This is a genomic window from Flavobacterium sp. ACN2 (assembly GCF_002303885.1).
Lineage (GTDB): Bacteria > Bacteroidota > Bacteroidia > Flavobacteriales > Flavobacteriaceae > Flavobacterium.
The window spans coordinates 173014-214340 of the sequence record NZ_MRCM01000010.1; the positions used below are offsets into that span (position 1 = coordinate 173014).

General features: G+C 35.1%; 20 protein-coding genes (1 of these 20 running past the window's edge). 5 read left to right on the plus strand and 15 right to left on the minus strand.

Annotation, left to right across the window (positions count from 1 at the left end; genetic code table 11):
• Positions 1-1707 carry the 3' portion of a DUF4157 domain-containing protein gene (locus BSF41_RS14085; RefSeq protein WP_095930137.1) on the plus strand. The gene continues 567 nt to the left of window position 1, outside the view, so the window shows 1707 of its 2274 coding nt (coding positions 568-2274); its start codon lies off the left edge, out of view; its stop codon occupies positions 1705-1707.
• 181 nt (positions 1708-1888) lie between these two features.
• On the plus strand, positions 1889-2347 hold the full coding sequence (locus tag BSF41_RS14090; RefSeq protein ID WP_095930138.1) for an RNA methyltransferase: 459 nt from the start codon (positions 1889-1891) through the stop codon (positions 2345-2347).
• A 58-nt stretch (positions 2348-2405) separates the two neighbouring features.
• Here the strand turns inward: BSF41_RS14090 and katG are convergent, their stop codons facing one another.
• The 3 genes from katG to BSF41_RS14105 all read right to left on the minus strand — a co-directional run bounded on the left by katG (position 2406) and on the right by BSF41_RS14105 (position 8069).
• On the minus strand, positions 2406-4679 hold the full coding sequence (gene katG / locus BSF41_RS14095; protein WP_095930139.1) for a catalase/peroxidase HPI: 2274 nt from the start codon (positions 4677-4679) through the stop codon (positions 2406-2408).
• A gap of 402 nt (positions 4680-5081) precedes the next feature.
• Complete coding sequence (locus tag BSF41_RS14100; RefSeq protein ID WP_095930140.1) at positions 5082-7013, minus strand: glycoside hydrolase family 97 protein; 1932 nt, start codon at positions 7011-7013, stop codon at positions 5082-5084.
• Positions 7014-7046: 33 nt separating this feature from the next.
• Positions 7047-8069 carry an aldose epimerase family protein gene (locus BSF41_RS14105; RefSeq protein ID WP_095930141.1) on the minus strand — a complete coding sequence of 341 codons (1023 nt, stop codon included), beginning with the start codon at positions 8067-8069 and terminating at the stop codon, positions 7047-7049.
• 115 nt (positions 8070-8184) lie between these two features.
• On the opposite strand from BSF41_RS14105, the gene BSF41_RS14110 reads away from it, so the two are divergent.
• The 3 genes from BSF41_RS14110 to BSF41_RS14120 all read left to right on the plus strand — a co-directional run bounded on the left by BSF41_RS14110 (position 8185) and on the right by BSF41_RS14120 (position 13984).
• A complete protein-coding gene (locus tag BSF41_RS14110) occupies positions 8185-9114 on the plus strand; it encodes an AraC family transcriptional regulator (RefSeq protein WP_253251828.1) in 930 nt (309 codons plus the stop codon).
• Positions 9115-9241: 127 nt separating this feature from the next.
• Positions 9242-10651 carry a sugar porter family MFS transporter gene (locus tag BSF41_RS14115; RefSeq protein WP_095930143.1) on the plus strand — a complete coding sequence of 470 codons (1410 nt, stop codon included), beginning with the start codon at positions 9242-9244 and terminating at the stop codon, positions 10649-10651.
• Between the two features lie 18 nt (positions 10652-10669).
• Complete coding sequence (locus BSF41_RS14120) at positions 10670-13984, plus strand: DUF5107 domain-containing protein (RefSeq protein WP_095930144.1); 3315 nt, start codon at positions 10670-10672, stop codon at positions 13982-13984.
• Positions 13985-14454: 470 nt separating this feature from the next.
• On the opposite strand, the gene BSF41_RS14125 is transcribed toward BSF41_RS14120, so the two are convergent.
• The 12 genes from BSF41_RS14125 to BSF41_RS14180 form a co-directional block, all read right to left on the minus strand.
• A complete protein-coding gene (locus BSF41_RS14125) occupies positions 14455-16722 on the minus strand; it encodes a GH92 family glycosyl hydrolase (RefSeq protein WP_095930145.1) in 2268 nt (755 codons plus the stop codon).
• Positions 16723-17009: 287 nt separating this feature from the next.
• Positions 17010-19349, minus strand: a complete 2340-nt coding sequence (locus BSF41_RS14130) for a glycoside hydrolase N-terminal domain-containing protein (protein ID WP_095930146.1) — start codon at positions 19347-19349, stop codon at positions 17010-17012.
• 115 nt (positions 19350-19464) lie between these two features.
• Positions 19465-22410 carry a discoidin domain-containing protein gene (locus BSF41_RS14135; protein WP_095930147.1) on the minus strand — a complete coding sequence of 982 codons (2946 nt, stop codon included), beginning with the start codon at positions 22408-22410 and terminating at the stop codon, positions 19465-19467.
• Positions 22411-22608: 198 nt separating this feature from the next.
• Positions 22609-24141, minus strand: coding sequence for a RagB/SusD family nutrient uptake outer membrane protein (locus BSF41_RS14140; RefSeq protein WP_095930148.1), 1533 nt, complete (start codon positions 24139-24141; stop codon positions 22609-22611).
• 26 nt (positions 24142-24167) lie between these two features.
• Positions 24168-27194 (minus strand): TonB-dependent receptor, encoded by a 3027-nt coding sequence (locus tag BSF41_RS14145; RefSeq protein WP_095930149.1) that lies wholly within the window; start codon positions 27192-27194, stop codon positions 24168-24170.
• A gap of 455 nt (positions 27195-27649) precedes the next feature.
• Entirely contained in the window at positions 27650-29242 is a 1593-nt protein-coding gene (locus BSF41_RS14150; RefSeq protein WP_095930150.1) for a solute:sodium symporter family transporter, read from the minus strand.
• A 3-nt stretch (positions 29243-29245) separates the two neighbouring features.
• On the minus strand, positions 29246-30262 hold the full coding sequence (locus BSF41_RS14155; RefSeq protein WP_095930151.1) for a GntR family transcriptional regulator: 1017 nt from the start codon (positions 30260-30262) through the stop codon (positions 29246-29248).
• Positions 30263-30332: 70 nt separating this feature from the next.
• On the minus strand, positions 30333-32537 hold the full coding sequence (locus BSF41_RS14160) for an alpha-galactosidase (protein ID WP_095930162.1): 2205 nt from the start codon (positions 32535-32537) through the stop codon (positions 30333-30335).
• Positions 32538-32548: 11 nt separating this feature from the next.
• Positions 32549-34522 carry a sialate O-acetylesterase gene (locus BSF41_RS14165; protein WP_095930152.1) on the minus strand — a complete coding sequence of 658 codons (1974 nt, stop codon included), beginning with the start codon at positions 34520-34522 and terminating at the stop codon, positions 32549-32551.
• Between the two features lie 10 nt (positions 34523-34532).
• Positions 34533-36488 carry an alpha-galactosidase gene (locus BSF41_RS14170; protein ID WP_253251829.1) on the minus strand — a complete coding sequence of 652 codons (1956 nt, stop codon included), beginning with the start codon at positions 36486-36488 and terminating at the stop codon, positions 34533-34535.
• Positions 36489-36931: 443 nt separating this feature from the next.
• Positions 36932-39613, minus strand: coding sequence for a T9SS type A sorting domain-containing protein (locus BSF41_RS14175; protein ID WP_095930154.1), 2682 nt, complete (start codon positions 39611-39613; stop codon positions 36932-36934).
• A gap of 274 nt (positions 39614-39887) precedes the next feature.
• Complete coding sequence (locus BSF41_RS14180) at positions 39888-40937, minus strand: proline iminopeptidase-family hydrolase (protein WP_095930155.1); 1050 nt, start codon at positions 40935-40937, stop codon at positions 39888-39890.
• Positions 40938-41327: the final 390 nt, after the last annotated feature.

Here is a 41327-nt window from a genome sequence, read left to right on the forward strand (position 1 = left end):
TCACCTGCAGATCCCGCGTCAACAACTAAAGGGCATCATCATTCGGTACCACGTAAAAATTTAACACGCTTTGAGCGAATGATAGACAGAATAGGAAGAATCCTTGCAACTTCAACCAATGTACACGTTGCTGTAGCTTTGGATGATAATACATTAGTATTGAGTGTTAATCAGGAAAGTCCTGAACAGGAGAAAAAGTTAGAAAAAGTAGCTGCAAAACTCAAAAATATAATTCATAACCAAGATCCTTTAGCTGGCTCTTCAGACCAAAGAATTACGGGAGGTCGACGTACCAAGGACATAGCCAAAACTAAAAATTTACTGGAAGGGGCATATACAGATGAAGAAACCGGAGTAGAAACTAACAAGGAAGTTTCATCACAGTTAAAACGATTAATCGTAGCGATCAATGCAGGTGTAATTGATACAGTCAAATACCATAGTGGAACTCCTGGTATTTATGTAGTTCCAACCTCTATGCATCCATCTGATAAAACTCAAAATATGCATGGCGAACTCAAAGTCACCGGAGCAATTCTGGACCGTCGTAAAAATAGCAAGTATAATGAAAAAGATGTGTATATAGGTGGTACTCTTGCTGACTGCTTTGCTTGCAACGCATCTCATAAAATCATGAACGAAGAAATTCGTAAGCAACTAAAAGATTGGAGTTTTTATTCAGGAGGTACACATGGAGGCTTATTTGTTGGGTATCGGGCCAGCGAAATTGTAGCTAAAAACAAAGCACGATTTCATCAACTTACTGGTGAAGAGGTCGTTGGCGGAGACATCCCTAAAGTAAATTCTATCGATAAAGAATCTGATTCTTCACTAAACTATGATTCTGATTCTGAAGCAGAAGATGCAGTTGAGTTATCTGCCTATGCCAAGCAACGCAACAAGCTTAAATCCATTGAAAAAGACCTTAGAGCCAGCAGCAAAAAATTAAAACAATTTGATTTAGAAATACAGGCTGCAAGTAGCCATCTTGAATTATTACGTCAAGAGATGCAAAAATTAACCCCGTATGTACAAGAAGAAAGTTTTAAAAGAGAACTTGAGCGAGCAAAACAAGAATATGAATTAGCACAGAAGGAAAGCACTCTTACAGAACAACTTTTAAGAGCTAAGGAGCAAGAAATTCAAGAAGCTTTAAAAGATTTAGAAAGTACCAAACAGAATATCCAGAAAGATATCGTGGTGGTAGGAACAACAGGCCGAAAACCTAAACGTGGAATACCGGTAACTTTTCGTGAAGATACCTTGATAGAAACAGGCTGGGAAGCAGGCAAAAGTTTTAACGAGCTTGCACTTAAAAATCTGAGTATAAAATATGCTTATAAACAAGCGTATGATAAAGCAAATAGTAAAGAAATTAGGGAACAAGTGGAGCTAGCTAAAGTTGAATTTCAAAAAGCTGAAAAATCTGTAACTCGCCTGAATCTAAGCTTACTGCATGCTAAAGCGCCACATGACCGTCTTGAATTTCTACCTTCAGAAATTCATAAAACAGAAGAAAATATAAAAAAATTAGAAGCTAGTCGAGAAAGTATGAATCAGCATATAATTGCTAAGGACGAAGAAAGAGTAAAAACAAAAGCCGATCAAAAACTTGCTGCAAACCATGGCAAAGTTAAAGCAGTACAAGGCAGACTTGATTGGCTCAATCAATCGGCTATTACTGCCGATCAAACAGATGGAGATTAAGATCTAAAAGTTTAAAACCAAATCTTATGATAAAAGCTGACAAAATAGAGCCGATAGATTAAACTTTTAAATATTATAAAAACAAGTCATCCGAAAATAGATATTCAAGATAATATCAATAGACTTCTTTTCGTCTCAACAAAAATTGATTTATCTGCATACAGTTTGTACTTTTGCCCTCATGAGTGATAATTTTACAAATGAATACTTTGGTATAGGAATACAAAATGGTAAAACACCAGAAAATTTAGGTGTTTTGTGGCGATCGGCTCAGAACTTAGGCGCAACTTTTATATTCACCATTGGCAATCGATATGCCAAACAAGCCTGCGATACACACGATGCTGTAAAAGCAATTCCGTATTTTCATTACGATACTTTTGAAGCTTTTTTTGAAAACTTACCAAAAGGAGCACGATTGGTTGGTGTTGAACTATCTGAAAAAGCCTCTGATTTAGAAACTTTTGAACATCCAAGACGCTGTGTTTATATATTGGGTGCAGAAGATCATGGTTTATCTAAAAAAGTAATGGAAAAATGCCATCATTTAGTAAAATTCAAATCAGAAAAAAGTTTGAATGTCGCCGTTGCTGGAACTATTGTTATGTATGATCGAAATTTGTCTAAACCACGTTCTTAAAAACATATAAAAAAAGACGCCGTAATTGGCGTCTTTTTCTTTTTGCTATAAGCGAGTATTATTTTCTTAAATCAAATCTGTCTAGATTCATTACTTTAGTCCATACGGCAATAAAATCGTTTACAAATTTTTCGTGAGCATCACCAGCTGCATAAACTTCTGCAATTGCTCTTAATTCTGAATTTGATCCAAAAACAAGATCTGCACGTGTTCCTATCCATTTAGGTTGTCCTGTACTTCTGTCATTTCCAGTATAAAGTTCTTTGTCATTTGAAACAGACTTCCATTCTGTATTCATGTTCAATAAGTTTACAAAGAAATCATTTGTTAGCTGGCCAGGTCTCGTTGTAAAAACACCATTTTTACTTCCGTCTGCATTAATATCCAGAACACGAAGTCCACCTAAAAGAACCGTTAATTCTGGTGCAGTTAGAGTCAGCAAATTGGCTTTATCTATAAGAAGTTCTTCTGTTAAAACAGTCGATTTAGTTTTTCTATAATTTCTAAAACCATCAGATTTTGGTTCTAAATATCCAAACGATTCAACATCTGTCTGTTCTGCAGATGCATCCATACGTCCAGGTGAAAAAGGTACTTTCGCAGATGCTCCTGCATCTTTAGCTGCTTTTTCTACAGCTGCAGATCCTCCTAAAACGATTAAATCAGCCAATGAAACTTTTTTATCTCCATTTACAGCATTAAATTCTTTTTGAATACCTTCTAATTTATCTAAAACAACTTTAAGTGCAGCTGGATTATTTATTTCCCAATCTTTCTGTGGTGCAAGTCTTATGCGTCCACCGTTTGCACCTCCACGTTTATCTGATCCTCTAAAAGTAGAAGCTGAAGCCCAAGCTGTAGCAACCAATTGAGACACGCTTAATCCTGAATTTAATACTTTCTCTTTAAGCTGTTCGATATCTTGGTCATTTATTAAAGTATGATTTACTTCTGGAATAGGATCCTGCCAAAGCAGTTCTTCTGTAGGCACTTCAGATCCAAGATAAAGAGCACGAGGCCCCATATCACGATGCGTCAATTTAAACCATGCACGAGCAAAAGCATCTGCAAATTCATCTGGATTTTCTAGAAAACGACGTGATATTTTCTCATAAGCAGGATCTAATCTTAAAGATAAATCTGTAGTCAGCATCGCTGGCAAGTGTTTTTTATTAGCATCAAAAGCATCTGGAATAATTGCTTCCGCATTTTTTGCTACCCATTGATGTGCTCCCGCCGGACTTTTTGAAAGTTCCCATTCAAAAGCAAATAAATTTTCAAAAAAGTTATTGCTCCATTGTGTTGGTGTTTTTGTCCAAGTCACTTCAAGTCCGCTTGTAATAGCATCTCCTCCTTTTCCAGAACCAAAACTATTTTGCCATCCTAAGCCTTGCAGTTCCAGACCAGCTGCTTCTGGTTCAGCTCCCACATGATCTGATGAGGCAGCACCGTGCGTTTTACCAAAAGTGTGTCCACCCGCTATTAAGGCAACAGTTTCTTCATCATTCATTGCCATACGGCCGAAAGTGTCTCTAATATCTCTAGCTGCCGCAATAGGATCCGGATTTCCATCTGGTCCTTCAGGATTTACATATATAAGTCCCATTTGTACTGCTGCAAGCGGTTTTTCAAGATTTCTGCTATGGATATTTCCGTCGGCATTATCATCAGATGATACCACTCCATGATCTTTTGGAACACCTTCAGAACCGTCTTTATAACGTTCGTCACCACCTAACCATGTCGTTTCAGAACCCCAATAAACAGATTCGTCTGCTTCCCAAACATCGGCACGTCCTCCTGCAAAACCAAATGTTTTAAAGCCCATTGATTCTAAAGCCACATTTCCTGTTAAGATCAATAAATCTGCCCATGAAATCTTTTGTCCATATTTTTGTTTTATGGGCCAAAGCAATCTTCTTGCTTTATCAAGACTTACGTTGTCTGGCCAGCTGTTAAGAGGTGCAAATCGCTGTTGTCCTGCTCCTGCTCCGCCTCGCCCGTCATGCACTCTATAAGTACCTGCACTATGCCAAGCCATTCTTATGAAAAGACCTCCATAATGACCAAAATCTGCAGGCCACCAATCTTGTGAATCAGTCATAAGAGCATGCAAATCTTTCTTTAATGCCTCAATGTCGAGACTTTTAAAAGCTTCTGCGTAATTAAAATCCTTATCTAGCGGATTTGATAATACCGAATTCTGTCTCAGGATATTTACCTTTAACTGTTTGGGCCACCAGTCAATATTTTTAGTTCCCGATGCTGCCTGCTTATCAATGCTTCCATTATGAAAAGGGCATTTGCTGATGTCATTTGATTGATTGTCCATAGTTGAAAAATTTTATTTTTGACTAAATTACAAACTAATGAAAAAGAAAATTCTGACTGTGAATCATAAATAATTCTTAGAGAATAGACAAAATCTATACAGAATTATTTTAATGATTCTAATTCCTTATAACACTTCTTATTATATAAAAACATTGTTTTTGAAAGACACAATACTTTTATAAATTTAAATTTTGCTTCTATAAATTTAGCAAAAAGAATCTTTTTATCGTCATAAACATTTAAATTGCTTCTCTGTAATATCTATATTTCTTGCTAATTTTCAATTTCTATTCCTTATTAAAGTGAGAGATAAGCTTTCCAATTTCTGTTAAAAACCATTCAATAAAAAAGGTGTTTAAAAATTTAAACACCTTTTTATACCTCAACTTAACATTAACTCTTACTTTATAAACTCAATAATAAAACCTCCTTTAGAAGCAATATTATATTGCCAGTTAGCGGTTAATGGAAAAGTTTCAACTTTAAAATCCATTAATGGATCTTTACCTTCAGTAATGATTTTGAATTTCGAATAGCCTTTTCCATATTTAGCCAAATCAATTGAAACGGGCAAAGATGAGTTCGTTCCGTTTATTCCAATAATATAAGAAAGGTTATCTTTTTTACGAGACAGCACAATTGATTTACCTGGATCTGCAACAATAGCCTCTGTTTTGTCCCAAGTTGCGGGCATTTCTTTTATTAAAGTCTTAAGTTCATTTGGCAATGAATTAAAAACTTCTTCAGAATCTGCAAAATGAATAATTCCTGATGTGTAAATCATGGCCATTGCTAGTTCATGAACTGAAGTATTTACACGTTTATATTTTCTAAAAGTCAAAGCAAACGGCGTATAATCTGCTGGACCAGCTACGTTTCTTGTAAAAGGCAAAACTGTATTTTGTTCTGCTGCTTTTTCTGGAAATCTCGGTTCGTAGAAATAACTTTCTGTTCCTAAAATAGCTTCTGCTGTTACAAAATTGGGCCATGTTCTGTGCCAACCTCTCGGAACTGTTGTTCCATGTAAGTTCACTAACAAATGTTCTTTTGCTGCATCTTCAAAAACGCCTTGTAAAGCTGCCATAACTTCTTGTCTGTCCGAACACCAAAAGTCTATCTTGACACCTTTTATTCCCATTTCTGCCAATTCTTTAAATCTTTTTTTTCTTTTTACTGGATCAAAGTATTCTGCTGAAAATCCCCAAACTAATGGCTGCACTCCTTTAGACAATGCATAATCAACAATTTTACCTTCTTTGTTGGCTTTTTCCCATCCTGCATCAAAAAGTGTGTATTTGAAACCAAATGAAGCCGAAACATCCGTGAATTTATTATACATTTCTGGAGTAAAATCTTCGGGATGCGACCACCATGACCAAGCTGCCTTTCCAGATTGAATCCAAGAAACGTCTTTTATTTTAGATGCCGGAGCCAAATCGGTAATCATAGTAGATAATAAAATATCACCCGCTTTATCTCCAATCATAATAACTCTCCATGGCATTGTCCAAGGTAAATTAGATTCAGGATAAGCATTTTCTTTATCAGGCAAAGGCAACGTAAATTTTTCGTCATTTTTAGCAAAAGCAATTCTATAAACTCCGTCTTTAGAATCTGGATCTAAATGACATCCTGGAAAAGAACCATCTGTTCCTGATTCTGCAATCAAAACCCAATTTTTAGCATCATTTACATTAAAAAGTGCTGGCATACACCAGCCAATAGATTCGCCTCTTGCGCCATTTATTGGATCTCCGGGTTTTACATTCACATAAAAATCTTCATAACCTGGAGTATAATCTCCTGCTTTGTTGTACGGCTGGAGCCATCCTTTTGCTTTTTGATCAATATGAAATCCTGTCAATTCGTTCTTTAGCACTCTAGTCTGTTTTTCCTGCTCTGTAAACTTATATCTAAAAGCAACTCCTTCTTGCCCAGCAATTAAATCTATTGTCATTAAAGCGCCTTTGCTATTTTTGAATGTGATGCTTTTGCTTTTAAAAACATGATCTGCAACTTTATTATTGGCAACTTTAAGCTCGTATTTTTCACGCTTTTCTTCAATTGGCGAAACCTTTACAACCGATAATCCTGTTGTAAAATCGTTGTTTTCAAAATTTAGTCCAAGTGGAGAATCCAAAATTATCGCTTGGTCTTTGCGGGTAACCTTATAAGACAACTTTCCATCTTGACTTAAAGACAACTCAATCTTATTTAGATTGTCCTTAGACTTAAGAGAAAGTTCTTCGTTTTGTGCTACACAGCTTGTCAGCATCAAAAATACGGCGGGTATCAGCGCACTTAAAGATCGGTTAAAAAACATTTTTTTCATTTATATAATTATTAGAGGTGGTAGTTCTTTTTGTTATTGGATTACATCAAAAGCATAAATAATAGTTTCGCTATAAACTTGCCCAGATTGGAATATCGTATTCGGAAAATGTTCATGATTCGGACTGTCAGGATAATATTGGCATTCTAAACAGAGTCCATCAAACGAACTGTATAGTTTATCATGTACCCCCATAATATCACTGTTTAAATAATCTCCCGTGTATAATTGCACTCCTGGATAAGAGGTGTAAACACGCATTATTCTTCCCGATTTTTCATCATACAATTCACAAACAGAATTTTCATTTTTAGCGTTTCTATCAAAAATATAATAGAGATTAAGTCCGCTATTTTGCATTACATCTTTTAGTTTGTCTTTCAAAAACAAATACTCATCGGCAAGCAAAATTTTTCCTGTCGGAATATAATCGGCTGTGCTTTCTAGAATTTTAGATCCCTGAACGGTAAGCAGATGATGATGTATTTTTTCTTTACAGGCAGATAAATTAAAATAAGAATGATTGGTAAAATTTAATGGCGTTGCTGCATCGGCTTCTGCCAAAAAATCAATTTTGAGTTCGTTTTGATCCGTCCATTTATAGCTCACTTTCATCTTCAAATTTCCAGGAAAACCACCTTCTCCATTTTTACTTTTAAGAATAAAAATTACGGCATCTTCTTCTACAACAAAATCAAACACTTTGTTATTAACCCCAGCCGAACCGCTATGATTATTGTTTTTACCATCGTTTTTATCGAGATGATATGTTTTATTTTCGATAGAAAATGCCGCATTCTGAATTCTATTTGCAAAACGGCCAACAGTCGCTCCTATGTAAGATTGATCTTTTATGTATCCTTCTAAAGTTGGAAATCCTAAAACTATATTTTCTTTATTTCCTTCGGTATCTGGCACCACTATGGATTTTACTATGGCACCATAATTAAGAAGTTCGACATAATTGCCATGACTATTTGTGATCTGAAATTTGAAAATTTCTTTTCCGTCATGCCAGCCAAAAGACTCACAAACAATATTATTGAGAGGGTTCATATAGTTTTATAAAAATATTAAAATTGGTAATGTTAGTATAGAATTTCAAATTTAGGTTTGATTATTGTTCTCAAAATGGACATTTTTTGCGAAAGCATGGATTAAATTACGATATTTGAAAAATACAATCCAGATCATGAAAAATGCAGCACAAAAAGAAAAGATAAAAGTCAAAGAAGGTTTTTTAGGACAGCGAATGATTGTAATTCCAAAAAACATCCTTTCGATTATTAAAAAGAATCCGCTTATAGCTGGTTTGTATTTTACCGATATTGGTGTTTTTCCAAATGCAAGCCATCACTCCATGAAACGAAAACATGGCAGCAAGCAATACATTTTAATTTATTGCTATAAAGGAGAAGGCATTATTAGCAAAGAAAATAAAACGATAACACTCAAAGCCAATACCTTTTATATAATACCTCCTGAAGTGGCACATGATTATTATGCCTTAAAACAAAATCCGTGGAGTATCTACTGGATTCATTTTACGGGAATGCAAGCACCTTTTCTTTATGATAAATTCATTGCCGAACATCCTGAAACTGCACCTCAACTATCACTCGAAGAAAGACGTATTGAACTTTTTGAAAACATTCTGGATGTTATGGAAGACGGTTACAGCGCCAGTAATCTCGAATTTGCCAATCTTTCGTTATGGCAATTATTAAATACCTTTTTGTATGAAAAATTCTTCATTCAAAAGAACCGAAAATTTTCAGAGGATAATACTATTGAGTCGGCTATTGACTATATGAAAAAACATCTTGATCTTTCCTTAAAAATTAATGATGTTGCCGCTTATTTTAACTATTCTCCGTCTCATTTTTTTACCTTATTTAAGAAGCAGACAGGGTATTCTCCTATACACTATTTCAATTATCTGAAAATGCAGAAAGCTTGTCAGTATCTCTGTTTTACAACTATGAGCATCAAAGAAATCAGTTTTAATTTAGGGTTCAATGACCCTTTATATTTCTCTCGTTTATTCAAAAAAGTAATGAGCACTTCACCTATACAATATCGCACCGAATACAAGCAGTAACGCAATTGTTTTCGTATTTAATATCACAATACCAAAAAATCAGATTATAATCCATCTATTCAAAAAAAATATCCATAAATCAAAGGTTCCGATTCTGCTAATTTTACAAAAGCTATAAAACCTTTTTATGAAAAACTATAATTATACCTTTTTACTATCAATCAGCCTTGTTGCGGCATTGGGTGGATTACTCTTTGGTTACGACTGGGTTGTAATCGGTGGTGCAAAACCATTTTACGAACTTTATTTTGGCATTACAGATTCTCCGGCTTTACAAGGCTGGGCCATGAGCAGCGCCCTTGTTGGCTGCGTTGGAGGAGCCGCTTTTGCAGGAAAACTGGCAGACAGTTATGGTAGACGTCCTATTCTAATCGTTGCCGCCGTATTATTCTCCTTATGTGCTCTTGGAACGGGAGCATCTGAAACTTTTACTGTATTTATCATCTGGCGTATTATTGGAGGAGTCGGAATCGGAATTGCCTCTACAATTTCCCCTTTATATATTGCCGAAATTGCGCCTCAGGAAACTCGAGGATTATTTGTTTCCATCAATCAATTAACCGTGGTTATTGGAATTCTTGCCGCACAGATCACCAATATGCTAATTACAGATGTTATTCCGCCAGATTATTCTCATGCAGAAATTTTGGCTTCTTGGAATGGTCAAACAGGCTGGCGATGGATGTTTTGGGCAGGATTTTTCCCAGCGGTTCTTTTCTTTATATTAATGTTTTTAATTCCCGAAAGCCCTAGATATCTAGCGAAAAAAGGAAATCACGATAAAGCCGAAAATATTTTATCTAAAATTGGAGGATTGTCATACGGAAAAGAAGCAATTACAACTATCAAAGAGACTTTTACAGAAGAAACAGAAAAAACCGATTTGAGAATGTTGCTTGATAAAAAAGCGATGCCTATTCTCTTAATCGGAATTGTATTGGCTGCTTTCCAGCAATGGTGTGGCATCAATATCATTTTCAACTATGCTCAAGAAATCTTTGTTTCGGCAGGTTATAGTATCAATGATTTGTTTATGAATATCGTAATTACAGGAAGTATCAATCTAGTATTTACCTTGGTTGCTATGGGAACGGTAGACAAAGTTGGACGTAAAAAACTGATGCTTTTTGGTTCAGCAGCACTTGCTATAATCTATGCTTTATTGGGTTATTTTTATTATACCAATGTTACCGGTTTCCCATTATTATTACTGGTATTATTAGCCATTGCTATTTATGCTATGTCTCTTGCTCCTATTACTTGGGTTATTTTATCTGAAATTTTCCCTAACCGAATCAGAGGCGTTGCAATGTCTGTTGCCACATTTGCACTCTGGATTGCATCTGCACTTTTAGTACAAACATTTCCAATGTTTAACGAATACTTAGGCACATCTGGAACTTTCTGGATCTACGGAATTATCTGTGCTTTAGGATTCTTGTTTGTACTCAAAAAACTTCCTGAAACCAAAAACAAAAGTCTCGAAGAGATTGAAAAACTAATGGTTTCTGATAAAGAATCAAAGAATATTCAATAATTTAAATTTCATTACATCATGCAAAAAGTAAATGTTTGGAAGGAAAAAATTATCCTGCCAACTTATGAGGTGGGCAAACCTGAAAAAAATCCTGTATTTATTGAGAAAAGAGTTTATCAAGGAAGTAACGGATCTGTATATCCTTATCCAGTTATTGAAAAAATCGCTGACGAGAAAACCGATAAAGAATATCAGGCTGTATACCTTGAAAATGAATTTGTTAAAATAATGATTCTTCCAGAACTTGGCGGGCGTGTTCATATGGCTTATGATAAAACTAAAGAACGTCATTTTGTATATTACAATCAGGTGGTAAAACCAGCTTTAGTTGGACTTACAGGCCCTTGGATATCGGGCGGAATCGAATTCAACTGGCCGCAGCACCACAGACCTACTACTTTTGATCCTGTAGATTTTACTATAGAAGAACATGAAGATGGCAGTGCAACTGTTTGGTGCAGTGAGGTAGAACGTATGTTTAGAACCAAAGGTATGGCTGGTTTTAGATTATATCCTGATAAAGCGTATCTTGAAATTAAAGCACAATTATACAACAGAACATCGTTTCCACAGACATTTTTATGGTGGGCGAATCCTGCTGTAAAGGTAAATGATGATTATCAGTCGGTTTTTCCGCCAGATGTAAATGCTGTTTTTGATCACGGTAAACGTGACGTTTCGTCTTTTCCAATTGCAAAGGGAACGTATTACAAAGTAGATTATTCACCAGGAACAGATATTTCTCGTTACAAAAATATTCCCGTTCCAACTTCTTATATGGCGATTGCTTCCAAATATAATTTTGTTGGCGGATACGAAAATGATTCAAAAGGCGGATTATTGCACGTAGCCAATCACCATGTTTCGCCAGGAAAAAAACAATGGACTTGGGGACATGGCGATTTCGGTCGCGCATGGGATCGTAACCTTACTGATGAAGATGGTCCGTACATTGAATTAATGTGTGGAGTTTATACCGATAATCAGCCCGATTTTACTTGGATTATGCCGGGCGAGCAAAAAGAATTTACGCAATATTTTATGCCATATCGTGATTTGGGAGTTGTAAAAAATGCGACCAAAAATGCGATGGTTAATTTAGAGAACATCGGCGATAAACTGGTTATTAAAGCGTATACGACAGGAGTTTATCCAAAAACAACCGTTACTTTAAAAAACAATGACGTTGTTTTATTTCAAAAACAGTACGATGCTTCTCCATACAATTCATTTGAAGAAACTATCGATTTTGATCATAACGCTTCTTTAGAAGGCTTATCGATTTCTGTAACCGATGCAGCTGATAAAGTTTTAGTTGATTGGGTTTACGAAGCACAAAATGAAGATGAAATTCCTGAAGCTGCAAAACCTGCACTTGCTCCAGAAGACATCGAAAATAACGAACAATTATTCCTGACGGCTCAGCATTTAGAGCAATACAGACACGCCACTTACAGTCCGATTCCGTATTATGAAGAAGCTTTAAGACGCGATTCTGGCGATGTTCGTTCCAACAATGCAATGGGATTATGGCTGATGCGAAGAGCAAAATTTACTGAAGCCGAGCCTTATTTTAGAGCAGCTATAAAAACATTGACGCAACAAAATCCAAACCCTTATGATGGTGAAGCTTATTTCAATTTAGGATTATGTCTTAAATATCAGAACAAAAACAAAGAAGCTTACGATGCATTTTACAAATCAACTTGGAATGCAGCTTGGCAAAATCAAGGTTATTTTTATGTAGCACAGCTTGATGCTTTAAACGGTGATTTTGAACTGGCTCTAGAACACATTCAAAAAGCCATTTCTAAAAATACCGAAGATCATAAAGCACTGCATTTGCAAGTAGCTTTTCTTAGAAAATTAAATCAAAAAGAAAAAGCGCTTCAGCTTGCAGAACTTTATTTACAAAACGACTCATTTAATTTTGGGTTATTGTATGAAAAGTATCTTTTAAGTACAGATAAAAAAGAGCTAGCGTACCTAAATGTATTAATCCGAAACAATATTCATACTTATATTGAATATGCTTTAGATTACAATGCGGCTGGTTTGTATGAAGAAGCTGCCAGTTTACTAAATGAAGGTCTGAAAGATGAAAACACCTATCCGATGGCGTGGTATTTTGCAGGTTCATTTTATGAGAAATTAAATGATTTCGGTCAAGCCGAAAAATGTTTCAAAATGGCTTCTCAGGCAAAACCAGATTATTGTTTTCCAAATCAGATTGAGGCTGCTTTAGTACTTTCTCAAGTAATTCAAAAACAAACTAATGACGCGAAAGCCTTGTATTATTTAGGAAACTTCTGGTACGCGTCGAAATTTTATGATGATGCTATTTCGTGCTGGGAAAAATCGGTTGCTATTGATGATACTTTCCCTACTGTGCATCGTAACTTGTCATTGGCTTATTACAATAAATTAAATGATGAACAAAAAGCACTGGCTAGTTTAGAGAAAGCATTTTCTTTAGATGTAGAAGATTCTAGAATTTTAATGGAATTAGATCAGTTGTACAAACGCTTGAACAGAGATTTGGTTTTTAGACTGGCTTTCTTAGAAAGACATTTAGAATTGGTTATTCAAAGAGATGATGTGTATTTAGAAAGAGTCACTTTATACAATTTACTAGGAAAACATGATAAAGCCTTAACATTATTACAAAATAGAATTTTTCATCCTTGGGAAGGCGGAGAAGGAAAAGTAAGCGGACAATATCTGATTTCTTTGACTGAAATTGCCAAACAGGAAATTGCACAAGGAAACCATGATAAAGCTATAGCATTTTTGGAACAGGCACAAATTTATCCTGATAATTTAGGTGAAGGAAAACTGCCAGGCGCACAGGAAAATGATATTCATTATTGGCTTGGAGTTGCTTACGAAAAGAAAGACAATCTGGAAGAAGCTCAAAACTGGTGGCAGAAAGCAACGCAAGGTCTAGAAGAACCTACAGCGGCAATTTTCTACAATGATCAGCAGCCAGATAAAATTTTCTATCAAGGTTTGGCTTTCTTAAAATTAAACAGTGCTTCAGAAGCCAATAAACGTTTTGAAAAGTTCGTTGCTTACGCCGAAAAACATGTAAACGATCATGTTACGATTGATTATTTTGCAGTTTCACTTCCGGATCTTATGATTTGGGAAGATGATCTCGACAAACGAAACAAAATTCACTGCTTATACATGAAAGGATTAGGTCTTCTAGGTCTTGATAAAAAAGCCGAAGCTGAACAGACTTTTAATAGTGTTCTGTCTGAGGAGAAAAGCCATTCAGGCGTGACGATACATCTTTCATTATTAAAAAATGAGGAATCGGTTTCAGTTTAAGTTAGTATTTTAAATAGGAACTAAAGATTAGCTTCGGAGAAGCGAAATAGTTATAGTAATTGTATTTATTATTGAGGACAAAGCTCCAGCGGAGCGACATCTTTTTAGATTGCTTGCATATTTCGCTCCTCTGGAGCTCTTTTGTAGGTACGTGATTGAATTTCTATAAATATTTTGCCCCGCTGGGGCTTATTTATATGCAGAAATAAAAAATAAATGGCCGTGCAAAAAGAATTGACAGCCTTTTGTTTTTTATAATTGAATTGTGTTCCTGCAAGGTTAAAAAAACTGTTGAATCTTCTAAAAATGAAAAGGTTTGATGAATTTAATCATCAAACCTTCTTTTAGACAATCTTGTCATTCCGAGGAACGAGGAATCGCACTAGTAATTCCGCAACGATTTGTCTTTTCTTTGTCGAGTCACTTGTGTGATTCCTCGTTACTCGGAATGACAAACTAAATCAATTATTTTAATGAATCGGTTTATCGTCTCTTTTAACTCCCCAATTTTTATTTGATTTTGATCCCATTACAAATTCTAAAACACCACCATTATCAATGTCAGATTGGTGAATAAAAGTCTTTGTATAGGTTTTACCATTCAATTTAGCACTTTGAATATAAATGTTTTCATCTGAAACATTTTTAGCAGTAACTTTAAAAATCTTTCCGTTTTTCAATTCAATAGAAGCTTCTTTCAATAGCGGAGAACCTATAATATAAGTACTGCTTGCTGGGTTAACAGGATAAAATCCCATGGCGCTAAAAATATACCAAGCCGAAAGTTCGCCGCAATCATCATTACCCGAATAGCCTGAAGAAGTTGTATTGTACATTTTCTTTAGTATTTCTGCAGTGTATTTTTGAGTTTTCCAAGGCTGACCAGCATAATTGTATAAATAAGCAATATGATGACTTGGCTCGTTTCCGTGTGCATATTGGCCAATAAAACCCGAAGCATTATCATTTACTTCTTCTGGTTTATCTTCTAGCGTGAAAAAAGTATCTAGTTTTTTGGTAAAGGCATTATCACCTCCAACCAAATTTATAAGTTCTTTTATGTCTTGAGGAACATACCAAAAGTACTGCCAGCCATTTCCTTCAGTAAACGGATAACCGCCGTTGGCTCCATATTTCAGCGGATCAAAAGGACCAATCCAATTACCTTTATCATCTTTTGCTCTGAAAAAACTTATTTCTTTATCGTACAGATTTTTATAAAACTGAGAACGTTTTGCAAAATGATTATAATCATCGATTTTAACGAGTTTCTTGGCCAATTCGGCTACACACCAATCGTCATAAGCCATTTCTAAAGTCAATGAAACCGACTGTGATTTTAAATTTTCTGGAATGTAACCGTACTTTTCCCAAATGCCAAATGGCGACCCAGGATGTTCTCGTAACGATGAATTCTTTACAGCTTCAAAGGCTTCTTCGGCATCGATTCCGGGGATTTTTTTCAGCACAGCATCAACAATAACAGGAATGGCATGATTGCCAATCATACAATAATTTTCCTGTCCCCATAACTGCCAAATTGGTAAATAGCCAAAGACTTTGTAATACGCCAACATACTATTTACAAAATCAGCAGTTCGTTCGGGCTGAATCAAAGTATACGAGGGATGTGCACCACGATAAGTATCCCACAAAGAAAATGTCGTATAATAAGGCTTGGATGAATTTCTAACTGTAAAATCGGCTGCTGGATAATCTCCGCTCACATCTGATAATGTATTCGGCTGAATGAATGTATGGTACAAAGCGGTATAAAAAATCTGCTTTTGTTCTTCTGTCCCGTCAATTTTTATCTTGCTTAATTCTTTTTCCCAAACGGCATCAGCAGCTTTTACGGTTGCATTAAAATCCCAAGCTGGAATTTCGGTTTGTACATTCAAACGTGCATTTTCAATGCTGGTTGCAGAGATTCCAACTTTTACCAAAATCTCTTGCTGTTTTGAAGTATCAAAATCTAATATTGCCCGAATTGCATTGCCATTAACCACTTTTGCATTGTCGTAAACATTACTTCCGTCAGTAATATAATTGCGAATTATTGGCTGTGAAAATTCGGCATGAAAATATACTTTTCGCATAGGCGCCCAACCCGTAATAATTCGAAATCCTTCAATAGTATGATCATTAGGGAAAGATAATTGAGAAGCAATAATTCGGGTATTCCAATCCGATTTTTTCATCGAATGATCTAAGTCAATGATGATATGGGATTCTTTATTTTTAGGGAAACTGTATTTGTGAAAACCAGCATGAGTTGTTGCTGTTAATTCGGCTTTTATTTGATAATCTAAAAGCTCTACGCTGTAATAACCCGGTTTTGCAGATTCTTTGTCATGAGAAAATTTTGATTGATAGGCGTTCTGTCCCACTTCTTCTTTTACAATAGCACCGCTAAAAGGCATTAGCATAACATCAAATAATTCGGCTACTCCGGTTCCGCTTAAATGTGTGTGGCTAAAACCTGCAATAGTGGTATCGTTATAATTATAACCACAAGCAACGCTCCAATCTGGTGTGTTTCGGGTGTCTGGACTTAGCTGTACCATTCCAAACGGAACTGTCGCTCCAGGATAATTATTCCCTGAAAGCGGCGAACCGTGTGCTGCGCCTGTTCCAATAAACGGATTTACATGTGAAGTGATTTTTTCTTTGGTTTGTGCTCCAAGAATTATGGAACTTAATATAGCACCACAAAGTATTATTTTATTGAGATTCATTTTGTAAAGATTTTGAAATATGAATTCTTTTTTTTTTGAATTGTCCCCAACTTTTACTGGAGGTTAATCAAATTAGATTCAAATAAGGCTTTAGACAAAACACTACGATTTTGGCTAAAGCCCTTTGTTTAATAGACTTTTATAAACCTCCAGTAAAAGCTGGAGGCAATTCAATTACTGTTTTAGTCCTGCAAGGTTTTCAAAACCTTGTAGGTGTTATATTTAGAAATGAGATAAAAAATTAAACCTACAAGGTTTAAAAAACCTTGCAGGATTACTACTCCAACTTATAATTTAGATGAAGTAATTTCTTTTAATTCCCCATTTACTTTGATCTTCACTTTACTAGGAGCTGGAGATTTTATTTCGTACTGAATTACTTTTCCATCTTTCCATTTGATGTTTATAGTAAAATTTCCTTCTGCTTTAATCCCTTTTACTTCGCCTTCTTTTAACCAAGCATCCGGCATTGCAGGCAATAATTCGATAAATCCTGCATGGCTCTGTATGAGCATTTCTCCAATTGCTGCTGTAGCTCCAAAATTTCCATCAATTTGAAAAGGCGGACCAGCAGAAAGCAAATTCGGATAAACTCCTCCACCTGCTCCGTAATTAATATTGGTAGCTAATGTTGGTCTCAAAATGGTTTTTAATAATTTATAAGCTCTATTTCCGTCATTTAATCGAGACCAAAACAACATTTTATAAGCAATTGACCAACTTGGACCATCATCTCCTCTAACCTCTAAAGTTTTCTTTGCAGCTTCTGCCAAGTCAGGAGTGCTTTCAGGAGTTATTAAAGAGGCTGGATATAATCCGTATAAATGAGAAATGTGACGATGTTGTGCATCTGGTTCTTTATAAGGTTTTAACCATTCCTGAATTCTACCGTCTGGACTAATAACTCCCGGTGGTGGCAATAATTTTAATCTTTGTTCAAGATCATTGCTCAAATCTTTATCGATTCCCAATTTTTGAGATGCCGTTATTACATCATTAAATAATTCACGAACAATTTGATTGTCAATTGTTGGTCCCATACACACATGAGCATCTTGTCCATTGGGCAGGAAAAATGAATTTTCAGGAGAGACTGAAGGTGAAGTTACCAACCAGCCTGTTTCTGGATCTTTTACCAGCATGCTATTATAAAACTGAGCGGCACCTTTTATAATTGGATAGATTTCTGCTAAATAATCCTTATCGTTTGTATACAAATAATGATTCCATAAATTGTTGCATAACCAGCCTGAACCTGCTTTTGCAATTCCCCATGAAGCACTTTCGCCTGGTTCTGTAAATCCCCAAACATTTGTAATTACATGTGCCACCCATCCATCAGCATTGTAATAGGCTTTTGCTGTTTTTTCTCCATAAGGAACCATCCCTTTTACCAAATCTTTTAAAGGAAGATTCAATTCAGATAAATTTCCTGTTTCTAATGCCCAGTGATTCATCTGAACATTTACATCCAGATGATAATCGCCATTCCATGGGGTTTGAACCTGGTGCGCCCATAATCCCTGTAAATTTGGAGGTAGTAATCCGACTCTCGTGCTGCTGATGCTTAAGTAACGGCCATATTGGTAAAACAAAACTGGAAGTTGGGTATCTGAATCAGGTTCTTTTAAAAACGCATCCAAACGTTCGTTTGTTGGTCGTGTTTTTTGAACTGGCTTTCCAAAATTTAAAGCCACACGATTAAACAATTTCTGATAGTTTTGAATGTGCGTTTTCTTCTGATCATCATATTTTTTCTGCATTGCGGCATCTAGAATTTTATCTACAGAAGACTCAAAACTTTTATCTTTAAAATCTGTTCCTGCCGAAATATACAAAATCACTTCAGTTGCATTTTTTACTGCCATCAAGTTATTAGAAAACAAAACATTACCATCTTTTACATGAGCTTTAACTTTAGCTTTGTATTTCATTCCTTTTCCGTCAATTCCGTTGTTGACTTGTCCTGTCATTACAAGAGAATTGTCATTTCCGATTTCGGTTTTAAAATGTTCTGGTCGGTCTAACTGAACTGTAAAGTTCAATTTTCCCTTTTTGCTTGAAGTCAATTTTACAAAAAGAACATCATCTCCAAAACCTGCAAAATATTCTCGTTTATAAGTTACACCGTCAATTGTAAATTGAGTAGACGCAAGCGCCGTTTGAATATTTAAGTTTCTATTGTAATTTATAGCCTTTGATTTGGTTTTATAGTCAAATTTCAAAGTCATATCTCCCAAAACTTGATAACATCCAAATTGCACATTTGCTCCATCCCCGCTTCCTGAGCCTGGGCCAGTACAAACAAAATTTTCATTGATTAATTTCTCGGCATCACTGTTTTTATTTGCCAATAATAATTCTCGTATCTGTGGTAGAAAAGAAAATGCTTTATAATTATTGGCATCCTGTGGAGATCCACTCCATAAGGTAATATCGTTTAAAACTAATTTTTCGGTTTCAATTCCGCCATCAGGCATAATTCCTAAACGTCCATTTCCTAATGGAAGCGTTTGTTCCCATTGAGAAGCTGGTTTTGTGTACCATAATTCCAAGGAATTACTTTGCGAATAGCCTAAGAAAGGTAATAGTACAAAAAGTAATGCTTTGTATTTCTTGATGTTCATATTGTTATTTTTATAGCCACTGATTAAAGGGATTGGAATAATTTTCTATCTGTGGTAAATTTATTTAATCGATTTGCGATGTGTATTAAATCTGGTTTACATTGAGAATAATTTGTTATTTATTATAAGGAATCGCCTTTACAACTGGCTTTTCTCCATTTTTTAAAAGTGCTTCATCAAATTCGATTGTCACTTCTTTGCTTTCTCCTTTTAGTAAAGTGAAATAACTGTCGCTTACAATTGCCGGTAATATTTGAGTTCCCAATTTCTCATTTAAGGCCTGAATTTGAATTCCAAAAGCTATTCCCGACGGACTTGAAACTTTAGATTTTATAATGTATTTTCCGTTTTGTTTTATGACTTTGCTAGAAACATTTACGTTTGCTTTTGGCAGCTTATTTAGTTCTGTAAAATCTTTCATATTGGTGCCTCTCCAATAAAAATTCTCACTGATTAATTTATCGGAGGCATCTTTTAGTTTTAATCGAATAAAATGCACTGGACTTAAATCGGAAGTATCAACATTGGTTTCTGCTCCGAAAATTTTGAAATCGTATAGAGAATATCCCCAACCAGAACCACGTTTTATTCCTAACATTCTAACATAACGCCCTTTTGTTTCATCAAATGAAATAGTTTGAAGTCCTTGTTTTCCATCTTTAATCACGCTTGCATCTGTCCAGTTTTTAGCGTCGTCACTGATTTGGATTTTGTATTCTTTACCATAAGCATTTTCCCAATTTAAAACGACACGATTGATAATAAAATCTTTTTCAAGATCTACATAAATCCACTCATTATCTGTCGAATTGCTTGCCCAACGCGTATTAGAATCTCCGTCTGCAACATCTCTGGTATTTCCTCCATCGGTAGAGGATGCGGTAACATTTTTTTGAAAAGCCAAATCTTTCTGATTAGCGTAAAACGGAATCACAAAACTTTCTACTGCTGTATTAGAATAAGAATCTACCATCGCATTTTGTTTGTACTTCGCTACCGGTTTTCCATCTAAATTATAAATAACAGCCTCGGCTTTCAAGTTTTTAAAATCGGTTCCTGTTGTGTTGATTACTTTAACCGAATTATCTACAGGACTCCATTGAATGTGCATAGGCTCACAAGCCGATTTTACACCCCAATACGCTCCTGTTAAATCATAATAATAATCGTAAGTCTGCCAAACCATACTTGGATAGGAAGACTGACTCATCCAGATCATAATTCCAGAAGCATCTTCCCACATATGATCCAGCCATCCTTCATACATAGCTTTGTTGGTTTCTATATTTAATAGCTGTGCTTTTGTAGCATATTCTTCCAGATTATTTGGCTTTCCGTAACGTTCTGTTATACTTTTATCATAATAATCGGGAGTTGCATTAAAGGCTTTTTGTCCAAAGAAATGTTTGTCCCACATGTCGTTTCTTGGCCACCAGTCTTTTTCTGGAATAAACTTTTTAAAGCTTTCGATATTAGGAAAAACTGCTGTACCAATTTCAGATCTTAATCCCCAGCTTGGACCATCGCCAGTTCCTGCATAAGGTTCTGGGTATTTTGTAAAATAAAACCTCGGATCTTTATTGCCCCAAAGTCCGCTACCGCTTAAATTTCCTGTGTTGGAACATGGCTGGTAATAACGGTCGTTGTTGTCAAAAGTTTTGATGTTTTCAGCAATCCATCCGTTGAGCGGAGGCTGCGGAAGACCTTCATTATTACCACACCAAATTGCAATACTGGCGTGATTTCTAACGCGTTTTATTTTCTCAATTACATTGTTATTAAAAACATGAATGTCTAATGGCAGATTCGGATTGGCATTGAGCCAAAAATCATCCCAAACCATAATACCATATTTATCGCAGGCTTCGTAAAACTCTTCGTCTGTAGTTGAGCCTAGCCAGTTGCGAATAATATTGTAATTCATTTCTTTGTGAAGTTTGACCTTCAAATCGTATTCTTCACCTCTACAGCGAAGCATATACTCGCTCATTCCCCAGTTTCCTCCTTTTAAGAAAACACGTTTTCCGTTTATAGCAATATGCAAAACACCATCTTCTGTATCGTAAGTATATTTTTTTATTCCGAAAGTTATCTTTTGACTATCTGAAACTACATTTCCAATTTTGAAAGTAAACTGACAAGTATATAAATTAGGATCTCCATAACCATTTGGCCACCATAATTTAGGATTCTGGATAGAAAGTTCAGGAAACTGTTCTTTGGTCAGTTTTACATTTGTAATTCCGTCAGCATCCAGATTTATTTTTTTAGAAAAAGTAATATTTCCTGGCATTATTACACCCGTTAGAACTCCTTCCTGATTTTGCGAAGATGAGTTTTTAAGCTCTACTTTCACTTCCAAATCTGCGCGTGCATTTGTTGGCAGATTGGTATGAATCCAAGGATCTGTAATGGTGACTTTGTCTGTGTTTGTCAAAAAAACATCGTCAGTAATTCCAGAATTTAATCCTGGAACATAAGGCATCCAGTCCCAGCCGGCGCTTGAAATATAAGTTGGGCTTCCGAAGTTATTTAATGGCTGTTTCGGAATGCTTACTAAAATATTTAAGACATTTTTTGCTTTACGGTTTACAAGCTTTGTAATATCAAATTTACCGCGCTGCATCATTCCGCTTAAAACAGCTATTTTTTTTCCGTTAAGGTAAATTTCTCCTTCACGATTTATTCCTTCAAAGTTAAGCCAGATAATTTCTTTGGTAAAATTTTCTGGAATAGTAAATTCCGAACGATACCAAAAACTGCGATCGTATTTTGATTTATCGACCTGATAAATATTGTCGCCAAAGTTGGGATCTTTCTCTAATCCGCTTACGACATAAGAATTAAAAATTGTACCGGGAACTACTGCTTTTACCCAGTCGGCATCGGCATAATTAGGAGTAAACATTTTAAGGCTGTCTTTTCCTATTTCTGCTTGTGGTTTGAGTTTCCAAACAATATCAGTAGAGTTTAGGCTTACTTTATTCTGAGAATAAAAATTAAATGATAGGGCATTTAAAACAAATAAATAGATATAAACCTGATAGGTATAGAATTTCATATTGTTATTTGAATGATTAAAAAATGTTGAATTATAAGAAATAAGAATGCCATTTTGGAATAAGCTTTTTTCGAACAGAAGAACTCAGTACTGTTACTACCTATACCCAAAATGGCATTACAAATCAAAACTGTGGCATTAACCGAACCACATGAACCAAAAAAATAAAAAATTACATTGAAGTTTCTTCAAAAAACATTAATAACCAGGATTCTGATTCTCTGGACCAATCTCATCATTGAGCTTGATCTCTCCAATTGGAATAGGATAAAGGTTATGAAATGCCGCAATGGTACCGTTTTGTTTTGCCCATTTGTTGCGAGAACCTACTAATTCTACCAGTTTTCCTGTACGAATAAGATCCATTCTTCTCCAGCCTTCAAAAGCTAATTCGCGCATACGTTCATCCAGAATCTGATCTCTAAACTGCGTTTGAGAAAGTCCGCTCCAAGCCATTCCTGCTGGCAATGTTCCTCCAAAAGCTCTTGTACGAACTTGATTCACATAACTTTCAGCTTCTGTTGTGCTTCCTAATTCATTTAAACATTCTGCATAATTAAGCAATACATCTGAGTATCTGATATAGGCTTTATTTTTACCTGAATTCCAGAATGATTGTTTCCCTTCTACACGAATATCTTCATATTTTTTAATGTGTGGATCCAACTCATCGCCTCCAAAACCAGCAGGAAGCGTTGGTTTAACTCCTTTGTAAGTAAAATCGTAACGAATACTTGCATCTTTACGTACATCTCCTGGTTCCCAAATTCCTCCATCTGTCTTATCTTTATAACAATATTGAGTAGGAAGTATAAGATCATAACCTCCAAAATAAGCATATTGGTTTATGTTTGCTAAAACTCTTGAACCTGTCTGCCATTGTATCTGGTTGTTGTCTGGCCAGTTATTATTATACTGCCATTCGTACAAAGATTCTGAAGAATTAGCATGATCTGGACTAAAAACGTCTGCGTAATTAGGCAATAAACTGTACTTTCCAGATTTAATAACTTCTTCAAACCATTGTTTTGCTTTATTATAATCACGGTATCCTGATGCTTCTGGAGCATATAGATATACTTTTCCTAAAAGTGCCTGAGCTACTCCTTTTGCAGGAAATGCAGGATTGCTTTGTGTCACAGGGAGTTTTTCTACTGCTCTTTCTAAATCGGCAACTATATAAGAATAAACCAATGGCAAAGGTTGGCGTTTTAGCCCATATTCTGCCGATTTTGCTTTATCATTAATCGGTATTTCTCCCCAATATTGTGTAAGCTCAAACATTAACGTTGCTCTTAAAAAACTGGCTTCACCCATTAAAAGATCACGTTTTGCGCTATCGTCTTCAGTATTTGTTCCTAATGCTCTAATAGATTGTGCCGCTACTTCAATTACCGGCCATCTGTCATTCCATAATTGTCCAATTGCTTGATTCTCCTGACTTAGAAAACCATTGTACAAATCAAGTCCCGCCTGGTTTGCATCTCCAGTTACCTGCAAAGCTCCTTGTTGTGCTTCGTCTGTACCAAGAGAAGTATAAAGCCCCGCACGGTCTTTTTGCATATTTCTCCAATTGGTTATAGCTCCCAAAAGAACTGGTTCTATTTTACCTAAACTACCGTAAGCCTGTTCAGCAGTAAGTGAACTTTTAGGCTCTTGATCTAAAAAATCTGAAGAACAGGAAGCTGATAATATTGTTAGGGCCATAAAGGCTATAATTTTTGCTTTCATAAAAATAATTTTTATAATTAATTTGATTAAAGAGATACATTTAATCCTAGAACTACCATTCTAGATAAAGGATAAGAATCTCCTCCTTCAGGGTCATAACCTTTATATTTAGTTATAATAAATAGATTAGATCCCGTTACATAAAACCTGCAATTTTTAAGAAAAACACTTTCTGCAACTTTGTCCTGTAATGTATACGATAATGTAAGTGCATTTAATCTTAGGAAAGAAGCATCTTGTATTGCCTTATCTGTTTCTCCTAAAGTATATCTTCCTCCTCCATAATAAGCTCTTGGTATATCTGTATTCGTGTTAGTTGGAGTCCAACGATCCAAAAGATCTGTATGTGCTGCACTCATTCCTCCTGAGTTCATATAGCTTTCGTAGGTACCACTTGGTCTCTTACCTCCTATTGAATATGCAAATACTGCATTTAATCCAAAACCTTTATAATTAAGATCTGTAGAAAAACCACCATAATAATCAGGATTCAAATCGCCAACCACATATCTGTCTTGATCGTTTATTACGCCATCTCCATTACGGTCTTTAATTTTAATATCTCCTGCCTGAACAGTTCGGCTACCATAATTTACTCCACTAAGGTCTTCTCCTTGTTGCGCTATACCATCATATTGAAATACATAAACTGTGTTTACTGATTTTCCTAAGAAAAAGTTCCCAGTACGTTGGATTTCATTGTTACTATAACCTCCTAATTTGTATATCTCTGTGGCATCTCCATAAAGTTTTGTAACCTTATTTTTTGCTGATGATATATTGGCAGAAACATTCCATTTAAGATCTTTGTTTTTAATAATGTCTCCGCTAAGTTCTAATTCAAATCCTTCATTAGTTGTAGCACCAATATTATCCAATTTATATTTATATCCTGATGAAACTGGCATATTACGCAGCATCAAAAGATCATCATTATTTATATGAAAATAATTCGCGCTTGCAGTCAATCTGTTTTGGAAGAAACCAGCATCTAGTCCGATATTAAACTGTTTTTGTTTTTCCCATTTCAAATCAAAATTATCGATGTAATTATCAGATACGTAAGTTCCAGAATTATTACTCACTTGCGCGTTATATAATGCAAAGTATCTGTAAGCATCTACATTCTGATTTCCTACCATACCATAACCTACACGAAACTTAAGCTGACTTAATTTTTCAAATCCTGAAAGGAAATTTTCTTTAACAATATCCCAGCTTCCTGCTATAGAAGGAAAAGTTCCCCATTTGTTATTAGGACCAAATTTAGAAGAACCATCTCTTCTTATTGTACCGGTAATATTATACTTCCCATCAAAAGTATAATTTGCTCTAGCAAAATAAGATTGGTTTGTATAATCGGTAAACTTCGAGTCTAACTGGGTATTTTCCTTTTGATATGCTCCTGATAATGCCATATAGGTCAAATCATCACTAACAAATCCGCGGGCTCTAACCTCTGTAGTATTACCAGAATTACTCAACACAGAAAACCCTCCCATTATACTTACGTCATGCTTTTCAGCAAAAACTTTACTATAACTTACAGTGTTATCCCACTGATAATTCAATTGTGAATATCTATAATGATGCGCTTCCCCATCCATAGAATTTCTAAGTGATTGTCCTGTGTAACTTGGCACATAATCAAAATTTGCTTGATCTGTAATATCTACAGATAAGTTTGTTCTGATATCAAGTCCCTTTACTGGTTTTGCACTTAAAAAGTTACTACTTGTAAGTCTATTGCGTGCGCTTGAATTTATAATATCAAGACTTACTATCGGATTGTAAAGATTTTGGTCAAATACTTCACCATATCTCAAATAAGTAGCTTTTGGGTCTATAGGCAATAACGGGTTTGCTCCCAATGCTACACCAAAGGCACTTTCTTCCTGATAATTAGTCTCGCTTCTAGAAAAAGTAGTATTGGTACCAAACTGCAACCATGATTTTAAATCCTGCGTTAGGTTAATTTTTCCGTTATATCTTTTAAAATCAGAGTTTTTAAGAAGTCCCTTTTGATCAACATAATTAAAACTTACGAAATAAGTTCCTTTTTCTCCTCCTCCGCTAAAACTTAAATTATGGTTTGTTTGAAAACCTGAACGTGTTACCTGATCTAACCAATTGTAACTTTTACCCGTTCTGTAAGACTCCAATTCATAAGGCGCAAATACAGTAGAACCATCTGATTTAATTTGATTAATGTAAGCTGCACGATCAGCTCCAGGATTTTCGTCCATATAGCGATTTGCATAGGCATCAACTCTTAAATCAAATAACTGCTGGCCATTCATTAACGGAAGAGTTCTCGCAAATTCAGATACTCCTGTCCATGTATCATACTGTATTTTTGCTTCTCCCGATCTTGAACCTTTTTTTGTTGTAATTACGATTACTCCATTTGCAGCTCTTGAACCGTATAATGCTGTAGCAGAAGCATCTTTAAGCACTTCCATACTCGCAACATCATCTGGATTAATGTTTTCAAAATTGCCATCGGTAACTAAACCATCGATTACAAATATTGGGTTACCGCCAAAGTTTAGCGAATTATTTCCTCTAATTCTTATTGTTCCTGTTTGACCTGGTACAGCATTCTGTTGTACATATACACCCGAGGCACGTCCTTGCAGTGCCTGCACTACGTTTGGCGTAGGAACTTCTCTAAGCTTGTCACCAGAAACACTGCTTACAGCTCCCGTTAAATCTCCTTTTTTTATTGAAGCTCCAACTATCACAACTTCATTCAGTTCCTGAGTGCTTGGAATCAAGGAAATATTAATTTCAGATTTATTTGCAGCTGCAGTCTTCGAATCAAATCCTATAAAACTAAATTCTAGTGTGGAGCCAGATTTTACGTTTAATAATTTGTAACTACCATCAATGTCTGTTACTGTAGAATTCTGAGTGCCTTTTACCAGAATGGTTGCTCCAGGCAAAGGTAAATTTAGATTATCTGTAACTTTACCGGTTATGGTTTGGGAGTAAAGTGTACCGGCACACAGCATAACTACTAAGAAGCATAAGTATCTTATTGCAATTCTCATAATAATTTGGTTTTTAGTTAATAAATTAGAGAGTTAGTTTTTTTATTTGTTTATTGAGCATATAGGAGAAAACGAATTGACTTATACTATACTATACTACAACATTACAAACATACAAATATTTTTATTACATCCAAATTTATGTTTAAGAATTTGCTATTTTTTTCTGTGATTTATTTCGTCTTTATTACTAATACATACTAATAAAAACGAAAAAGAGAATAAACAATGTTTTAATTTAAAGAAATATCAGACAAAAGAAGAAGAGGATTTTGCTTAAAACAAGGAAAATCGTATGAATCCGACACTTTGTAGCATAATTATAATTTCTCAAAAAAAAGGAAAATTTTACTCCTCTATTGAAACAAAAAAGACGCACAAAAGTGCGTCTACTTCAAAAGACTTTAAATCTTAGTATCTCAGAATCTTAGCAACTCAGCAACTTATATTCTAAACTAAGCTACACCCCACTTTGAAAACAATATAAAGATACTCACCATACCAATTAATAAAAGGGTAAAATACCAGTATCGGTTTTTCCAAGGAGTCAATTCCACAGATTCTAGTTTAATTTCAGCATAACTATACGTAGGATAAAATCTTGAGACTAGCAACATGCACACAGAAGTAAGAACAAAAAGCATGGCCAACATATGCAGATAATGCAATTGAATATCCAGAACGTAGTTACAAATGATATAGCTCACAATAAAAAATATCATTCCAATTTTTGCTGCTTGAGGCGGCACTTTTTTAAATACAAAACCAACTAAAATGATAGTGAAAATGGGCACGCAAAACATACCTCCCAATTGCTGTAAATAGGTATAAAAACCTGCTTTACTAAATATTATAAATGGAGCTGAAAACATCGCTAAGGCCGAGACAATAATCTCAAACTTTCTTCCGGTATACACCAGATGTTTTTCGGTCACTTCTTTATTTCTTCTCTCCAACCATGGTTTGTACAGATTTAAAACAAACAATGTGCTACTGCTATTAAGTCCTGCATTAAAGGTACTAATCGCTGCTCCAAGAACAACTGCAGATGTTAATCCGATCATAACTCCTGGCAATGTGTCTCTTACAACAAGCGGAAAAACTTCTGCTGTATTTTCAAGTTTATCATAAAGATGCACTCCAACTAATCCAGGAATATTAATAATAAAAGGACAAAGTAACTTTCCTAGACAAGCTAGCCCCATACCTTTCTGGCTGTGTGACAAACTTTTAGCCGAAAGTGCTTGCTGTACAATAAACTGCTCCATTCCCCAATAATACAGGTTCATAATAAACATTCCTGTAAAAATGGTACTTAAAGGAATCTCGTCGTGTGGTCCTCCAATAGCGTTTAAATGTTCTTTGTGTTGTGAAAGTAAAATATGAAGACCTTCGAACCAGTCTCCATTTCCTAAAAATTTGAAACCAAAATAAGGAAAAGCGATTCCAATAGTCAACAATCCGATGCTTAAAACGGTATCGCTAATTGATATCGCACGCAGACCGCCTAAAACAGAATAAGCACAGCCTGTAAGTCCGATCACCCAAACCATAAACCAAATGTTCTGCCAATAGGTTAATTGTAAAGGCTCTAGAAAATTAAACATGCCAGTAAGGGCAACCGCACCCCCATATAAAACGGCTGGAAGCAAATTGACAACGTAACTGCATAAAAAGATAATCGAAACCAATCTTTTAGTAGAATGATCGTAACGCTTTCCAAGATAATCTGGAATAGTCATGGCTCCAGTACGGAAATAAATTGGAAGGAAAAATTCAGCAACCAAAAGCATGGCTAGCACAGAACTTACGCCCCATGCTATCACGCTCATATTATTGGTATAAATGGATTCATTCTCGCCTATAAACTGGTTGGCACTAATATTACTTAGCAGTAAGGCTCCTCCAACAATGAAGAAATTATTGTTACGGTCGGCAAAAAAAAGTCCTTCTGTTGTCTGTACCTTTTTCTTTCGAGTTTTTAAGGCCGAAATAACGGCAACCAAACCTGTTATTAGTAAAAAACTAACAATGGATAAAACATTCATAAATTACAACGAATTTCTATCTATAAGAACTGTTGGAATAATCTCCTGCGTTTTTTTTCTGTTTAAAACAAAATCGGCTGCTCTTTTTCCCATTTCTGCGAAATCTGTAGAAAATGTTGTCACACCATCAAAAATAATCTCTTTTACGATATCATCATTGTGTGAGATAAAACCAATGTCTTTACCAATTTTTAAACCTTTAATTTTGGAGTCTTTTAGCATTTCCCAAAGTTCAAGATTATGAATAGTAAAATAGACTTTTCCTTTTTCAAGAGAACCCGCTGTATATTCTTCTTTTATAACTCCTTTGATATCATAATCTTTCATGAATCGCTTAAAGGAATTTAGAATTTCATTAGGTTCTGCAGAAGATGGTTTAAAGAAGAAAATCAACTCATCGTATTTTTTAATTTTATCTTTAAGCTGCACAAAAGCATTGTAAGACGAATCTCCAAACTCTTGTGCAACATAATTATAGTCTTCATCTGTTTCTATAAAACGGTCTACCAACAACACTCTATTGGTTGGCAATTGCTTTAAGATATCAGGTGTTTTCTTATTAGGAATCGGAGCTATAACAAACATTCCGTATTTTCCTTTTATACTCTGAACAATGTTTTCGAATGTGACAAAATTATTGTGATGGAAGAAAATATCCAATTGCACATTCTTTCCAAGACCTTTTCTAAAATTCTCATAAAACGTTTCCTGAAAAATATCAAATGCAAAAATCAATAATGCCACTTTCAATTCCTGTTTCACATCATTGGTGGCAACAAAGTAACCCAATCTATTTTTGGATTCGATTATTCCTCTGTGTACGAGTTCTTTGTATGCTTTGGCAATAGTTTCTCTCGCAAAACCCAATTCGCTTATAAAAGTGTTAACAGATGGAAGTAAATCGCCTTTTGTGACAACTTTTTCATCAATGGCATTAATTATTCCCTGAACCAATTGCTCATGTTTAGATAAAGAATTTATAGATTCTAGATTTTTGATCTGTTGAATAATTTGCTTCATAAAACGTTTTAATAGGTATTTATTTAGAAAATATAGTATTACAAATATATACTAATGTTTATAATTTATTTTAGGCCTTAGTAATTTTTAAAACAACACTGCTGTTTGATGCTGTAACATTCGGATTAATTCCAACCTGCATTAAGAAATCGCCCGAATAAACAGCTGTTTCTACCACTGGTTTTTTATCTGGATATACGTTAATCTCCTCTATTTTATAATTTTGACCTGCTTGCAATCCTTTTAATTTTATTGGAAGATGTGTTCCTGCCTCATATCTAGAATTAACAGAATAGCTAAAAACCACTCCTTCATTTCCATTTTTATTGACAAACATTACAGAAGCCGCATCATTACCCCACGGATTTTGCAAACGATATTGATCTCCCTGCCAAATTGTATTGCTCAACTCGTTATAGTTTTTTATTGCTTTCTGTGTAAAAGTCAAATCTTTCTCATTTAAATCTTTTACTACAATATCAAAACCTAATCTTCCCATCATGGCAACATCTGTACGATATTTTAAAGGCTGTTTCCCCCAATCTGTAACGTGTGCCGCAATAGTTAATGCTGGATAAAAATACGAGTATTCATATTGCATATATACACGCTCTAAAGGATCTGTGTTATCACTTGGCCAAAATTCTGTAAAGTATTTCAAAGCTCCGTAATCAACTCTTCCTCCTCCACCAGAGCAAAGCATCATTGGTACCGTTGGATATTTTGCACGAATACGTTCTAATACTTTATAAAGCCCAGTTACATAATCCGTGTAAAAGTTGTTTTGTTTGTCTTTTAAATAATTAGAATATGCATTGTAAATTACGGCATTACAATCCCATTTAATATAAGCCAATTCTGGATTTTCAGTAAAAAGATTATCCACAACCCCATAAACAAAATCTTGAACTTTTGGATTAGATAAATCTAAAACCAACTGATTACGGAAATAATGTTCTGTTCTTCCTGGCTGTTTTACAATCCATTCTGGATGTTTTTTGTACAAATCACTCGCTGGACTTACCATTTCTGGCTCAATCCAGATTCCGAATTTTACCTGGTTGTCTTTTGCTGTTTTTACTAAAGCTCCAATACCATTTGGCAATTTCTTTTTATTGACATCCCAATCTCCTAAAGCCGCGTCGTCATTGTTACGCGGATATGTATTTCCAAACCATCCGTCATCTAACAAGAACATATCTACACCCAATTTTTTACTATCGGCAATTAAAACTTTCAATTTATCTTCATCAAAATTAAAATAGGTTGCTTCCCAGTTGTTTAATAATGTCAAACGATCTCCTTTTCCGTCTAAGATTTTATAATTTCTAGACCAGTCGTGCAGGTTACGGCTTGCATGCCCTTTTCCTTTAGCTGATAAAGTGTACCAAAATTTAGGTGTTGTAAAAACTTCGCTTTTAGCTAATTTATAAGCCGCAGCAGCATTATTAATTCCTGAAATTACACGAAGATTATTTAACGGATCTAATTCTAAATCGGTTCTAAAATTTCCTGACCATTCTAGACCTGCAAACAAAACTTTTCCTTCGTCTTCTGATGCTGGTTTATCTAAGGAAACCATAAATACCGACGGCTGAAATAAATTGGTACGTGAGCCTAATTTAGTATCTAAAGTTTTGATTCCGTGAGTAAGTTTAGCTTCCTCCAATTGCATTTCTTTTGCCCATTCTCCATGATATTGATTTAGCCAGAAACTATTATATCCTTTTAAATACAAATTAGCCGAAGCGTATTTGTTTAAAGTAATACTTCCTTTTTCGTTATGCTGAATAGTGGTCCATTGTTCTATAACATCTGTATCGTAATACGCTTGAATAAACAAATGAACTTCAACAGGATAAACAGGATCTTTTAATGTAATTTCCGTCTGAAAAACTCCTGTAGTCACGGTATTGGTTTTGTGGCTTACATACAACAAATCTAACGAAGTGTTTCCGTCAGCATGGGTTACAGCAATGGCTGGTTCCAATAAATTTTTAGATCCAGAAGCGGTATAAGCAGCATTGTAAATACCTGAATAATCGGTTCCCTGACGAAACTGACCTTGTATTTTGGCATAATCTGAATCGTTTGCCAATTTTTCTCCTAAATAAATAGTGCTTACTTCTTTTCCTGAATTTACCTGTAAAACCAATGCATTAGATTTTGTTTTTACAGCAATGATCTGTTGTGCTGTTACTGAACTGCAATAACTCGTGAGAATAAAAAATGCTATCGCAAAAGACTGCCTTAAATTGATACTTTGTTTTTTCATTTTATTATGTGTTATTTTTTTACTTTTTCTTCTTGTGTAATTCCTTTCCAAACATCTGTTCTAAATGACGATGCAGGAAGACCTGATACATTGGTCAAATTTCCATTTGGATTATCTGCCCAATTGTATCGAACCGCTACAGGATTTGTAACGTTCTGCGCATATACTACTACTTTTCCGTTTACTATTTTAGCATCTGCCCAATAAAATTTCTGGTCTGATCCTGCAATAGAAAATCCTTTCAGTACACCTTCTTTAGATTTAATATCTGTATTAAAATCAAAATCTAGTACAATCATATTGTTTTCAATTTTATACGATTTATAAATTGGTCCCGAATACTCAATTTTCATATTATACAATTTTGCCAAAGCAATGTTAGCAAGACGGCCACCTACATCTTGTTTGTTTTTTGGATGGATATCTTCTCCGTTTCCAATATCGGTTGTAACTGCCATTCCTGTGTTTGGAAGTTTTAATGTCAGAAATTGCGCCTCTCTTAATTCGGCCCAATCAGAATCTCCTGGCTGCTCTTTCTGCTGCTTGTAATTGGCTAACTGCACAAAGAAAAACGGAAGATTTTTGTCTTTAAATTTTTCCCGCCAATCATTTATCAAAAGCGGAAATAATTTTTGATATTGATGTGCTCTTTCAGCATTACTCTCCCCTTGATACCAGATTACTCCCTTTATTTTATAATCTAACAGAGGTGCAATCATGGCGTTGTATATCGCACTTGGTCGGTTTTGACCTTGAGCTAAATACGGTTTTACAGGTAAATCTTTACTGTCTGCGCCAATACTGTATTTCCAGTCTCCTGCTAATGAAATAGTTTCTTTTTCTGATTTTAAAGCGATATTTTCTTCCCCGTAAATTCCTCCATTCCCTGCGCCATCAAATACTCTTATCGCAATTACATTTTCTCCCTTTTTTAAATATTGGGCTGGAATAGTATAATGGCGTTCTACATTGTAACCTTTAGTTTCTCCAATATAATTTCCGTTAACCCAAATTAGATCGTCATCATCAGCAAAATAACTCAGAGTAAAATCTTTACTAGTATCTGAAATATTGACTTTTTTTCTAAACCAAACTATACCATCAAAATTTCCTAATCCGTTGCTGTCAAAAAAAGAAGGCACCTTCATTATTTTCCATGAACTATCATCAACTTTAGACGTTGCCCAAACTGCTTTTCCATCTTCAAATCCTTTATCTGCATTAGTAAGATGTTTTTCCCAAACCGCAAGCTCTTCATCATATTTCTGTTGCAAAGCTTGTCTGCTTGTTTCAGATTTCATAGCTTCAATTTCGGTATCAAAATCATGAATGGTGCTTAACGCTCCAGAACTTGTCCAAGCTTCTACAAGAGTTCCTCCCCAAGAAGAATGAATCAACCCTATCGGAATCTTTTTTTCTTCGTAAATCTTTCTGGCAAAAAAATAAGCCGTCGCACTAAAATCAGCAATAGTTTTAGGGTTGCAGACATTCCATCCGTCGTGCTGTACTTTTAGTGTGTTTAATGGTAAAGTGCTTTCAACATGTTCGGCTTGCAATAATCGTATTTGCGGATAATCAGCATTTGCGATTTCTTCTTTGTAATTATTGATTTTCCCCCAACCTTCCAAAGGCATTTCCATATTACTTTGTCCTGAACAAAGCCAAACTTCTCCAATTAAAACATTTTGCAATGTTTTTAAATCTCCATCATTTATTGTAATTGCAAAAGGTCCGCCGTAAGCAGGAGTTTTTAAAACTACATCCCACTTACCATTTACAACATTTGTTTTATATACTTTTTTATCCCAAGAAGTTGTAACGGATACTGATTGTTTATTGCTTTCTCCCCAAAACCGAACAGCACTTTTTTGCTGCAGCACCATATTATCAGTAAAAAAAGATGGCAGTGAAACTGTTGCATTTGCTATTGTCGAAACTAGACATATTACGGCCAATAGTACATTATTTAAAAGATACTTTTTCATGCTTAATCTATTAGCGTTTTACGATTTTGTATAAATGAGCATCTTTGGCCTCCAGCTTCACATTTAAGCTGTTGTTTATTATTTCATTCTTTTGAGAAGTCAAAATATCTTCCATTTCATACTTACCTTTTTGAATATCTAATCTCTCAAATGGTAATGCGTAACTTTTTGCTTCATTTCCATAATTTAAAACCGCCACATACCAATCGTTGCCTATTTTTTGTTCGAAAACTTCAGTCGTTTGTTTTCCCGTATTTCCTTCAACAGGACGGAAAGCTACTCCATTTGAAATAATTTTAAGCAATTCCTTATTTTGAAGCCATTCTTTGGCGCGCTTGCTCCAGATTCCTTCTTTACTGTAATCATCACCAGTGATTAATGTTCCTGTAATTACAGACGAAATTAATCTTGCACGATTTTCGCCCTCTGTGACATCAGCAAAAACAACATGATCTGCATCAATATAATCATACGAATAGGTCTGCCACCAGCCGTAGTTGACACTATTCAAAGTATATTGAGTCTGTTCGATGGTTTTCCATGCATCGCACGCTATACGTCTCACATGCACGTAACGAGAGGTTGCCATACTTGGAGAAATTGCGGCATAAATTAGCATTTGTCCATCTAATGCATTTACCAAATGTTCCATTCCAACTTTGTAAGCCTGCATTCCTGTTGTGATATTTTTATCATAAAAAGAAGAAGATTCGGCTGCTGCGTGTCCCAGAAAATCAATTTTAATCATTTTGAAGCCGCACGCTTTGAGTTTATTAATTACATAATCAACACGTTTCAGCGTACCAGGATGTGTTGGATCAATTGCGCGTGCGCCATCAAAATCAAAATACGTATTTCCGGTTTTTGTCCACATTTCGCCAAAAGTATAATCGCTTCCCTCTGCTTTACGGTTTGGTCCATCTTTCCATCCCCAATCTGTAAAAGGCGCCCAATATACTCCCGGTTCTAATCCTTTATTTTTACAGTAATCTGCGAATTCTTTTACTTTACTAAAGTCTCCTGTAAAACCACCTTTGACCATATTATCCCAAAAAGAGTCAAGATCTATATAAGCAGTATTTCCCACTCGAAATTGCGGAACTTGGTTCGAAAAAAAATCTACAACTTTAGTAGTGTTTTCGTAATTAATTTTTTCCATCAAAACGCCCCAACTGTTCCATCCAACTGGAGTTGGCTTGTTCCATTCAAAAACATACGGTTTTTCTACAATGCGATTGGTTTTGGCATATTCTTCCATTCCATTTCTCCAATCTGAATAATAACCAACAAAGAATTTTGGCGACAATACTTTATTGCCTTTTACCAAACCATGTGCAATACTGTCTCGTGTAATTTCTTTTTCGGAAAAGCCTGACCAAGCTGAAAGCAAAGGTTGTTTATCTTTATTAATTGATTTTACAGCACTTTTCCAAACAGTATGTTCCAAAGAACCAACTATAAAACCATTTCTAGAGGCATTATTGAATACTATTCCAACTTCTGCACTTGTATTGTTTGAAATTGTATCCAATTTTTTAGAATTATAACTAATCCAAGCATCATTGTCATAAGGAACAAAAACTGTATGAAGGTTTTCTATTTTATCAAAAGTAATTTTTCCTAAATCTAGCGGTGCAATGTAATTGGTTTCTATTTGTTGTTTGTTGGCTAAAATTTCAATTTGAGTTATAAAATAAGATTGATTATTATACGTGAAGAAATTTTGAACTAGGGTTGGATTATTTTTATCTGTATACGTAAAAACAAATTTTGTTCCTTTTCCTAAATTATCTGTGAAAGTTTCTTTTGATAAAACAGCTTCTGCATAATCATTAAGAGAAATTGTTTTGCCATTAACAACAACTGAAGCTTTAGCTCCAGAAAAAATCTTTTTCCCAAACTGATTTACCTCAATTGTTTTTTGTTTAGCATCATAGGTAATAATGCCATTTTTGCCAAAAGTCATTTTGATTGTTTTTTGTCCCTGTGTTGAATGACTAAAAAAAAGTATCATTATAACAGGCAAAAACAGTTTTTTTACTAAAAAATAGTGTGGTTTCATTAAATCTATTTTTGGTTATTATACTATTCTATACTACAATGATACGAATTAAAATTAATCCCGCAAGAACAATGCAGAAATTAGTGGTTACTTTTTTCTCTTATTGAAATTCAAAAATCTGTATATCAGCAAATTAAACACTTAAAAAAGAGTCGAATTTTTTCCACTCAAAATAGTCATTTTGACAATATTTATAGGATAATCTCAAAAAAACAACTAAAAATTTGCCTCTAAAAAAAATATAATTCAAAAAATATTGTTTTTGATATTCTAAAGTAATCAAATAAAAAATCCCGATTCTCACCTAAAGTGAAAATCGGGATTTTTAAAAACTTCTATAAATCTATTTAATTCTTAACAAACTTAAAATGTTGAACAGGATACTCAGTTGCTTTTACTTTTACCATATAAACACCTTTTGAAAGTCCGTTTACTGGTATTTCTGAGCTAATCGTGCCTTCAGTAGCCATAGAGGTTTTCCAAACTTCTTTTCCAGTTATATCATATACTGAAATTGCGGCAGGGCCACTGATTGCCTGATCAAATTTAATTCTAAAACTACTGGATGCTGGATTAGGAAAAACATAATTAGTAGAAGCTGTAGGCCAATTATAACTTGGAGCACTTAATGTTCCTGAACTATAAATAGCATAAATAGCGGCATCTGCCTGAGGCAATTGAACGCTTAATACACTTTGAGCTATAGTTGTTGCTCCCGAATAAAGTTCTTTAACAGTATAATTTCCAGATCCAAGGCCAAGACGACTTAAACTGATATTATTTGTTGTTGAAGTGTTTCCGTAGTTAAAAACAGCTATGTAAGTAACATCGTTGTGTGTTGCAGAAAAAATATTGGCTGCATTATAACCTGTATTTCCATCAGCAGGAAGGAAATGCATTTCATTACGAGCAACATCCATCACATCGTTATTTTGCAAAAGATTCTGTGCAGTTGTTTTCCATTGACCTGCAACAGAAAAATCATCGCCAGCAATTACCGTTCCTGTGACTACGCTGCTTAATAATCTCGCACGATTTTGTCCGATTGAAGCATTCCCAAAAACAACGTGATCTGCATCTATATAATCGTAGATTTGATTTTGCCACCAGCCGTAAGTTGTACTATTTAAAGTATAATCTGTTTCATTTATGTTTGTGTAAGCATCGCAAGCTATGCGTCTTACGTGCGCAAAAGGACCAGTTGCCAAATTAGGAGATATTGCAGCTTGAATCAACATTGTTCCTCCAATTTCATCAATCAAGTATTTCATTCCTTCTTGATATGCTTCCATACCTGTATGAAGCTGATTATTTGCAAAACTGTCAGCTTCAATACTCGCATGTGTTAAAAAGTCAATTTTTATCATTTCGAATCCTGCGGTTTTAAAACGATTTATAAAATAATGAATTCTCGCCTTAGTACCTGGACTTGTTGGATCCATTGCATAAGCTCCATCCAATTCTAAAGGATTTCCGTTAACCATAGTCCAACATTGATTATAATTATATGAACTGCCTTCAACCTGACGATTGTATTTTCCCCAATCTACAAAAGGAGCCCAATAGATTCCAGCCTTAAAACCTTTACTTTTTGCATACGTAACAAATTGTGCCAGTTCAGCATCGCTCATATTATCCCAATAAGAATCAAGATCAATAAACAAAGTATTATCCTCTGTTTTGAATGCAGGACAATCATTATGAAAAAAATCTACAACTGCTTTTGCTTTCGTTAAGTTAACATTGGTCTGCATAGCTCCCCAGCTGTTCCATCCCATTGGTTTTGGCGCTGTCCAGTCAAAAATATATTTTGGCTGCATTGCGGCATTCGCTTGTGCAAATTCTTCGAATCCTGTTCTCCAATCGTCTGTAGCATTGATCATTACTTTTGGAGAAGGACAGCTTGTTTGGCCTACATTTACCCAGCCATGGCCTCTTGCGTCTCTTGTCACATCTTGTTTTGTCCAACCCGCAACAACCGAAACGTAAGCTGATGAAGAACCGCCTCCGCTTACTGTAACACCCGTTTTCCATTTTGTATGTTCCAAAGAACCAATTACTAAACCTTTACGATTGGTATTATTATAAATATTAGTTACTTCTGATGCTGTAAAGTCAGCTGAATTTAAAGTATAAGCATTGTATCGAATCCAGGCATCATTATCATAAGGGACAAATACGGCTCTAGTATCTCCCGTTCCAAAATTTGGTGTTACCTGATTACTCGTTAAAGGAGACATTTTATAACAGTTTGATCCATTTCCTGTCAAGACCACTTGTACAGCCAAATAATTCTTATTTGTATAAGTATAAAAAATTTGCTGCATGCCTAAAGTATAATTTCCACTTAAGCTAAAAATGTGTTTAGTTCCTGTTCCTACATTATCTGTAAATGGTTCTGAACTATAAACAGCCGAAGCAAAATTATTACTCACATATTGCTGATCACTGTTTGCATAAGCAGACGCATTACTAATTACAGTTGCACCATTAAACTTTATACTATATGTTTTATTCGTTAAATTATAAACAATACTATTGTTATTCCCAAAAGCGATGGTTTGGTTAGTTCCTGCCGCCAAAGGTGTTAAAATAAATTTATCTAGATTAGGAGCCCATGAATTGGTATTATCCCAAAGCAAAGTGGTTGTTCCGCTGTTCAAATAGACACTTATATTTTTAGAAGCTGCTGTACTCCATCCTCCGCTTGGCTCACAAGGAATTGCAATGGCTGTGGCTGAACCTGCAGTTAGCCGAATCGTACGAGGATCTCCTGTACAATAAAACAATTGCAAATTGTACCAGCCTGTTGCTGCGACAGTAACATTTACTGAGACACTGCCAGTTCCTCCTAAATTACCTACTATTTTTCCCGAACAGGAATCGCAGTTTTGGATATCGGCATTTCCTGTACGGCTACCATTTTCAAATTCATAACTCTGACCCCAGCTGCAAATCGTTAATAAAAACAGCATTGAAGTCAGCAAGCTTTTAGCTGATACTTTTTCTTTTGTAATTTTTTCTTGCATAGTTATTATTATTAGTTAGTAAGATCTAGCACAATACTATACTGTACTATACTACAATAATAATAAAAATATTAATACTATTAAAAGCCAATCGCTTTAATTATTTTATAGAGAGCAAATTAGAACTTTCTAAATCAGAAATACCGCTTTATCAAAATTAAAAAAGAGAGGAGGTTTCAGAAAAAAAAGCAGTAATTAAACTATAACTAAAACAAAGCACTATAAAAAGAAAAAGCTCCCAAATATGAGAGCTTTCAATTCTATAGTCAATGTATTATTTAATGGTCGTATTATCTGTATCTTTAATAAACTTAATCAAACCTTTCATGTAAACATCCTGATCATCGTACATGCTCATATGACTTCCGTTAGGACAATACAAATAGGTGCCATTTTTCACTTGAGAAGCAATCCATTTCATATGATTAGGATCCATGGTATCATATTCTGCCCCTATCGACAATGTTGGCACGACAAGTTTTGGAAGCTCTTTTTTAATATCCCACTTCTCAAGTTTTCCCGACAATCCAAATTCACTTGGCCCCTGCATAGTCACATACAAAGACTGATTTATTTTACTAAATGATCTGTTTACAGGTTCTGGCCACTTATCAGCATCTAAACGCAGAATGTGTTTAGTATAAAAATTAGGAAGTAATAACTGCATGTATTCCGGATTTTCAAAATCTTTATTTTTCTCTATTTCCCTAATCCTCGCCAAAACTTTAGGATCCATCTGCTTTGCTAACACTGTATCCGCATATTTATCATAGTCAATAGCGCTCATCATCATATTTGAAATAATAAGTCCTTTAAGATTTTGTTGATACTTCAATGCATACTGCGAAGCTAAAATCCCACCCCATGAATGACCTAATAAATAAAAATTACTCTTATCTAAACCAAGAGCTATACGCACCTGTTCCACTTCTTCCACATAACGATCCAAATCCCAAAATACTGGATCATTTGGATTATCAGAGTTGCCTGTTCCTAACTGGTCGTAATAAATAAACTCTATCCCTTCCTGAGGCAAAAAGCTTTCCATACACTCAAAATATTCGTGGGTCGCTCCTGGTCCTCCATTTAAAAGTAATAGCTTCATTTTTGGATTATTACCTACACGCTTAGTCCAGACCTTAAACTTCCCCTTCGGGGTACTAATTTCAATCATCTTTACCCCTCCTGTCTTTATACCTGTAGATCCATCTTTCAAATAAGAACTTAAATCCGAATTTTCTTCTTTAGCAGTATTTTTATCACTACATGCCGAGAAAAACAGCATACTTACAATTGACAAAAAGATATTAGTATAGACATTCATAGGTTCGTTTGATTTAAATTAATAGCATCTCGTTTTGTAGTTCTAATATACTAAATTTCATTAATCATCAATTCAATAATTAGTATAGAAAGAGAACTAATAACAGAAAAGTTTCTAATGTCAATGGCGTTTCCCTCTGGGCCGTGCTGTCCGCTGTATCTTTTGCGGATGGATGTTTAGGGGAAAAAGAAGCCCTTCGTGCCCCGCAAAAGGATGCCGCTCCCATCACTAACGCGGCCATCTATTGATAAGCAGCCATTATCGGATCAAGAACAAATCTTGGGGAGGAATGTCAAAATAAAATAAGAGATTTGTACTCTAAGAATTTAAGATGGATCCTATAGAGCTTTTAAAATTTATGCTTCCTGATTTTTTAGTCGACCACTTTGA

Bases quoted from the DNA above. Each gene is read 5' to 3' on its own strand.
- BSF41_RS14130 (WP_095930146.1), bottom strand. From the start codon at position 19,349: ATGAACATCAAGAAATACAAAGCATTACTTTTTGTACTATTACCTTTC.
- katG (WP_095930139.1), bottom strand. From the start codon at position 4,679: ATGGACAATCAATCAAATGACATCAGCAAATGCCCTTTTCATAATGGA.
- BSF41_RS14170 (WP_253251829.1), bottom strand. From the start codon at position 36,488: ATGACTTTTGGCAAAAATGGCATTATTACCTATGATGCTAAACAAAAA.
- BSF41_RS14145 (WP_095930149.1), bottom strand. From the start codon at position 27,194: ATGAGAATTGCAATAAGATACTTATGCTTCTTAGTAGTTATGCTGTGT.
- BSF41_RS14150 (WP_095930150.1), bottom strand. From the start codon at position 29,242: ATGAATGTTTTATCCATTGTTAGTTTTTTACTAATAACAGGTTTGGTT.
- BSF41_RS14140 (WP_095930148.1), bottom strand. From the start codon at position 24,141: ATGAAAGCAAAAATTATAGCCTTTATGGCCCTAACAATATTATCAGCT.
- BSF41_RS14180 (WP_095930155.1), bottom strand. From the start codon at position 40,937: ATGAATGTCTATACTAATATCTTTTTGTCAATTGTAAGTATGCTGTTT.
- BSF41_RS14090 (WP_095930138.1), top strand. From the start codon at position 1,889: ATGAGTGATAATTTTACAAATGAATACTTTGGTATAGGAATACAAAAT.
- BSF41_RS14105 (WP_095930141.1), bottom strand. From the start codon at position 8,069: ATGAACCCTCTCAATAATATTGTTTGTGAGTCTTTTGGCTGGCATGAC.
- BSF41_RS14160 (WP_095930162.1), bottom strand. From the start codon at position 32,537: ATGAAAAAACAAAGTATCAATTTAAGGCAGTCTTTTGCGATAGCATTT.
- BSF41_RS14120 (WP_095930144.1), top strand. From the start codon at position 10,670: ATGCAAAAAGTAAATGTTTGGAAGGAAAAAATTATCCTGCCAACTTAT.
- BSF41_RS14155 (WP_095930151.1), bottom strand. From the start codon at position 30,262: ATGAAGCAAATTATTCAACAGATCAAAAATCTAGAATCTATAAATTCT.
- BSF41_RS14175 (WP_095930154.1), bottom strand. From the start codon at position 39,613: ATGCAAGAAAAAATTACAAAAGAAAAAGTATCAGCTAAAAGCTTGCTG.
- BSF41_RS14100 (WP_095930140.1), bottom strand. From the start codon at position 7,013: ATGAAAAAAATGTTTTTTAACCGATCTTTAAGTGCGCTGATACCCGCC.
- BSF41_RS14125 (WP_095930145.1), bottom strand. From the start codon at position 16,722: ATGAATCTCAATAAAATAATACTTTGTGGTGCTATATTAAGTTCCATA.
- BSF41_RS14135 (WP_095930147.1), bottom strand. From the start codon at position 22,410: ATGAAATTCTATACCTATCAGGTTTATATCTATTTATTTGTTTTAAAT.
- BSF41_RS14165 (WP_095930152.1), bottom strand. From the start codon at position 34,522: ATGAAAAAGTATCTTTTAAATAATGTACTATTGGCCGTAATATGTCTA.
- BSF41_RS14115 (WP_095930143.1), top strand. From the start codon at position 9,242: ATGAAAAACTATAATTATACCTTTTTACTATCAATCAGCCTTGTTGCG.